The 55,707-nt window shown below is 62.9% G+C and carries 54 protein-coding genes (2 of these 54 running past the window's edge); 29 read left to right on the top strand and 25 right to left on the bottom strand.

Features of this window, described 5'->3' with window-relative positions; translation table 11 throughout:
* The 4 genes in view from livH to PPN31114_RS23015 are tightly spaced (at most 8 nt apart) and all read left to right on the top strand, a layout consistent with a single transcriptional unit that may run on beyond the window.
* Positions 1-740 carry the 3' portion of a high-affinity branched-chain amino acid ABC transporter permease LivH gene (gene livH, locus PPN31114_RS23030; protein WP_150681860.1) on the top strand. It extends 184 nt beyond the left edge of the window, so 740 of the gene's 924 nt are visible here — the last part of the coding sequence; its start codon lies off the left edge, out of view; its stop codon occupies positions 738-740.
* 8 nt (positions 741-748) lie between these two features.
* On the top strand, positions 749-2,023 hold the full coding sequence (locus PPN31114_RS23025) for a high-affinity branched-chain amino acid ABC transporter permease LivM (RefSeq protein WP_150681859.1): 1,275 nt from the start codon (positions 749-751) through the stop codon (positions 2,021-2,023).
* Positions 2,020-2,787 (top strand): high-affinity branched-chain amino acid ABC transporter ATP-binding protein LivG, encoded by a 768-nt coding sequence (livG, locus tag PPN31114_RS23020; RefSeq protein ID WP_150681858.1) that lies wholly within the window; start codon positions 2,020-2,022, stop codon positions 2,785-2,787. The genes PPN31114_RS23025 and livG overlap by 4 nt, the downstream gene beginning before the upstream one ends.
* Positions 2,787-3,488, top strand: coding sequence for an ABC transporter ATP-binding protein (locus PPN31114_RS23015; protein ID WP_150681857.1), 702 nt, complete (start codon positions 2,787-2,789; stop codon positions 3,486-3,488). Before livG ends, PPN31114_RS23015 begins: the two co-directional genes overlap by 1 nt.
* Before the next feature lie 118 nt (positions 3,489-3,606).
* Here the strand turns inward: PPN31114_RS23015 and PPN31114_RS23010 are convergent, their stop codons facing one another.
* The gene (locus PPN31114_RS23010; RefSeq protein ID WP_150681856.1) at positions 3,607-4,104 is read right to left on the bottom strand and encodes an SRPBCC family protein; all 498 of its coding nucleotides are present in this window, start codon (positions 4,102-4,104) and stop codon (positions 3,607-3,609) included.
* Positions 4,104-4,439, bottom strand: a complete 336-nt coding sequence (locus tag PPN31114_RS23005; protein WP_150681855.1) for an ArsR/SmtB family transcription factor — start codon at positions 4,437-4,439, stop codon at positions 4,104-4,106. Before PPN31114_RS23005 ends, PPN31114_RS23010 begins: the two co-directional genes overlap by 1 nt.
* Before the next feature lie 240 nt (positions 4,440-4,679).
* Here PPN31114_RS23005 and ribBA point away from each other — a divergent pair, with 240 nt between their 5' ends.
* The 4 genes from ribBA to PPN31114_RS22985 all read left to right on the top strand — a co-directional run bounded on the left by ribBA (position 4,680) and on the right by PPN31114_RS22985 (position 8,214).
* Positions 4,680-5,801: a bifunctional 3,4-dihydroxy-2-butanone-4-phosphate synthase/GTP cyclohydrolase II gene (ribBA, locus tag PPN31114_RS23000; protein WP_150681854.1), complete on the top strand. Its 1,122-nt coding sequence runs from the start codon at positions 4,680-4,682 to the stop codon at positions 5,799-5,801.
* Between the two features lie 142 nt (positions 5,802-5,943).
* Positions 5,944-6,459 carry a 6,7-dimethyl-8-ribityllumazine synthase gene (gene ribH, locus PPN31114_RS22995; protein ID WP_150681853.1) on the top strand — a complete coding sequence of 172 codons (516 nt, stop codon included), beginning with the start codon at positions 5,944-5,946 and terminating at the stop codon, positions 6,457-6,459.
* The gene (gene nusB / locus PPN31114_RS22990) at positions 6,459-6,911 is read left to right on the top strand and encodes a transcription antitermination factor NusB (protein ID WP_150681852.1); all 453 of its coding nucleotides are present in this window, start codon (positions 6,459-6,461) and stop codon (positions 6,909-6,911) included. Before ribH ends, nusB begins: the two co-directional genes overlap by 1 nt.
* A 100-nt stretch (positions 6,912-7,011) precedes the next feature.
* On the top strand, positions 7,012-8,214 hold the full coding sequence (locus PPN31114_RS22985; RefSeq protein WP_150681851.1) for a pyridoxal phosphate-dependent aminotransferase: 1,203 nt from the start codon (positions 7,012-7,014) through the stop codon (positions 8,212-8,214).
* A gap of 194 nt (positions 8,215-8,408) precedes the next feature.
* Here PPN31114_RS22985 and PPN31114_RS22980 read toward each other — a convergent pair whose 3' ends face one another.
* Positions 8,409-9,473: a lytic transglycosylase domain-containing protein gene (locus PPN31114_RS22980; protein ID WP_150681850.1), complete on the bottom strand. Its 1,065-nt coding sequence runs from the start codon at positions 9,471-9,473 to the stop codon at positions 8,409-8,411.
* Positions 9,474-10,042: 569 nt separating this feature from the next.
* Between PPN31114_RS22980 and PPN31114_RS22975 the strand changes: the two genes are divergently transcribed.
* From PPN31114_RS22975 to PPN31114_RS22965, 3 genes are all read left to right on the top strand, one after another.
* Positions 10,043-11,593, top strand: a complete 1,551-nt coding sequence (locus tag PPN31114_RS22975; protein WP_150681849.1) for a UbiD family decarboxylase — start codon at positions 10,043-10,045, stop codon at positions 11,591-11,593.
* Between the two features lie 151 nt (positions 11,594-11,744).
* Positions 11,745-13,256, top strand: a complete 1,512-nt coding sequence (locus PPN31114_RS22970; protein ID WP_246182712.1) for an NAD-dependent succinate-semialdehyde dehydrogenase — start codon at positions 11,745-11,747, stop codon at positions 13,254-13,256.
* Between the two features lie 276 nt (positions 13,257-13,532).
* Positions 13,533-15,149 (top strand): APC family permease, encoded by a 1,617-nt coding sequence (locus tag PPN31114_RS22965; RefSeq protein ID WP_150681848.1) that lies wholly within the window; start codon positions 13,533-13,535, stop codon positions 15,147-15,149.
* 82 nt (positions 15,150-15,231) lie between these two features.
* On the opposite strand, the gene PPN31114_RS22960 is transcribed toward PPN31114_RS22965, so the two are convergent.
* The 8 genes from PPN31114_RS22960 to PPN31114_RS22925 all read right to left on the bottom strand — a co-directional run bounded on the left by PPN31114_RS22960 (position 15,232) and on the right by PPN31114_RS22925 (position 22,089).
* The gene (locus PPN31114_RS22960) at positions 15,232-17,145 is read right to left on the bottom strand and encodes a GGDEF domain-containing protein (RefSeq protein ID WP_150681847.1); all 1,914 of its coding nucleotides are present in this window, start codon (positions 17,143-17,145) and stop codon (positions 15,232-15,234) included.
* 433 nt (positions 17,146-17,578) lie between these two features.
* Positions 17,579-18,391 carry a MetQ/NlpA family ABC transporter substrate-binding protein gene (locus PPN31114_RS22955; RefSeq protein ID WP_150681846.1) on the bottom strand — a complete coding sequence of 271 codons (813 nt, stop codon included), beginning with the start codon at positions 18,389-18,391 and terminating at the stop codon, positions 17,579-17,581.
* A 66-nt stretch (positions 18,392-18,457) separates the two neighbouring features.
* Entirely contained in the window at positions 18,458-19,111 is a 654-nt protein-coding gene (locus PPN31114_RS22950) for a methionine ABC transporter permease (protein WP_150681845.1), read from the bottom strand.
* A complete protein-coding gene (locus PPN31114_RS22945) occupies positions 19,101-20,135 on the bottom strand; it encodes a methionine ABC transporter ATP-binding protein (protein WP_150681844.1) in 1,035 nt (344 codons plus the stop codon). Before PPN31114_RS22945 ends, PPN31114_RS22950 begins: the two co-directional genes overlap by 11 nt.
* A gap of 158 nt (positions 20,136-20,293) precedes the next feature.
* A complete protein-coding gene (locus tag PPN31114_RS22940; RefSeq protein WP_150681843.1) occupies positions 20,294-20,725 on the bottom strand; it encodes a response regulator in 432 nt (143 codons plus the stop codon).
* Positions 20,726-20,737: 12 nt separating this feature from the next.
* On the bottom strand, positions 20,738-21,379 hold the full coding sequence (locus PPN31114_RS22935; protein WP_150681842.1) for a response regulator: 642 nt from the start codon (positions 21,377-21,379) through the stop codon (positions 20,738-20,740).
* A 259-nt stretch (positions 21,380-21,638) separates the two neighbouring features.
* Positions 21,639-21,800 (bottom strand): DUF1328 domain-containing protein, encoded by a 162-nt coding sequence (locus tag PPN31114_RS22930; protein ID WP_039374862.1) that lies wholly within the window; start codon positions 21,798-21,800, stop codon positions 21,639-21,641.
* A gap of 112 nt (positions 21,801-21,912) precedes the next feature.
* On the bottom strand, positions 21,913-22,089 hold the full coding sequence (locus PPN31114_RS22925) for a DUF1328 family protein (protein WP_042114863.1): 177 nt from the start codon (positions 22,087-22,089) through the stop codon (positions 21,913-21,915).
* 233 nt (positions 22,090-22,322) lie between these two features.
* Between PPN31114_RS22925 and PPN31114_RS22920 the strand changes: the two genes are divergently transcribed.
* From PPN31114_RS22920 to PPN31114_RS22900, 5 genes are all read left to right on the top strand, one after another.
* Positions 22,323-23,804, top strand: coding sequence for a sensor histidine kinase (locus PPN31114_RS22920; RefSeq protein WP_174988395.1), 1,482 nt, complete (start codon positions 22,323-22,325; stop codon positions 23,802-23,804).
* A 219-nt stretch (positions 23,805-24,023) separates the two neighbouring features.
* On the top strand, positions 24,024-24,230 hold the full coding sequence (locus PPN31114_RS22915) for a CsbD family protein (protein ID WP_150681840.1): 207 nt from the start codon (positions 24,024-24,026) through the stop codon (positions 24,228-24,230).
* 122 nt (positions 24,231-24,352) lie between these two features.
* A complete protein-coding gene (locus PPN31114_RS22910) occupies positions 24,353-24,490 on the top strand; it encodes an entericidin A/B family lipoprotein (RefSeq protein WP_084656361.1) in 138 nt (45 codons plus the stop codon).
* Positions 24,491-24,532: 42 nt separating this feature from the next.
* Positions 24,533-25,114, top strand: a complete 582-nt coding sequence (locus PPN31114_RS22905; RefSeq protein WP_246182711.1) for a hypothetical protein — start codon at positions 24,533-24,535, stop codon at positions 25,112-25,114.
* A 562-nt stretch (positions 25,115-25,676) separates the two neighbouring features.
* Positions 25,677-25,991, top strand: a complete 315-nt coding sequence (locus PPN31114_RS22900; RefSeq protein WP_174988393.1) for a hypothetical protein — start codon at positions 25,677-25,679, stop codon at positions 25,989-25,991.
* A gap of 123 nt (positions 25,992-26,114) precedes the next feature.
* Here the strand turns inward: PPN31114_RS22900 and PPN31114_RS22895 are convergent, their stop codons facing one another.
* The gene (locus PPN31114_RS22895; protein WP_150681839.1) at positions 26,115-27,527 is read right to left on the bottom strand and encodes a methyl-accepting chemotaxis protein; all 1,413 of its coding nucleotides are present in this window, start codon (positions 27,525-27,527) and stop codon (positions 26,115-26,117) included.
* 260 nt (positions 27,528-27,787) lie between these two features.
* Positions 27,788-28,714: a LysR family transcriptional regulator gene (locus PPN31114_RS22890; RefSeq protein ID WP_246182710.1), complete on the bottom strand. Its 927-nt coding sequence runs from the start codon at positions 28,712-28,714 to the stop codon at positions 27,788-27,790.
* A gap of 127 nt (positions 28,715-28,841) precedes the next feature.
* Here PPN31114_RS22890 and PPN31114_RS22885 point away from each other — a divergent pair, with 127 nt between their 5' ends.
* From PPN31114_RS22885 to PPN31114_RS22875, 3 genes are all read left to right on the top strand, one after another.
* Positions 28,842-29,612, top strand: a complete 771-nt coding sequence (locus PPN31114_RS22885) for a sulfite exporter TauE/SafE family protein (protein WP_150681838.1) — start codon at positions 28,842-28,844, stop codon at positions 29,610-29,612.
* A 64-nt stretch (positions 29,613-29,676) separates the two neighbouring features.
* Positions 29,677-30,609, top strand: coding sequence for a carbohydrate kinase family protein (locus PPN31114_RS22880; protein WP_150681837.1), 933 nt, complete (start codon positions 29,677-29,679; stop codon positions 30,607-30,609).
* 73 nt (positions 30,610-30,682) lie between these two features.
* Positions 30,683-31,585, top strand: coding sequence for a LysR family transcriptional regulator (locus PPN31114_RS22875; RefSeq protein ID WP_150681836.1), 903 nt, complete (start codon positions 30,683-30,685; stop codon positions 31,583-31,585).
* A 93-nt stretch (positions 31,586-31,678) separates the two neighbouring features.
* Here PPN31114_RS22875 and PPN31114_RS22870 read toward each other — a convergent pair whose 3' ends face one another.
* Both PPN31114_RS22870 and PPN31114_RS22865 read right to left on the bottom strand, forming a co-directional pair.
* Positions 31,679-32,785 carry an SDR family oxidoreductase gene (locus PPN31114_RS22870; RefSeq protein ID WP_150681835.1) on the bottom strand — a complete coding sequence of 369 codons (1,107 nt, stop codon included), beginning with the start codon at positions 32,783-32,785 and terminating at the stop codon, positions 31,679-31,681.
* A gap of 52 nt (positions 32,786-32,837) precedes the next feature.
* Entirely contained in the window at positions 32,838-33,689 is an 852-nt protein-coding gene (locus PPN31114_RS22865; protein WP_150681834.1) for a MipA/OmpV family protein, read from the bottom strand.
* 246 nt (positions 33,690-33,935) lie between these two features.
* Here PPN31114_RS22865 and PPN31114_RS22860 point away from each other — a divergent pair, with 246 nt between their 5' ends.
* From PPN31114_RS22860 to PPN31114_RS22835, 6 genes are all read left to right on the top strand, one after another.
* Positions 33,936-34,640, top strand: a complete 705-nt coding sequence (locus PPN31114_RS22860) for a response regulator (RefSeq protein WP_150681833.1) — start codon at positions 33,936-33,938, stop codon at positions 34,638-34,640.
* 3 nt (positions 34,641-34,643) lie between these two features.
* Positions 34,644-35,945: an ATP-binding protein gene (locus PPN31114_RS22855; protein WP_150681832.1), complete on the top strand. Its 1,302-nt coding sequence runs from the start codon at positions 34,644-34,646 to the stop codon at positions 35,943-35,945.
* Between the two features lie 115 nt (positions 35,946-36,060).
* A complete protein-coding gene (locus PPN31114_RS22850; protein WP_150681831.1) occupies positions 36,061-37,197 on the top strand; it encodes a porin in 1,137 nt (378 codons plus the stop codon).
* Positions 37,197-37,916, top strand: a complete 720-nt coding sequence (locus PPN31114_RS22845; protein WP_150681830.1) for an ABC transporter ATP-binding protein — start codon at positions 37,197-37,199, stop codon at positions 37,914-37,916. The genes PPN31114_RS22850 and PPN31114_RS22845 overlap by 1 nt, the downstream gene beginning before the upstream one ends.
* Positions 37,917-37,922: 6 nt before the next feature.
* Positions 37,923-38,894 (top strand): ABC transporter substrate-binding protein, encoded by a 972-nt coding sequence (locus tag PPN31114_RS22840; RefSeq protein ID WP_150681829.1) that lies wholly within the window; start codon positions 37,923-37,925, stop codon positions 38,892-38,894.
* A gap of 6 nt (positions 38,895-38,900) precedes the next feature.
* A complete protein-coding gene (locus PPN31114_RS22835; RefSeq protein WP_150681828.1) occupies positions 38,901-40,559 on the top strand; it encodes an ABC transporter permease in 1,659 nt (552 codons plus the stop codon).
* A 72-nt stretch (positions 40,560-40,631) separates the two neighbouring features.
* Here PPN31114_RS22835 and ahpF read toward each other — a convergent pair whose 3' ends face one another.
* The 4 genes from ahpF to PPN31114_RS22815 all read right to left on the bottom strand — a co-directional run bounded on the left by ahpF (position 40,632) and on the right by PPN31114_RS22815 (position 45,071).
* A complete protein-coding gene (gene ahpF, locus PPN31114_RS22830) occupies positions 40,632-42,221 on the bottom strand; it encodes an alkyl hydroperoxide reductase subunit F (protein ID WP_150681827.1) in 1,590 nt (529 codons plus the stop codon).
* A 168-nt stretch (positions 42,222-42,389) separates the two neighbouring features.
* On the bottom strand, positions 42,390-42,953 hold the full coding sequence (gene ahpC / locus PPN31114_RS22825; protein ID WP_150681826.1) for an alkyl hydroperoxide reductase subunit C: 564 nt from the start codon (positions 42,951-42,953) through the stop codon (positions 42,390-42,392).
* Between the two features lie 147 nt (positions 42,954-43,100).
* Positions 43,101-43,769, bottom strand: coding sequence for an outer membrane protein assembly factor BamB family protein (locus PPN31114_RS22820; RefSeq protein WP_150681825.1), 669 nt, complete (start codon positions 43,767-43,769; stop codon positions 43,101-43,103).
* Between the two features lie 54 nt (positions 43,770-43,823).
* On the bottom strand, positions 43,824-45,071 hold the full coding sequence (locus PPN31114_RS22815; RefSeq protein ID WP_150681824.1) for a helix-turn-helix domain-containing protein: 1,248 nt from the start codon (positions 45,069-45,071) through the stop codon (positions 43,824-43,826).
* 81 nt (positions 45,072-45,152) lie between these two features.
* Between PPN31114_RS22815 and PPN31114_RS22810 the strand changes: the two genes are divergently transcribed.
* Positions 45,153-45,695: a cysteine hydrolase family protein gene (locus tag PPN31114_RS22810; protein WP_150681823.1), complete on the top strand. Its 543-nt coding sequence runs from the start codon at positions 45,153-45,155 to the stop codon at positions 45,693-45,695.
* Between the two features lie 16 nt (positions 45,696-45,711).
* On the opposite strand, the gene PPN31114_RS22805 is transcribed toward PPN31114_RS22810, so the two are convergent.
* From PPN31114_RS22805 to PPN31114_RS22795, 3 genes are all read right to left on the bottom strand, one after another.
* Positions 45,712-47,241 (bottom strand): YfcC family protein, encoded by a 1,530-nt coding sequence (locus PPN31114_RS22805; protein WP_150681822.1) that lies wholly within the window; start codon positions 47,239-47,241, stop codon positions 45,712-45,714.
* 95 nt (positions 47,242-47,336) lie between these two features.
* Positions 47,337-48,134 (bottom strand): IclR family transcriptional regulator, encoded by a 798-nt coding sequence (locus PPN31114_RS22800; protein ID WP_150681821.1) that lies wholly within the window; start codon positions 48,132-48,134, stop codon positions 47,337-47,339.
* The gene (locus PPN31114_RS22795) at positions 48,131-49,051 is read right to left on the bottom strand and encodes an N-formylglutamate amidohydrolase (protein ID WP_150681820.1); all 921 of its coding nucleotides are present in this window, start codon (positions 49,049-49,051) and stop codon (positions 48,131-48,133) included. The genes PPN31114_RS22800 and PPN31114_RS22795 overlap by 4 nt, the downstream gene beginning before the upstream one ends.
* Before the next feature lie 377 nt (positions 49,052-49,428).
* Between PPN31114_RS22795 and PPN31114_RS22790 the strand changes: the two genes are divergently transcribed.
* Positions 49,429-50,652: a porin gene (locus PPN31114_RS22790; RefSeq protein WP_150681819.1), complete on the top strand. Its 1,224-nt coding sequence runs from the start codon at positions 49,429-49,431 to the stop codon at positions 50,650-50,652.
* A 144-nt stretch (positions 50,653-50,796) separates the two neighbouring features.
* On the opposite strand, the gene PPN31114_RS22785 is transcribed toward PPN31114_RS22790, so the two are convergent.
* Positions 50,797-51,036 (bottom strand): hypothetical protein, encoded by a 240-nt coding sequence (locus PPN31114_RS22785; RefSeq protein ID WP_150681818.1) that lies wholly within the window; start codon positions 51,034-51,036, stop codon positions 50,797-50,799.
* A 273-nt stretch (positions 51,037-51,309) separates the two neighbouring features.
* Here PPN31114_RS22785 and PPN31114_RS22780 point away from each other — a divergent pair, with 273 nt between their 5' ends.
* Entirely contained in the window at positions 51,310-51,759 is a 450-nt protein-coding gene (locus PPN31114_RS22780) for a MarR family winged helix-turn-helix transcriptional regulator (RefSeq protein ID WP_150681817.1), read from the top strand.
* A gap of 44 nt (positions 51,760-51,803) precedes the next feature.
* A complete protein-coding gene (locus PPN31114_RS22775) occupies positions 51,804-53,558 on the top strand; it encodes a chloride channel protein (protein WP_150681974.1) in 1,755 nt (584 codons plus the stop codon).
* A gap of 96 nt (positions 53,559-53,654) precedes the next feature.
* Here the strand turns inward: PPN31114_RS22775 and PPN31114_RS22770 are convergent, their stop codons facing one another.
* Both PPN31114_RS22770 and pobA read right to left on the bottom strand, forming a co-directional pair.
* Entirely contained in the window at positions 53,655-55,037 is a 1,383-nt protein-coding gene (locus PPN31114_RS22770) for an MFS transporter (protein WP_150681816.1), read from the bottom strand.
* 201 nt (positions 55,038-55,238) lie between these two features.
* Positions 55,239-55,707, bottom strand: partial view of a 4-hydroxybenzoate 3-monooxygenase gene (gene pobA, locus PPN31114_RS22765; RefSeq protein WP_150681815.1) — the final stretch only. The gene runs 710 nt beyond the window's last position; only the last 469 of its 1,179 coding nucleotides appear in the window; its start codon lies beyond the right edge, outside the window; its stop codon occupies positions 55,239-55,241.

The following is a 55,707-nucleotide window of genomic DNA, read 5'->3' as shown; positions in this document are numbered from 1 at the left end:
GTACGGCTGCGGGCTACCCCCTGCCGCTCGTGCTGGGTGCAGCGCTGCTGGTATCGGTGCTGATCACGGGCCTGTACGGCTTCGCGATCGAGCGGGTGGCGTATCGCCCGCTGCGCGGCGGACCTCGCCTCGGACCGCTGATCTCCGCGATCGGTATGTCCATCTTCCTGCAAAACTACGTGCAGATCGGTCAGGGCGCGCGTGACGTGTCTGTACCGATGCTGATCTCGGGTGCGCTCGATGTTCCGATGGGCGACTTCACCGTGACCATTCCCTACGGTCGCATGCTGATCGTCGGTGTGACGGTTGCGCTGATGATCGCGCTCACGCTGTTCATCGCGAATTCGCGCATGGGCCGTGCGTGCCGCGCCTGCGCCGAAGACATGCGCATGGCGAACCTGCTCGGCATCGATACGAATCGCGTGATCTCGTTCACGTTCATTCTCGGTGCCATGCTCGCGGCCGTGGGTGGCGTGCTGATCGGCCTGAGCATCGGCAAGCTCAATCCGTATATCGGCTTCATTGCCGGCATCAAGGCCTTCACGGCCGCAGTGCTCGGCGGTATCGGCAGCGTTCCCGGCGCCATGCTGGGCGGTGTGCTGCTGGGGCTGGCGGAAACGCTTGCATCGGGCTACATGCCCTCCGAGTACAAAGACGTCGTGGCCTTCGGCCTGCTGGTGCTGGTGCTGCTGTTCCGCCCGACCGGCCTGCTGGGCAAGCCCGACATCGAGAAAGTCTGAGGTCGAACATGACACAACAACTCACGCTCAAGTCCGGCGCCGTCAACCGCGCGCCGGCCGGCGAGACGCTCAAGGGCGCGGTCATCGCCACGCTCGTGACGATCATCCTCACGGCCCCTATCCTGGGCCTGCAACTCAAGCTCGACGGGTACAAGGTCGTACTCGAGCAGCACTGGCGTCCGGTGTGGATTGCGGCGGCGATCGTCTTCGTGTTCCAGATGATCAAGCCGATGCTGCTGCGCTCCAAGCGCGCAGTGAAGCTGCCGACGGTGCCCGCACTGGGCCGACGTCAGCAACTGCTCGCGATGTGGGTGCTGCTCGCCATCGGGCTCGTGTGGCCGTTCGTCGGCTCGCGCGGCGCCGTGGACGTTGCCACGCTCGCGCTCATCTACTGCATTCTCGGCCTCGGCCTGAATATCGTGGTGGGCTTCGCCGGTCTGCTCGATCTGGGCTACGTCGGCTTCTATGCGGTCGGCGGGTACACGTATGCACTGCTCAACCAGTATTTCGGCCTGACCTTCTGGGAATGCCTGCCGCTCGCCGCCCTTATGTCGGCGACGTTCGGCTTCCTGCTCGGCTTCCCGGTGCTGCGTTTGCGCGGTGACTATCTGGCCATCGTGACGCTCGGCTTCGGCGAAATCATCCGTCTGTTGCTCAACAATCTGACGAGCATCACGGGCGGTCCGGACGGCGTGTCGGGGATTCCGAAGCCCAGCGTGTTCGGCTTCGAGATGGCGCGCTCGTCGAGCGTCGAAGGGGCGAAGACATTCCACGAACTGATCGGCATGTCGTACAGCGGCTCGCACATGGTGATTTTCCTGTACCTGCTGGCGTTCGTGCTTGTCGGCTTCACGCTCTTTGTGACCAGCCGCCTGATTCGCATGCCGATCGGCCGCGCATGGGAAGCGCTGCGCGAAGACGAAATCGCCTGCCGCTCGCTCGGCTTGAACCCCACGCGCATCAAGCTCTCGGCGTTCACGCTGGGGGCGTCGTTTGCGGGGTTGGCCGGTGCGTTCTTCGCGGCGCGCCAAGGGCTCGTCACGCCGGAGTCGTTCACGTTCATCGAATCGGCCCTGATTCTCGCCGTGGTGGTGCTGGGCGGCATGGGCTCACAGATCGGCGTGATTCTCGCGGCCATCTTGCTCACCGTGCTGCCGGAAGTCGCGCGCGGTTTCGCCGAGTACCGCATGTTGATCTTCGGTCTGGTGATGGTGCTGATGATGATGTGGCGTCCGCAGGGCCTGCTGCCCGCGACGCGTCCGCATGTGGAGTTGCCGCAATGAGTGCAGACCTGTTGAAACTCTCCGGCTTGCAGATGCGCTTCGGCGGTCTGCTCGCCGTGGACGGCGTCGAGTTCGCCGTCCGCAAGAACGAAATCTTCGCGATCATCGGCCCGAACGGCGCTGGTAAGACGACCGTGTTCAACTGCGTGGGCGGTTTCTATCGCCCAACCGGCGGTTCGATCACGCTCGACGGTGGCGACATCACCGGGCTGCCGAGCCATATGGTGGCGCGTCGCGGACTGGTGCGCACGTTCCAGAACATTCGACTGTTCCGTCAACTGACCGTCGTCGAGAACCTGCTCGTCGCGCAGCATATGCGTGTGCATAGCGGGTTCCTGCAAGGGCTGTTCTCGACGGGCGCTTTCCGTCGCGCCGAACGCACCGCGCTTGAACGCGCTAAGCATTGGCTTGATCGCCTGGGACTGACCGCGGTGGCCAATCGCGAGGCAGGCACGCTGTCGTACGGCCATCAACGCCGTCTCGAAATCGCGCGCTGCATGATCACCGAACCGCGCCTGCTGATGCTCGATGAGCCGGCGGCCGGTCTCAATCCGCAGGAGAAGATCGAGTTGCAACAGCTCGTCGACAACCTGCGGCACGAGTTCGGCATCTCGGTGCTGCTGATCGAACACGATATGAGTCTCGTGATGGGTGTCTCCGACCGAATTCTCGTGATGGAGCACGGCAAGCCGATCATGACCGGCAAGCCCGACGAGGTGCGCAACGATCCGCGCGTCATCAAGGCCTACCTCGGGGAGGAATAATGCTGAAGCTGGAACAGATCCACACCCATTACGGGGCCGTCGAAGCGCTCTCGGGCGTCTCGATCGAAGTGAACAAGGGCGAGATTGTCACGCTCATCGGCAGTAACGGCGCGGGCAAAACCACGCTGATGATGACGGTATGCGGCACGCCGCGCGCATCGAGCGGACGCGTGATGTTCGAGGGCAATGACATCACCGCCTGCCCGACGCACGAAATCATGCGCATGGGGATGGCGATTTCGCCGGAAGGCCGTCGCGTGTTTCCGAGTCTGACCGTGATCGAGAACCTCAAGATGGGCGGGTTCTTCGGCTCGAAGGACGAGATCGAAGCGGGCATGGAGCACGTCTTCAAGCTGTTTCCGCGGCTCGCGCAGCGCGGCAAACAGCGGGCGGGCACGATGTCGGGCGGCGAACAGCAAATGCTGGCGATCGGGCGGGCGTTGATGAGCCGTCCGCGTCTGCTGTTGCTCGATGAGCCGACGCTCGGTCTCGCACCGCTCGTGATCGCGCAGATCTTCGACATCATCCGCACGATTCGCGAGGAAGGCGTGACGGTGTTTCTGGTGGAGCAAAACGCGAACAAGGCGCTGCATGTGGCCGATCGCGGTTACGTGCTCGAAACCGGACGCGTGGTGCTGGCCGATTCCGCAGACAACCTGCTGGCCAACGACGATATCAAGCGCGCATATCTCGGCGCGTGATGTTGGGCGGCGGCCCTTGCATAAGCGAGGTGCCGCGCGTTCATGAGAAAGGGGGCACGCTTCCGGGCGTGTCCCCCTTTTTTGTGCGGTCACGAGTCGGTCGACGCCAACCCAGCCCTTACTTCATCAGTTCGACCAACTGATCGAGCGCCTTGCCCCAGCCGTCGTGGAAGCCCATGGCTTCGTGCTGCGCGCGCGTGGTTTCGTCGCCATGCATGGCGATCGCCGTGTAGCGGGTGCCCTTGCCGTGCGCTTCCATCAACACGGCCGCCGTGAAATGGAAGCCACCATGCTCGGCCACCGGCGCAGGTGCCGGACGGAAGCCCGGGAGTACCGAGTTGGTCCACACCAGACGCGAATTCTCTTCGACTTCCAGATAGCAGCCGACGTTGGGGAATTGTTGCCCCTCAGGCGAGCGCATCATCGTGAAGAAACGGCCGCCCGGGCGCAGATCAATCTCGCAATCGACGGTCTGCCACGGCGCAGGCGTGAACCACTTCTTGAGGTGTTCCGGCTGCGTCCAAGCGGCCCACACGCGCTCGCACGGCACATCGACGTAGCGTTCAAGTACCAGATCAAGCTTCGGGTCGACCGAGAAAAGATTCGCGTGGCTCATTAGGGTGTCTCCTTCATTTGCAAAAGGTAGTTGTCGAGTTGATCGAGGCGGCGCGTCCACTTGTCACGCTGCAATTGCAGCCAGTCCTGCGCGCCGGCCAAGGTTTCGGTCTCCAGCGCGTAAGTGCGCACGCGACCGTCTTTGGTCGAGACGACCAGCCCGCACTCCTCCAGCACGTTCAAATGCTGCGAGAACGACGGCAATGCCATCGAAAACGGTCGCGCCAGTTCGCTCACCGATGCCGGTCCAAACGTCAGGCGCTCAACGACTGCCCGCCGCGTCGGATCCGACAGCGCACGAAAGATCTGATCGAGAGGTGCGGAATGGTTAGCCATGTGCCTAACTATAGTGATCGAAATTACTTAGGTCAATACCTTTGTTTCATTCATTCCCCGATGCCGATACGGACGCTCGCCGCTCACGCGGAAGAATCTTCCGACAATCGCCACAGATGGCGGAGCAAATGTCGGCCTTCTCCGGTTTTCGGGGCGATTTGACGCGAGAATCGGCCGCAGCCGTGCACCGGCTTGGCGTAGAATAGAGCCTTTCCAAATTCAGCCCCCGCGTCGCCCGCTATGCCGTTGGCCACTACAGAAGAAATCATTGCCGAGCTCAAGGCCGGCCGCATGGTAGTTCTCGTCGATGAAGAAGATCGCGAGAACGAAGGCGATCTCGTCATGGCAGCCGAGTTCGCGACTCCGGAAGCCATCAATTTCATGGCGAAATACGGGCGTGGGCTGATTTGCCTCACGCTCACGCAGGCGCGCTGCAAGCAGCTCAACCTGCCGTTGATGACCTATCGCAACGGCACGCAGTACGGCACCGCATTCACGCTGTCCATCGAAGCCGCCGAGGGCGTGACCACTGGCATTTCGGCCGCTGACCGCGCACATACCGTGAAGACGGCGATTACCAAGGAAGCCCGCCCGGAAGACATCGTTCAGCCGGGTCACGTGTTCCCGATCATGGCGCAACCCGGTGGCGTGCTCGTACGCGCAGGCCACACAGAAGCCGGTTGCGATCTGACGGCCATGGCGGGGCTCACGCCTGCCGCCGTGATCTGCGAAATCATGAACGACGACGGCACGATGGCACGTCTGCCGGAACTGCTGGAATTCGCCGAACAACACAACATCAAGATCGGCACCATCGTCGATTTGATCCATTACCGCAGCCGCACCGAATCGATGATCGAGACGGTGGCCACGCGCGAAATGCAAACCGCTTGGGGTCCGTTCCAGGCCACCTTGTATCGCGACAAGCCGAGCGGCGCCCCGCATCTGGCGCTCGTGCGCGGCACGCCGTCGCCGGCCGACGAAACGCTGGTGCGCGTGCACGAGCCGCTCTCCATGTTCGATCTGCTCGAAACCGGTGTGTCGACCCACTCGTGGACGCTGGCCGGTGCCATGCAAGCCGTTGCCGAAGCCGGCAAGGGTGTGGTCGTGCTGCTCAACTGCGTGGAGACGCCGGAACACTTGTTCGGCCAGTTCGAAGCGCTCGACGAGACCGAAAAGGCCGCGCGCGCCAAGCGCCGCCCCGTGGACTTCCGTACGCACGGCGTTGGCGCGCAGATTCTGCGCGAGCTGGGCGTCGGTAAAATGCGGGTGCTCTCGAACCCGCGCAAGATTCCCAACATGGCAGGTTATGGCCTCGAGGTCACCGGCTTCCAGCCGATGCCCGGCGCCGAGGTTGCCTGAGGACTTGCCTGAGCATCACTGAATCATTGCCCTGTTGTCGAACGACGTCAGGGTGTGACAACGCCGAGCGGTGCCCGAGATGGGCGCGCCGGCACAACGTAGGCCGCACCGCCTGGACGGTACTTTTTTAAGGAAGCCCATTATGGACATCGGACAATACCAGCCGGAACTCGACGGTGAAGGCCTTCGCGTGGGCATCGTGCAGTCGCGTTTCAACGACGCCGTGTGCACGGCATTGCGTGACGCCGCTATCGCCGAACTCGACCGTCTGGGTGTCGACGGCGAAGACGTGCTGCTCGTGTCGGTGCCCGGCGCACTGGAAATCCCGCTGGCATTGCAGAAGATGGCCGAAAGCGGTCAATTCGACGCACTCATCGCGCTGGGCGCGGTGATTCGCGGCGAAACGTACCACTTCGAGCTGGTCTCGAACGAAAGCGGTGCCGGCATTACGCGCATCGGCCTTGATTTCGGTATCCCCATCGCCAACGCGGTGCTGACGACCGAAAACGACGAACAGGCTGAAGTGCGCGCCGCCGAGAAGGGTCGCGATGCGGCCCGCGTGGCGGTGGAAATGGCCAATTTGCTCGAAGCCCTCGATGTACTGAACGGCGACGACGATGCGGATGAAGACGAAGACGAAGAAGAGGAAGATCGGTAATGAAGAGTGCTCGCCGCCGCGCGCGCGAATTTGCGTTGCAAGGCATGTATCAATGGCTGATTTCGCGCGGTCACGCAAGTGAGATCGATGCTCACCTGCGCTCCACTCCCGGCTATGACAAGGCGGATCACGCCCTCCTGGAAGCTGTGCTGTATGGCAGCATCCGCGAGGCGGATGCCCTGTCGCAACAACTCCAGCCCTATCTGGACCGGCCGGCCGCGCAACTCTCGCCCATTGAACACGCTGCGCTCATCACCGGTGCGTACGAACTGATTCACCTTCAGGACGTGCCGTACCGTGTCGTGATCAACGAGGCAGTCGAAGTCGTCAAGACGTTCGGCGGCCCGGATGGTCACCGCTTCGTGAACGGTGTGCTCGATAAGTTTGCGGCCGAAGTGCGCCCGGACGAAGTCGCCGCCAATCGCAACGGCGGCCGCGGCAAGAGCGCCTGACGTTTCAGGGCTTTGCCGGCGACGAAGCGCGCCGACAAAGCCCTACCCTCATCGCCTTCGCCTCCCGCGCCACCTATCCCCCCTCCCCCCACCCGCCACTATGGATCGCACGCCCGACCTCGCCCCCGCGCTGAAGCTGGCACAACGTGTCGACGACATTGCACCGTTTCATGTCATGGAGCTTGCCAAGCAAGCCGCCCTGCGCGAGAAAGCCGGTCATGACGTCATCCACATGGGTATTGGGGAGCCGGACTTCACCGCCCCCGAGCAAGTGATCGAGGCGGCGGCAAAGGCGATGCGCGACGGGCGCACCCAGTACACGAGTGCGATGGGCGTGCCTGCACTGCGTGAGGCGATCGCCGACTACTACCGTAGTTACTACGGGGTCGACGTGGATCCGTCGCGCATTGTGGTCACGGCCGGTGCCTCTGCGGCGTTGGTACTCGCGTGTGCCGCCCTTGTCGGCGTGGGCGATGAAGTGTTGATGCCGGATCCGTGTTACCCGTGCAATCGCCACTTTGTCTCGACATTCGACGGCAAGCCGGTATTGATTCCGTCCGGCCCTGCCGAACGGTTTCAACTGACCGCCGAACGTATCGAATCGCATTGGGGTCCGGCCACGCGCGGTGTACTGCTCGCCTCGCCGTCGAACCCGACCGGCACGTCGATCGAAGCCGCCGAGCTGGCGCGCATCGTCAAGACGGTGCGGGCACGAGGTGGCTTCACGCTGGTCGACGAGATTTATCAGGGGTTGAGCTACGACGGCAAACCCACGACGGCGCTGAGTTTCGGTGACGACGTGCTGGTCGTGAGCAGCTTCTCGAAGTACTTCAATATGACGGGCTGGCGTCTGGGATGGCTTGTGGTGCCGCCCTCGCTCGTGCCGACGTTCGAGAAACTCTCGCAGAATCTGTTCATCTGCCCTTCGGCGGTGGCACAGCACGCAGCCGTTGCCTGCTTCCAGCCGGACACGCTCGCCATTTACGAAGCCCGTAAGGACGCGTTCCGGAATCGCCGCGATTACGTGGTGCCGGCGCTTGAGCGCCTCGGCTTCAAGGTGCCGGTCATGCCGGACGGTGCCTTCTATGTCTACGCGGATTGTTCGGGCGTACAGCACCCGGACGCTGGCGACAGCGATCGCCTGACGCAAGCGCTGCTGCAACAAGCGGATGTCGTGCTGGTGCCGGGGCTGGACTTCGGCTTCGCCGAGCCTCGTAAGTACATCCGGCTGTCGTACGCCACGTCGCTCGAAAAGCTGCGTGAAGCCATGGGGCGCATCGAGCACGTCTTCACCGGCAACTGACCGGTACGCTTGCCTGGTGAATTCACTGCGAAGCCGCCAGCAGCAGAAAACAAAAAACCCATCGAATCACTTCGATGGGTTTTTTGTTGGTCCGCGCACCCCTTCTATATAGAGAGGACTGTGCTTCACAAAAAAGAACGCACCCGGCCGGGGTGCGTCTTTCTCAAACTCGCTCGATCAATCGATCAAATCGATCAGGCTGCCGTGCTGTCGTCGGCTTCGAGCGGCTTGGCCGCTGCGGCTGCCTTGCCCGTCGGCGTTGCCGTCGCGCTCGGTGCCGGGGCCGACTCGGCCGCCGACTCATCCGACTTGCCTGCCGAGACCGGCTTGCTCACCGGCTTGGCCGAACTGACGATCACCGGCGCTTGCGGCGCGTTCGGCGAGATCTTGCGGCCCATGGCCACACCACGCAGACGATCACGCTCGGCCAGCACCTTCGCACCGTAGCCGCCGTCACCCGCACTGGTCGAGCCGACGTACAAGCGCAGACCACCGGAGAGCGAACCGCCACGTGCGATGCATTCCTTCAGAATCAACGCACCGACCTTGATGTTGGCCAGCGGGTGCAGGGCAGCTTCCGGACCACCGAAGTATTCCAGCTTGTCCTGATGCACCTTCGACATGACCTGCATGAGGCCTTGTGCGCCAACGGTGCTTTCTGCGTACGGGTTGAAGCCCGACTCGATGGCCATGACCGCGAGCAACAGCAGCGGGTCGAGGCCTACTTCCTTGCCCGTCGTGTAGGCGGCGCGCACGAGGTTACCCGTCACGTCACCGGCCACGCGATAGCGGCGTGCCAGATAATCGGCCACGGCGACTTGTTCGCGCGTGTCGAGCGCCTTGCCGGCACGGGCATCGGCAGCCACGCGCTGGTTCGGGATGTAGGCCGCCAGCACTGCGGCCGACGGCACGTGTTGTGCGGCTTGCGCCATCATCGTGGCGTCGGAGGGCGTGCCCTGCGCCACGGTACTGCCGTTAGCAGCACCGCGATTGGCCGCATTGGCCGAACCGGTCGCTGCTTCGATCAGCGGACTGACACGCGACGCCAGATCGGCGCGCCATGTCGGTCGTGCCCACAGCGCGAGCGTGCCGACCACGGCAACCAGGCCGACTGCGCTGGACGTATACAGTCCAACACGGCCACCGTGCCATGCGAGGCGACGCCAATCGCGGCGAGCCGCGGCTACCGTTGCCACGCCACGCGCTTGCAGCGCACGGACCGCGGCCAGTAGCCAGGGTGATAAACCAGACTTCTTCATACTACGTACTCCGGTTACGCCGTCACCACGGGTTGGTCCCGCGGCGTAAGGAAACGAGCCGGTATGCCCGCCAGGCATCCCGTTAAGTGCTCATTTACGGCATAGGGAAAAAGGCGGTGCATCGTGTTTGTCATCAACGATGCCACTACCGCCGCAGCGCGCCGATCTGTTCAGATCTTTGGCGCTGACGAGCTATCGCTCGCGCTGCTTCCTAAAACACTGGTTTCCCGACCTCGGTGAGAAAACCAGCCACTGAAAATCCACGTCGATGTTGTAGTTGTCGCTAAGCTCGATCGGGTTGGCCTACCCGTCATCGAAGCCGCCTTTCTGGATTCAACGGGCGGATTGTAGCAGCGATATATAATCCGTCAATACTATTAATCACAAAAATCATTACCAAAAGTAATTTGTAACAGGTGTTTTGCCGTGCCGTTTCAGGCCGTCGACCGGTAGAATGGCCCGCACTACCCCGCGTTTACGGGGCAAAACCGCACCCATTTACGAATTCGAACGGTCGTTTTCAGCGCCTGTATGAATTCCGTAAAAATTTTTTGGTAACCGTTTGTTTCATGAAATATCTCGATCTTCGTGACTTCACCACGCAACTGGAGCGATCCGGGCAGCTTCGTCGTGTAGACGTTCCTGTCTCGCCGGTGCTGGAGATGACGGCGCTGGCCGATCGCGTGCTCAAAGCGGGTGGCCCCGCACTCTGGTTCGAGCGGCCGACCGGTTACGACATGCCCGTGCTCGCCAACTTGTTTGGCACCCCTGAACGAGTGGCGCTCGGCATGGGCGTCGAAAAAGGGGAAAACGCACTGGGCTCGCTGCGCGAACTCGGTCAGCTTCTCTCGACACTCAAAGAACCCGAACCTCCTCGCGGCCTGAAAGATGCGGGCAAGTTGCTCAGTATGGCCAAAGCGGTTTGGGACATGGCACCGAAAGAAGTCAGCAGCCCGGTCTGCCAAGAAATCGTTTGGGAGGGAGACGACGTGGATCTGGCGCGCCTGCCGATCCAAACATGCTGGCCTGGCGACGCCGCGCCCCTAATTACATGGGGCCTTGTGATTACCAAAGGCCCGCATCGCAAGCGTCAGAATCTGGGCATCTACCGCCAGCAGGTCATTGGCCGCAATCAGGTCATCATGCGTTGGCTCGCCCACCGCGGCGGCGCACTGGACTTTCGCGAGTTCGCGCAGACGAACCCCGGCAAGCCGTTCCCCATCGCAGTGGCACTCGGCGCCGACCCGGCCACCATGCTTGGTGCAGTCACGCCGGTACCGGACACACTCTCCGAGTACCAATTCGCCGGTCTGCTGCGCGGCAGCCGCACGGAACTCGGCAAGTGTCTGACGCCGGGTCTCGAGTCGCTGCGCGTACCGGCTCGGGCCGAAATCGTGCTCGAAGGCTTTATTTACCCGTCCGACCAGCCGCCCGAAGTGCCGAACGGCGCGCCGCCTCCCCCTTCGCGCGGGGCGACCGCCGGTTATGCGCATGCGCTCGAAGGTCCGTATGGCGACCACACGGGCTATTACAACGAGCAGGAGTGGTTCCCGGTGTTCACCATTGAGCGCATTACGATGCGCCGCAACGCCGTCTATCACTCGACCTACACCGGCAAACCGCCCGATGAGCCAGCCGTGCTTGGCGTAGCGCTCAATGAAGTCTTCGTGCCGCTGCTGCAAAAGCAATTCCCGGAGATCACCGACTTCTACCTGCCGCCTGAGGGTTGCAGTTACCGCATGGCTATCGTGCAGATGAAGAAGGCCTACGCGGGGCACGCCAAGCGGGTGATGTTCGGGGTGTGGAGCTTCCTGCGCCAATTTATGTATACGAAGTTCATCGTCGTGGTCGACGAAGACGTCGATATCCGTGACTGGAAGGAAGTGATCTGGGCCATCACCACCCGCGTCGACCCCACGCGCGACACCACGCTTGTCGATCAGACGCCCATCGACTATCTCGACTTCGCCTCGCCTGTCGCCGGGCTGGGTTCCAAGATGGGCATCGACGCGACAAATAAGTGGCCGGGCGAAACTTCACGCGAGTGGGGACGTCCCATCGAAATGACCGCAGAAGTCGACGCTCGTATGGCCACACTATATAGAGACCTCGGCCTGTAACCGCCACGCCCCCGATGCCACTCACGCTGTCACAAAGCACGAGTGACATCGGAGTAAGCTGGCACGCACCGAAAAGCCGTATCCGTTTCCGTCCCCCCGCGTAGCGCGCTGCATCACGGCGCGCTATCGGGTCATCGAGAGGAGAGCTATCGTGTCGCAAGCCCCGCATTCCCATCCCAAGGGCCACGCCGCCCATCTGACCCATCCGGCGCTGAGCCGCCTGAAAGACCCCAGCCTGCTGAAATCCGACGCCTATATCGATGGCGCCTGGACCCCCGCCGACTCCCACGCCACCTTCCCCGTTGCCGATCCGGCCACCGATGCCGAAATCGCCCACGTGGCGGACCTCGGCGCGAAGGAAACCGAGCGCGCACTGGTCGCAGCCGAAACCGCCTTGCCCGATTGGCGTGCCAAAACCGGCAAAGAGCGCTCGCGCATCATGCGCCGCTGGTTCGATCTGATCATGCAGGCGCAAGACGATCTCGGCGCCATCATGACCGCCGAGCAAGGCAAGCCGCTGGCCGAAGCCAAGGGTGAAGTCGCCTACGGCGCATCGTTCATCGAGTGGTTCGCTGAAGAGGCCAAACGGGTGAATGGCGATGTGCTCGCGTCCCCCGAAGGCGGCAAGCGCATGTTCGTCATCAAGCAGCCCATCGGCGTGTGCGTGTCGATCACGCCCTGGAACTTCCCGATCGCGATGATCACGCGCAAGATCGCGCCCGCGATTGCCGCCGGCTGCACGATTGTGGTCAAGCCCGCCCGGCTCACCCCGCTCTCAGCGCTGGCGCTCGCTGAGTTGTCCGAACGCGCCGGTCTCCCCAAGGGCGTATTCAATGTCGTGACGTCGAAACACTCGGGCGATGTCGGCGATGTGCTGACCTCCAGCCCCCGCGTGCGTCACCTGTCGTTCACCGGGTCCACGCCCGTCGGCGCCAAACTCATGGAACAGTGCGCGCCGACGATCAAGAAGGTAGCGCTCGAACTCGGCGGTCTCGCCCCGTTCCTCGTATTCGACGATGCCGACGTGGACGCCGCCGTCGAGGGCTGCATTGCCTCCAAATTCCGCAACGCCGGTCAGACCTGCGTCTGCGCAAACCGCATTTACGCGCAAGACGCCATCTACGACACCTTCGTCGAAAAGCTCACCGCCGCTGTGAACAAGCTGCGAGTGGGTAACGGCTTCGAGCCGGGCGTCGCCATTGGCCCCCTGATCGAAGATGCCGCGGTGAAAAAGGTCGAACGCCACGTTGAAGACGCCGTGAGCAAGGGCGGTCGGATCACCGTCGGCGGCAAGGTGGTACACGGTCGCTTCTTCTCTCCGACCGTCATCGCCGACGCTAGTGCCGACATGCTCGTCGCGCAGGAGGAGACCTTCGGCCCGCTGGCCCCCGTCTTCCGGTTCAAAGACGAAGCCGACGGCATCCGGCTGGCCAACGCCAGCGACTTCGGCCTGGCGTCTTACTTTTTCGCCCGCGACGTGGCCCGCGTCTGGCGAGTGGCCGAAGCGCTCGAAGCGGGCATGGTCGGCATCAACACAGGACTGATTTCCAATGAAGTCGCCCCATTTGGCGGCGTCAAACAATCCGGTCTGGGCCGTGAGGGCTCGAAGTACGGCATCGACGAGTACCTTGAAATGAAGTATCTCTGCCTCGCCGCCACCTGATCTCATTCCGACCCTTTAATAATCTGTAATACGCACTGTCCCGCTCTGAGAACCGCGCCATCGCTGGCCTGCACGCATTTTCGCGCAATATCGTGCATCGGATGGCAATGTCCAAAGTGTTACAAAGTCCCACAGAGTGGGACGGGCTCGGGTAGAATCGCGCTTTTTTTCGCGAAACCGCGACTCCGACCCCAATTGTCCGCCCTCGCGTAGCGCGCCACGCCGCCCTCCTCGGCACCCGCGCGTTGCTCCCCCCGGGCGTGGAGAAGACATCGAATGGATAACAACCCATCCCTCATGCGCAACATCGGGCCGTTCGCCCTGATGTTGACGGGTCTTGGCTCGATCATCGGCTCCGGCTGGTTGTTCGGTGCCTGGAAAGCGGCAAAGATCGCTGGCCCGGCGGCCCTGCTGGCCTGGATTATCGGCGCCGTCGTCATTCTGGCCATTGCATTGACCTATGCCGAGCTCGGCGCCATGTTCCCCGAGTCGGGCGGCATGGTGCGTTACTCGCGCTATTCGCACGGCAGCCTCGTCGGCTTCATCGCCGCGTGGGCCAACTGGATCGCCATCGTCTCGGTCATTCCGATCGAAGCCGAGGCATCGATCCAATATATGAGCACGTGGCCGTACGACTGGGCACACCAGTTGTTCGTCGACGGTACGCTCACCACCAGCGGCCTGCTGCTCTCGGCGCTGCTCGTGATCGTGTACTTCATGCTGAACTACTGGGGCGTGAAGCTTTTCGCACGCGCCAACACGGCCATCACGCTCTTCAAGTTCGCGATTCCGGCACTGACCATCGCCGGGTTGATCGTCGCCGGTTTCCATCCGGGCAACTTCACGCTCGCCGAGCATGGCGGCTTCGCCCCGAACGGCATGTCGGCCGTGCTGACCGCCGTGGCCACTTCGGGCATCGTGTTCGCGTTCAACGGCTTCCAAAGCCCGGTGAATCTGGCCGGTGAAGCCCGCGACCCGGGCCGTAGCATCCCGTTTGCTGTGGTCGGCTCGATCCTGCTCGCCACCGTCATCTACTTGCTGCTGCAAGTCGCTTACATCGGCGCCCTCACGCCCGAGCACCTCAAGGGCGGCTGGCAGATGGTGAGCTTTAGCTCGCCGTTCGCCGAACTGGCGATTGCCCTGGGTCTGAACTGGCTCGCGATCGTGCTCTACTTTGACGCGTTCCTGAGCCCGAGCGGCACCGGCACCACGTACATGGCCACCACCAGCCGCATGATTTACGCGATGGAGCGCAACCGCACAATGCCGGCGATCTTTGGCCGTGTGCACCCGCTCTATGGTGTGCCGCGTCCGGCGATGTGGTTCAACCTCGCCATCTCGTTCGTGTTCATGTTCTTCTTCCGCGGCTGGGACTCGCTCGCTGCCGTGATCTCGGTCGCCACCGTGATTTCGTACCTGACCGGCCCGATTAGCGTGATGGCATTGCGTCACGCCGCGCCGGACCTGCATCGTCCGCTGCGTCTGCCGGGGCTGTCGATCATCGCCCCGTTCGCCTTCGTGTGCGCTTCGCTGATTCTGTACTGGGCCCGTTGGCCGCTGACCGGCCAGATCATCGTGCTGGTCGTCGTCGCCCTGCCCGTGTACTTCTACTATCAGGCGAAAGACAAGTGGAAGGGCTTCGGGCACGACCTCAAGGCGTCGTGGTGGCTCATCGGTTATCTGCCGGTCATGGCGCTGCTCTCGTACATCGGCAGTAAAGAGTTCGGTGGCCTCGGCGTACTGCCGTACGGCTGGGACATGGTCATCGTCGGCGTGTTCTCGCTCGCGTTCTACCATTGGGGCGTGCGTGCCGGCTGGCGCACCCCGTATCTGGAAGAAGAGCGCGAACAAGATGCCGCAAGCATGGACGGCATGCCTGCGCTCTCGCACTAAAGTCGCGAGGCAAACGATCTAAACGATCCGCGCCGCAACGAAAAAGCCCGCCAATCGGCGGGCTTTTTTTCGACCAATGCATTTATCGATGCGCGCGTCGCCGCTCGATAAACAGGCTGTTGCCGAGCGCGCGCTTTGCCATTTTCTTGGCGTCCGCCGCAGCGGCCGAGACTTCCACGTGCGACGGAAAACTCTCGGGCGTCACCGCCACCACCCCGATCGACAAACTCGTGATCGGATGAAAGATCACCATGCCGCGCCGATCTTCTGCCTCGAAGCCACCGGCAGCAATCTGATCCGGATGGAAATACTCCGAGACCGCTTCGCCAAAGCGCGTGAGCGCCTCACGGCAACGCGCCTCCCAATCGGGGCTGCGGAACAGAATCAGAAAATCGTCGCCGCCGATGTGCCCGAGAAAGTCGCGCTCAGGATTACGCACCGCCATCAGCACCCGCGCCACCAACTGAATCAGATCGTCGCCGCGACGATAGCCAAACACATCGTTGAACGGCTTGAAGTTATCCAGATCGACATAACACGCGTGAAACGACTGGCGCTCGCCGATCATGCGATCCATATAGTCGTCGATAGGCACATTGCCCGGCAGCAGCGTGAGCGGATTGGCGTAGCGCGCCGCGTCGAGTTGCATGTCGGTGATGTGCCGCATGAGCGCATGCCCTTGCGCAACACCGAAGTAGCGCCCCTGATCGGTCACGATGAAACCGGCCGTGATCTGACGGCTGGCCCCTTCAGCAATCATGCGACTCAAGTCTTCCACCCGTGCCGCTTTGTCGAACGTGAGTGGGCGTGGCTCCATCACGGCCGAGCAGGGCTTGCGCCCATAGAGTTCACGCGTGAACGGCCGCGCAAACCGGCCGATCAGCGACGCGCGCCCGATCAACCCGACTGCCCGATCGCGCTCCACCACCGGCAGCACTTCGAGCGCCGGGTCACTCTCGAAGCGGGCCACCACGTCTTCACTGCGGGTGTCCGGCGAAACCGGCGCGACATACGACGCGATACGCTCCAGCGTCACGTTGCCCGCACCCAACTGACTGGGTTGCTGATGCACATACGCGCGGCGCTCGTTCACAACCTCTTGCACGCTGGTCGTAATCGCGCGCTGCGGCTGCGCTTCGGGCCGCGCAATGAAATAGCCCTGCCCGAGAAAGATGCCGAGATCGCGCACCACTTGCAGCTCTTCGGCGTGTTCGATGCCTTCGGCAATCACGCGCGTGCCGCTCGTCTCTGCAATCTGACGCATCGAGCGCACGAACTGAAGCTTGACGGTATCGCTGTCGATGCCATCGACAAAATGCCGGTCGATCTTGACGTAATCGGGGCGCAGCTCCGACCACAATCGCAAGCTGGCGTACCCCTCCCCCATATCGTCGAGCGCCACTTCGAAGCCGAGCGCACGGTACGCGGCGAGCGACGCACGCGTGCTCGCGATATCGAGTGTCGGGGCATGTTCGGTGAGTTCGAGCACGACGCGCTCGGGGGGCAACTGAAACGATTGCAGCATGGCAAACGTTTCGTCGAGGCCGAGCGATTCGACCACCCCGCCGCCGGGTTGCGCACGCGTGACGGGGCCGATGTTCAGGAACAGCCGCTCGGGCAAGTCTTGATCGACAAAGCCGCGCAGCACCGTGCGGCGGCATGCCAATTCCAGCGGCCCGCTGAGCCCATGGCGGCGAGCGGCGGCAAACAGCGCCAACGGCGAGTGAATCGCCGTGCCCGCCGGGCCGCGCACCAACCCTTCGTAACCGGCAACGCCCGACGTGCGGAAGTCGAGAATCGGCTGGAACACGCAGGTGAGCCCGATACCCTCGCAGAGTTGCGCGAGCAGCGCGCCTTCGTCGGGTTCGTCGTATTGGGATAGAGAGGCCAGCGCCGCAGCCGCTGCGGAAACGCCAACAGGTGAGGCATCGAGCGATGTCGCAGGCGCGCTGAGGCGCTCCGACGGACGAATCGCAACAGGCGGGGGACGGTTCAACTGGTACTCCGTAAGTCGGTGCGGTGCGCGAGCGTCATGCCAACAGCATTGCGTCGTGCGGGCATGTCGCGTCGTGCGCCCCTGCGCACCACGGGCGAAACATTGCGCCATGGCGTGCCATGGGCGTTCTCACCCGGTCCCCGTACAACGCTCGCGGTCGCTGCTCTCAGGCCCATGTCCGCGTCTTGTGACGGTGCCCGCAGGCACCCTCTTTTAGTTGTTCCACAGGCTATCGTTGCAATTTGACAAAACCATGACAGTGTCAGAATTGCCACACACGGCGCGGTAGGCGATCTACCGTCAGCCCATCGCATCGATTGCCTTCGTCCGGACGAAAAAAAAAGGCAGCGCTGTGAAGCGCTGCCGTTCTCAGGAAATCTCGCGAGCGTTTGCCGCTCACCAGATTCGGCCCGATTCCATCGATGCTACCGACTTACCAAGCCGTGACCACCGAGCCGCCAAACTTCTGCTCGATGAACGCCTTCACTTCCGGCGAATGGTAGGCCTTGATCAGCTTGGCCACCCACGGCTTGTCCTTGTCGGCGGCACGCACGACCAGCACATTCGAATACGGGCCATTGGCGTCTTCGATGGCGATCGCGTCACGCTTCGGATTCAGACCGGCTTCCATGGCGAAGTTGGTGTTGATCACCGCCACGTCCACGTCGTCGAGCGAGCGCGGCAGTTGGGCCGCGTCCAGTTCCACGAACTTCAGCTTCTTCGGGTTCTCGATCACGTCGATCGGCGTCGCCTTCAGTCCAGCGTCGGCGCGCAGCTTGATCAAGCCGTTCTTTTGCAGCAACAGCAGCGCGCGGCCGCCGTTGGTCGGGTCGTTGGGCAGCGACACCTTCGCGCCAGCCTTCAGGTCGGCCAGCGACTTGATCTTCTTCGAATACACGCCCATCGGGAAGATCACGGTCTTGGCGATCGACACGAGCTTATAGCCGCGGTCCTTCACCTGCGCGTCGAGATACGGCTGGTGCTGGTAGCTGTTCACGTCGAGATCGCCCGACGACAGGGCAGCGTTCGGCTGCACGTAATCGCTGAACTCGATGACCTTGAGGTTCAGGCCGTCTTTGGCCGCGACCTTCTTCACTTCATCGAAAATCTGGGCGTGCGGGCCGCCCGTCACACCAACCTTCAGGTTGACAGCATCGGCAGCCGCAGCCGGTGCGGCGAATTGCGTGGCGAAAACCGTGGCGGCACCAACACCGGCCAGCAGCTTGAAAAGCGTACGACGTTGCATGAGAAAAACCTCGCGTGTGTGTGAGTGCCGGTTCGCCGGCGACGTTTTTATAAATGAAAACCGAACTTACTTATGGCTCAGACGGCGCACCAACCAGTCGCCGAACGTCTGCACCAGTTGCACGAAGACGATCAGGATCAGCACCACCGTGATCATCACTTCGGGCAGGAACCGTTGATAGCCGTAGCGAATACCGAGATCGCCCAGCCCGCCACCGCCAATGGCACCGGCCATCGCCGAGTAACCGACCAGGCTCACGAACGTGATGGTCAGGCCCGCCACGATACCGGGCAGCGCCTCGGGCAACAGCACCTTCATGACGATTTGGCCAGTCGTCGCGCCCATCGATTGCGCGGCTTCGATCAGGCCACGGTCGACTTCACGCAGCGCCGTCTCGACCAGACGCGCGACGAACGGCGCCGCAGCGATGGTCAACGGCACCACGGCGGCCATCGTACCGATCGACGAGCCGACGATCAGACGCGTGAACGGGATCACGGCGACCAACAAGATGATGAACGGCGTGGAGCGCACGGCGTTGACGATGATGCCGACGATGCGATTCGTGGGCAGGTTTTGCAGCACGCCATTGCGATCGGTCAGGTACAGCAGCACGCCCAGCGGCACGCCGACGACAGCCCCGATCAGGCCCGAGATGCCGACCATGATGATCGTTTCCCAGAACGACGAGACAAACAGGTCGAACATTTCACTCCACATGGCTCATCTCCTCGACAACGACGCCTTGACTGGCGAGGAACGCCATGGCTTCGGCCACACGGGCCGGGGTGCCGCCCGCCATCACGGCGAGCGATCCAAATGCTTGCCCTTGGATCTCGTCGATCTGGCCATGCAGAATATTGAAATCGAGCTCGTAGCGGCGAATCGCTTCCGAGAGCAGCGGCTGATCGACGCCCGCCCCCGAGAAAGCCAACCGATACAAATGATCGTGCCCATTGCCGATCCGCGACGCGATACGCTCGCGCACGCCCGGCGGCAGTTCTTGCGCGATGACGTCACCGATCATGGCGCGCGTCACTTCATGACGCGGGCGCAGGAACACGTCGATCACGCGGCCTTGTTCCACCACGCGGCCAGCGTCGAGCACGGCCACACGGTCGCACACCTGCTTGATCACTTCCATCTGGTGGGTGATCAGCACGATGGTCAGGCCGAGTTCGCGATTGATGCGCTTGAGCAACTCAAGAATCGAGCGTGTGGTTTCCGGATCGAGCGCCGATGTGGCTTCGTCCGAGAGCAGCACTTGCGGCTCGCTCGCGAGTGCACGGGCAATGCCCACGCGCTGCTTTTGGCCACCGGAAATCTGCGCCGGATAGCGATCCTTCTGTGCGGTAAGCCCCACGAGCTCGAGCAGCGGCAGCACCTTCGCGCGAATTTCCGCAGCGGGCAGCCCAGCGAGCTCCAGCGGCAGAGCGACGTTGTCGTACACCGTGCGCGAGCTGAGCAGGTTGAAATGCTGGAAGATCATGCCGATGCGGCGGCGCGCCTTACGCAGTTCGTCCGACGACAAGGCCGTCAGATCCTGCCCTTCGACACGCACGCTGCCGTCGCTCGGACGGTTGAGCAGGTTGATGACACGCACGAGCGTGCTCTTGCCGGCGCCGCTTCGGCCGATGATGCCGAAAACTTCGCCGCGCTCGATCGACAGGCTGATATTGGAGAGCGCGTCGATCGGCCCCTTGGGCCCAGCGAAGCGCTGGGTAATGTTCTGGAGTTCGATCATGCAAAAAAATAGCAGCTCACTGCCGAAACCTCCCGCAGTGCGCCGCCGTTGACCCGGTATTTAGCGCAAAGGCGATATTTTAGCCCATGCATCTAAATAGTTGAAAATAATAAAATTTGATCTCTTTATATGGGAAAACCACTGAAGTCGGGGGAAAGTTACGTCGCAGACGCCTGACGTCCCGTCGCGAAATCGTCTAGCACCTCGATCACGCGGTCGAATTCGAGCGATTTATCGAAGAAATACTGCACGCCGAGCTGCTGGCACCGCTTGCGGTAGGTGGCCAGTGCGTAATTAGTGAGCACGATCGCCATCAGATGCGGCAACAGGCCGGCTTCGTGCAGGTAGGACAGCACGTCCATCCCCGAGCCGCGTCGCAGTTGGATATCGACGATGACGGCATCGAAAGAATCCTCCTTAAGCGTGCGCACCGCGTCGTCGGCAGTTTCCGCAACCCCCGTCACCTCGAGCATCCCGGACGAACCGAGCGCTTCGGACAGGCTCTCGCGAATCACCGCCGAGTCTTCGATCAACAGCACCTTAAGGGGAGAGCGGGACCCCGTGAGCGTTGTCGCCTTCCCGGTTGACATAACTGCCTCTCATCAACTGATCAAACCGTTCTTGAGCGCGTAGAGCGTCAGATCGGCATTGGTTTTCAAATGCATCTTTTCGAGCACGCGCGCGCGATACGTACTCACGGTTTTCACTGACAAATGCAGTTCCTCCGCGATTTCGGTCGGGGTGCGGCCCTGCGCGAGTTTGCAGAACACCTGAAACTCGCGCTCGGAGAGTTGCTCGTGCATCGGCTCGTCGATGGGCTGGTCGAGCTTCTGCGCGAGCAGATCCGCGGTGACTTCGCTCACATAACGGTGGCCGCGCGCCACCGTGCGAATCGCGCGGATGATCTCCTCAGGGGCGGCATCTTTCATCAGATAGCCGTTGGCACCGGCGCGCAGCAGATTCACTGCGTATTGCGCTTCCGGATACGTCGACAAGAACAGCACCCCCTGCTGCGGGCGCAGTTGCTTGATCACGCGCAGGGTGTCGATACCGTTCTTATCAGGCATGGCGATATCCAACAGCACGACATCGAATGCCGTATCGCGTACGGCACGAATCACTTCGTCGCCGCTCGCTGCCTCGCCCAACACTTCCATGTCCGACTCGTCCGCGATGAACTGCTTGAAGCCGGTGCGAACGATGGCGTGGTCGTCGGCAATCAGAATTTTTATTGTCAGTGACATCTAAGCTCCAGAGACTGTCCCCATCGGTCCGGTCGCTACCCTTCGGTGCGTTGGCCATGACCCTCACTCCCGGTCGAGCAAATAATGAACCATCTCGCGGTAACTCTCAATCGCGATCCGTTCTGCGTGATCCTGCTCTCGAGCAGCGTGCTTGGCGGTATGCATGATCGAATTCTCCTGCGAGTGTTTTGTGGGGCTGGCCGAATGCGGGGGCCGATGGCGCAAACGCTATCGCGCCCCCTGCACCGGCCTTGCGTGACTATCGTCGAACCACCCCGAAGAGCAGCGTGACCAAAAAGATCACGAGGAAAATAAAGAACAGAATCTTGGCGATTTCGGCCGCGCCGGCGGCAATGCCGGTAAAGCCGAACACCGCGGCGATCAGTGCGATCACGAAAAACACGACGGCGTAGTGAAGCATCGCTAGCTCCTTGCAAAAATAACGGCCCAGACCCGCATTGACAGCATTGGCAACTTGTCCGGGCCACCCGAGCCACCCGAATCACCGCAAGGGGTGGCTCCGGCGGCACCGTCTAGTCGACGATCTTCTTGGCGACGGTCAGACCGAGCAGCAGGAAGATCACGAACAGCACCAGGAACAGCACGAAGAGAATCTTGGCGATCCCGGCCGCACCCGCAGCAATCCCTGTGAAGCCCAACAGGCCTGCCACGATCGAGATCAGTGCGAACAACAAAGCCCACTTCAACATAGCGTTCTCCTTGTTTTACCCATCACTTAAAACGTTCGGCGCTGAGTGTATGGTAGAAAAACGGCGCGCCCGAGACTGCCCGGGTGGCGCTGGTTTTTGCGTAGGAATTAGCTGACATTTCACGTTGTGCGGCGATTTTCGACTTATGATCGAAGCGCCTCCCACCCTCCATTGGCCCTTCAATGCCCCGTCTGTTCACGTCCTGGTTGCGTCGCCGAAGCTGGATCATCGCCATGATCGCTGCGATCGTCATCACGGTCGGCAGCCTGATCGGGCTGGAGTCTGCACACCGCCGACTCGCGTCCACCTACGAGACCGCGCTGCAAGCCATGACGGCCGCCAACGAGCTCAACGAGATCATTGCGCGCACCTCCACCGTGGTGGCCAGCCAACGGGGATACCTGCTCACCAACAACCCGATTTATCTCGATCCGTATTTGTCGTCAGTGCGCCGCATTCGCGATCTGGCCTCACTCCTCATCCAGCACTATGAAGATGTGAACGACACGTCGGCCGCCCGTGAATTTGCCGACGTCATGACGCTCTTCTCGCAGCGCATCACGGCAATGGAGACCGCTCGATTGGCGGTCAAACAGGGGGAGATGAATCTCGACGAAGCGCTCGCGCCGAACAACCTTGGCTTCGGCACGATGGAGCCCGTGCAAATCGCCATCACCGATCTGTACAACCGCGAACTTGCCCGTGCGCGCACCGCGCAAGACGACGGACGTTTCGATCAGGCGATCTCGGCCGTGAGCGCGGGCGCGCTCTCGGTACTCACCATCCTGCTGTTCATCTTGTTGTTTCGCACGCTTGGCCGACAGATGCGTCAGGAACAACTCGCACGCGATCAACTGCACGAACAGCAGGCACACCTCGACCGCCTCGTGCGCGAGCGCACCGAGCAGCTCGACGAGTTGGCGACCCACTTGCAGAACGTGAGCGAAGACGAGAAGACACGTCTGTCGCGAGAGTTGCATGACGAGCTCGGTGCGATTCTCACCGCGTGCAAGATGGACGTGACGTGGGCGCACCACAAGCTGCGCAACACCGACACGGTGATTGCCGAAAAGCTCGCACGTGCGCAGCGCAATCTCGATTCCGGCATTCAGATCAAGCGTCGCATCATCGAGAATTTGCGCCCGACAGTGTTGATCAACTTCGGTCTGGTGACCGCGTTGCGCTCGCTCGCGGAAGAGGCGGCCGATCAGCAACACTGGCAACTCGACCTCGACTTGCCCGAAGAGGACTTTGCGCTGCCGGAAGCCACGGCCATCGCGCTGTTCCGCGTGGCACAAGAAGCGCTGACGAATGCGGGCAAATACGCGCGCGCAACGACCGTGCGCGTGGCGCTCGCCTACGACGATCAGCGGGTGCGTCTCGAAGTCATCGACAACGGTATCGGCCTCACGCCCGACCAGTTCAACAAGCCCAAGACACACGGGTTGTTCGGCATGCGTCAACGGGTGTCTGCGCGCGGCGGACGCATCGATATCCATTCGCTGCCCGCGCGCATCGGCACCGAGATTCAAGTCGTCATGCCGCTGTGCCCACCGGCCGATGTGCTCGACATCACCGATCCTGTCGTCCCCGCCGATCGCACCGATTCCGTAGATCGCACCACCCCCACAGATCCCGCCGCTCAGAAACTCGAGTCCGAACCGTCCAGCGACCGGACCGACAACACCCCGCCCTCCCCCGTGGGAATGCGCTGACAGCGCTACCCGACTCCGCCTACAGCCTGACGCAAGGCTCGCTGACAGCGCGAACGATTGGCACTCCCTACCATGGAATCACCCGCCGCCACACCAGGCGGCAACCGCGGTCATTGCTTCAGTGCAATGGCATGCGGCATCGAACCGGGCAGCCGGAACGATGCTAACGCTGCGGTCAGTACCACGGAGTACCCCCATCTCAACCCAGAAGGAGTTGTCATGAATTCGGATCAGATCAAGGGCAAGTGGAACCAACTGAAGGGCGAAGCCAAGAAGCAGTGGGGCAAGGTCACCGATGACGACCTGCTCAAAATTGAAGGCAACCGCGACAAGTTCGTGGGTGTGATTCAAGAGCGCTACGGCAAGGAAAAGGCCGACGCCGAACGTGAAGTCGACACCTGGAACAAGCAACACAAGCTCTGGTAAGCACACGTCGGTAGCGTCCGCCGGGAGGCGGGCGCGCTGGCGGTGTCGAGCGACATCCCACGGCCTAGCTTGCCTAGGCCACCTCAAGCCGCCGCTATCGCTATCTCTCAAGGAGAACTCAAATGAAACGACTGATCGCTATCGCTCTGCTCTCCGGCTTCGCGCTGGGGCTTGCTGGCTGCAACACCGTCCATGGTGCGGGCACGGACATCGAAAAGGGTGGTGAAGCCATCCAGGGTGCCGCCGACCGCAACAAGTAATCGAGATCAACAACACCCGCTCGTTCACTGGAGGATACAGACATGCAACATCGACTCACTCTGAACTGGCTGACGTGTGCAATCTTGGCCGCGGGCGCCTTTGGCACCGCTTCGGCCAATGCCGCCGACGCGGCGGCCAAAGACCGCTACGAAGCCGCGCAGAAATCGGCCGAAGCCGACTACAAGGCCTCGGTAGCGCGTTGTGAAGATATGAAGGACAACGCGAAGAAGGTCTGCGTCGAGAACGCCAAGGGCAACGAGAAGGTTGCCAAGGCCAACGCCGAAGCCGACTACAAGAACACGCCGAAGGCCCGTTACGACGCGGCGGTGGCGAAGGCCGATGCCGACTACAGCGTCGCCAAGCTGCGCTGCAACGACAACAACGGCAACGAAAAGGATGTCTGCGTGAAGGATGCCGACGCGGCCAAGACCAAGGCCTACGGCGACGCGAAAGTGATGCGCACGAGCCGCGAGTCGTCCAAGGACACGCAGGCCGCCCGTCAGGACGCCAATGCCGACGCGAACAAAGCGCAGTACAAGGCTGCCGTGGAGCGCTGCGACAGCATGACCGGCAACAGCAAGGACGCGTGCGTGGCCGACGCCAAGCTTCGCTTCAATCAATAACAAAGACGTAGACGACAGCAGTACAGCAGTACCTAAGCCCGCGGCGGTGCCGCGCCCGGTTTAGCAGGGAGGAGAAGGGTGTTCCAGAGAGCGCGCGGTGCCCGCGATGTCACATCTTCGCGTTAGGCACAGCGCGCCCGGCAGGTAGGGACACCGACAGCAGGCGGATGTCGCGCAAGCGGCATCCGCCGCTGTTTTTGCGCCACAGGCCCGGCCCGCCATGTAAATGAATGTAACAAGTGCCCGGCACCCGTCACCGGTTTCTCGCCGCTCCGGCATCCCTTGCCGTCAACCGAAACGAGCGCAAACCGTTGATTCTGAATAGAATGGGGGCCTGATTCACACGTTTGGCGGCCGCTTATCCACGCCCGAACGTTCCCCACACCGTGCAAATGCGCATACTTTGCAACAATTGCGCAGCACTCGCGTTCCGGAACTTCAGTAAAGTTAAGCCAAGGAATCTGACGAACCCAAGGTGCCGGCGGGCACCCGGCGAGTCGGTCGGCATGGTGCCGCCCGAGCGCTGTCATCAGTACGCTGCCAAGTCCGCAGGAGAAATATCATGAAAGCCAAGTTTGCCGCCCTTGCCATCGCAGGAATCGCGCTCGCCGCGGGTGCGATCGGGACTGCGCAGGCACACGTCTCGGTGGGTATCGGCATCGGTGTGCCGCTGGTAGTGCCGGGTCCTGTTTATGCGCCGCCGCCGGTCTATGTGGCCCCGCCCCCGCCCGTGTATGTGGCGCCGGCCCCGGCCTACTATGGCCCGCCGCCGGTCTATGTTGCTCCGGCACCGGTCTACTACGGCCGTCCGTACTATGGCCGCCCGTACGGGTACGGTCACGGTTACTGGCGCCATGGCCAGTGGTACCGCTATTGATCGATGAACGGGGACCACGTCTGGCATAGCTCAGTCCTCCCCCGCTCAACAAAAAACGCGCCGCTGATGCTGTCATCAGCGGCGCGTTTTTTTCTGCCCGCATCGTACGAAATCTCGAACCGCCTAAGCCACCACGCGATAGGCAATCCGGAAGCCGCCCCAATGGCGACCGTTCACATAGATCGGCGCCGACGCGTCCTTCATCACCACAAACTCGCCACCGCCCATATCGCGCCGATACGTCTGCAACAGCAGCGGTTTCGTGTTGCGCCCAGCCGCAGCCCCTGTGCGGTCGTTGAACAATCGCCGATTGCGACAATGTGCGGCATTCCACACGGGGTCGTTCGTTGGCGACTGCGAGAATTTGCGATTGTGCGTCGGTAGATAGCCGTTCTCGTCGACCGCCGCGCAAAAGGCGATTCGCTCGCTCAGCGAGAGCAACGGCTCTTGAATCGTCGGCAAGGTTTCGTCGGTGAAGCGCGTGAAGCGCGCCATCAACTGCTGCGGATTCGACCCCGGAATGGGTTCGTAGCGACGGTCGAACAACTCTTGCTCGCTGATCTTGCCCTTGGCGAGCGCAGCTTCGAATGTCTCGCCGACCTGCTTCGCCGCGCGCCGCACTGCGCGAATAAACGGCGTGTCTTCGGTTTCCACATCCGCTTCTGCAATCAGGCCAATCAGATGCTCCGAGACGGACAGCAAGCCGTTGATCCGTTCACGCGCGCTTTCGACATGCTCTGCGGAATGGGCAACGCCATCGGCCATTTCATCGACGTGCGCCACCAGCGTGCCGCATTCGTTCTCGATGGCCTCGCTCACTTGCGCAATCTGCCCGGCCTGACGATCGAACGTGTCGAGCGCCGTGCCCGCCGTCTCGATCACGCTGGCAATGGCGCGCGTGCCTTCGCGCGCTTCATTCGCGCGCGCAACATTTGCGTTGCTCTCGCGCATGAGTCGCTGAGTGCGTTCTGAGAGCGCCGCCAGCGTTTGCTCGATCTGCTGGGTTGCCTCAGACGTCTTGCTCGCCAGTTGTTTGACTTCCGTGGCCACCACCGCAAAGCTGCGCCCCGCGGCACCGGCCCGGGCCGCTTCAATCGCGGCGTTGAGGGCGAGCAAATTGGTCTGACGCGCGATCACCGAGATGCCCTCGGCCACCTTGCCCACATGTTCGAGCGCATCGCGCAAACCGGCGATTTCGCCCGCCATGCCCGACACGCCTTCGACTAATCCGTGAATGGAGGCTAGCGACGCGTCGGCGGTACTGCGCGATGCGGCAATCTCGGCGCTCGCGCGATCGGCGACATCGCGTGCCTCGCGCGCGGCCACGGCGATGCGTTGATTTCCCTCGCTGGTATCGGCGGCGGCGCGTTGAAGCTCTTGAAACACTTCGGCCTGCCGTTTGATGCGCACGGCGATCTCGTCGACGTTACCGGCGATATCGCATAGCTCGATGCCAAGGGTGCCGGCACTGTCGGCCACCTCGCTCATGATTGTGACGGTGTGCGCGGCTGCCCCGCGGCGCGTGAATAGCCCCATCGTCGTCTCCTCGCATCTCTGATCTGATTTTTTATGGCGAGGGCGTCAGCACGCTGGTTTGCATGCAAAAAACGCCGGACAGGCGTTCACGCCCACGCTGATGTGTCGAAAAGTATAACGGGAGAAAAAACGGCCGACTTGAGGGTTTCTTCGCTTTGCGCAAGCGGGCTTGTCATGCTGTTGCAGCCCGCTTGCGGGCCTGCCCCGCATGCTTTTTGCACGTTATAGGGGCACCCTCTCATGCACGCCTTACGCGGGACTTACTGCACGCGCGAGAAGTCCGCCGTCGATTGCGATAACGCAAGTTTGAGCGCCTCGCCCAACGCCACTGCCAGCGTCCCCGCGTCGCGGCGGCGCAGCAAAGCGACTTCGCAAACGGCCTGCGGGTCGTCGAGCGTCACCCGGCACACGCCGGGGCCTGCCAACGCGGCCAGGCTCTCGGGCACGATCGCCACGCCAAAACCGGCCGCCACCAGATTGATGAGCGCGATCTTGCGCGAAGTCGCCGCCGCCGCGCGGGGAAAAAACCCGTGCTGCTGACACAGTTGCGCCACCCGGTAGCTCAACCCACCGCGCTCGCGATGCGGAATCGACACGAATGGTGTGTCGGCAAGCGCCGCCACCCGCACGGCCGTCTCGCCTGCGAGCGCGTGCCCGGTGGGCACCAGCAACAACAGACGCTCGATGGCAATGCGCTCGCAAATCAGCGACGGCGCGGGGCGCAGCACGGGCAGGCGCACCAGCCCAAGATCGATACGCCCGGCTTCGATGTCGTCTTGCTGCTGCTCGGACGAAAGCGTCGATATCTCGACGCTCACGCCCGCATTGGCGGCCAAATGCGCATGCAACGCCGCAGGCAGTTCACCGGCGAACGGCACCGACGTGGAGTGGGCGAGACGCACGGTGCCCTGCTCGCCGCGCGCCACGCTGCGGGTGAGCGCCACCGATCCTTCCAGCTCGGTCAGCACGCGGCGGGCCTCATCGGCAAACGTGCGCCCGGCGGGCGTGAGCGTCACGCCCTTGGACGACCGCTCGAGCAGCACCGCCTGCAACTCGCGCTCGAGTTCGGAGATTTGCCGACTCAGCGCCGACTGGGCGACGAACAGCCGCTCGGCTGCGGCGCTGAACCCGCCCGCTTCCACCACTTCAAGAAAGTACCGCAACTGCCGCAGCGAGACCATGGTCATGCCGTTTCGAGATCGAACATCGCCACATTCTATATTGGCGCGGTGCAACACCACGGCCCTATGCTGACGCAAAGCGCAGGCCCTCATGTGCGCGCTCCACACCCTGCACATCCACAGCTAACGATCCATGCCGTCCCCTCTGTTCGATACCCTCCTGAACGCCCTCCCCACGCTTCACGCATGGCTGTTGATGAGTGTGGCGCTCGTCGTCGCGTACCTCATCTTCGGTATTGCAGGCTTCGGCACTGCGCTCGTTGCCAGCCCGGTACTGGCCTACACGCTACCGGTGGCGCAGATCGTGCCGATGCTCGCCCTGCTCGACTTCAGCGCCGCCTCGGGCAACGTAGTGCGCAATGCACGCGCCGCCGATACCGGTGAGCTACGCCGACTTCTGCCCGCAATGCTTGTCGGCAGCCTCGCGGGTGCGGCACTACTACTGCACCTTCGCCCCGAGACGTTGTTGCGCGCACTCGCGTGGTTTGTGTGCGGCTACGCGGTGTTTGCGCTGATTGGCCCGCGTGCCAAGTCCCGGCTCTCGCAAAAGTGGGCAATCCCGTTCGGTACAGTGGGTGGCGTATTCAGCGCAATGTTTGGCAGCGGCGGCTTCATTTATGCGATTTACCTGACCAGTCGGCTTGAACGCGTGGAATCGATGCGCGTCACGCAAGCCACGCTCATTGGGTTCAGCACGCTGGCACGCGCCGTGCTGTTTCTGATCGCGGGTGTCTATGCCGATGTGCCGATGCTGGTAACAACGCTCACACTCGTCCCCGCCATGGTGATGGGCATGTGGCTGGGCAAGCGCATCACACTGCACTTGTCGCGTGCGCAATTCGTGAAAGTGGTGAATCTTGTGGTGCTGGCCGCGGGCGTGGCGTTGCTGGCGCACAGCAAATAGCTCGCATGGCAGATACCGCAGGTATGCTGACGGCCTGCGCCCACACACACCTGCTATTGCCACCATGTCCCTGCCCGCACTACTCGTCTTTGGCGAAGCGCTGACCGACCTGATTCGCCAACCGTCCGGCGATGGCCGCCAGTGGGTGAGCCGAGCGGGCGGCGCCTGTTGGAACGTCGCTCGCGTCACCGCAGCGATGGGCGTGCCAACGGGCTACGGCGGGTCAATCAGCACGCACGCACCATTCGGCACGGAATTGCTGGCCCTGTCCGAGGCGTCGGGCCTCGACGCCCGTTATCTTCAACCGGTAGATCGCCCGCCCCTGCTCGCCGTCGTGCACCGGCACGACCCGCCTGCCTATTTCTTCCTTGGCGAAGGGGCCGCCGATCTTGCCTTCGATCCGCTTGCGCTGCCGACGGGTTGGCAAGATGCCGCCCGAGTCGCGCATTTCGGCTGCATCAGCCTCGTGCGCGAACCGCTCGCGAGCGTGCTCCTCGATCTGGCCGAGCAACTGCACGCCCTCGGCGTCGCGATCAGCTTCGACCCGAATCTGCGGAATTTGATGGGCCCTGGCTACCTCGCGACGTTTGCCCGTATGGCGCGACTCGCGACATGGCTCAAGTTGTCTGTCGAAGATCTGCGAGCGCTGTATCCCGCGCTGACCGATGGCGCCGCACTCGATGAAGTTCGCCGCCTCGCACCTCAAGCGATGCTGCTGCTCACCGACGGCGAGCGCGGCATGCGCCTGCTGACGCCCGACGGCAGCGAACTCACACAACCGGCCTACCCCGTCGCCGTTGCCGACACCGTGGGCGCGGGCGACGCCGCCATCGGCGGCTGGCTGGCCAGCTTGTCGCGCGCACCGAAAGCCCCACTCACGACCCACTTGCGCTACGCCGCAGCCGCCGCAGCGTTGGCCTGCACCCGCACTGGCGCGCACGCCCCGTCGTGGGACGAAGTGCAAGCCCTAGCGGCACCGCCCGCAGCAAGCACCTGACGCCACAGCGCACCGACCATCGAAAAAATGGCTATGATGACGACCAATCATCACTATTTCCGATGAATTCGATATGACGCCGGACCAATTGCTGACCTTCGCGACGGTCGCCGAGCTGGGCAACATCAGCCATGCCGCTGAGGCGTTGCACTTGTCGCAGCCAGCCGTCTCCGGGCAGTTGCGCTTATTGCAGGAATCGTTCGGCGAGCCGCTGTACCGGCGTGACGGGCGCGGCATTCGGCTCACTGCCGTGGGCGAGCAAGTCGCGGCGTACGCGAACAAACTGCGGCAAGACTACCGTCAAGCACTCGCGCTGCGCGACAGCCTGCGCGGGCTGGAAACCGGCGCGTTGCGCATCGGCGCGAGTACCACGCCAGCAAGCTACCTGCTGCCGTACGTCATTGCCGAATTCCACCAGCGCTATCCGGCGGTGGCCCTGCACATCATCGACGGCAACACGAGCGAGATCGTGGCGCAACTCGACAGTCTGGATGTGGCTTTCATCGAAGGGGCGGTCCCGCCCGGCCTGTCGCCGGACGTAGCGGTTAGGCCGTGGCGCGACGACGAAGTCGTGGCCATCGCCCGGGCCGATCACCCGCTGGCGCATCTTCCCGGCGGCGCGTCGTTGCAAAGCATCGCCGAATATCCGCTGATTCTTCGAGAGCCGGGTTCCGGCGTGCGCGCCCTGGTGGCACGGGCGTTCTCCGTCTCGGGACTGGAGCCGCGCGTCGCGCTGGAGTTGGCCGGGGTGGAAAGTATCAAAGAGGCCGTGCGCGCTGGCATGGGTATCGGCTTCGTCTCCGCGATGTCGATGCGCCATGAGGGCGCGGCGCTAAGGTCAGTGCGCATCGATCCGCCGCATGGTCTCAAACGCTTGCTCACGGCACTCGTGCCGCACGCGGATGCGCTCAGCCGTCCGACTGAGCGCTTTCTCGCGCAATGCTTTGCGGCAGACGCGGCCAGCCCGACCACCTGATGCTGCACGGATGCGGCGACCCCATCGTACGCCGCACACCGGGCAGCGGGCGAACCGGACTGGCGCGCCGCCTATCCCGTCCTCCAGCGGGACTCACTTGAAATCCCACGCCATCTGCTCGGCCACGGAAGTGGCTGCCGACGAGCGCACGCAAACATCGAGGTAATCGGTCACGGGCGGCGGCGGCGAAGTGCCTTCGCCCAGCAGGCGGCGGTTATCGAACACGTAGTCGAGCGCGGCAAACGCCCCGTAACGACGCAGCGCCTTCGCCATCAATCGCCCGTTACCGGTGCCCAACTGACGCGAGAGCGCCGGAGTCAGCCGTTCGATCTCGGCGTCGCCGATATGGCGGAACCGTTCGCCTAGCGGTGCCACGCCGCGCGCTCTGGCCAGCGCCGCCTCGATCTCGCGAATGGTGCGGGTCGACGACTCGCCCGCCGACACGTGATAAAGGTCGTGACGCAGGCGCGGCAAAAACGCCAGATCGATCAGCGCATCGGCACAAAAATCGACGGGCACCACATCGAGCCGGTCATCGAGCCCGCACGTGAACGCGCCCAGCAACTGCACCATGCGGAACATCCAGAAGATGCTGCCCGAGGGCTCGCAGCCGAGCTTGGTGTGCCCCACCACAATCGACGGCCGGGCCACCACCAGCGGCAGCCCGGGCCAATCGCGCCGCAGCCGCGTCTCCGCCTCGGCCTTCGACGCCGTGTACGGCACCAGTTGATGATCGGCGCGCGCCAAATCGTGCGATTCCTTCACTACACCGGACAGCGCGTCGCCGCAGGCCATCGCCGTGCCCACATGCACGAAGCGCTCCAACACCGGCGAAGCGGCCACCGCCCGCGCAAGCGCGAGCGTGCCTTCCACGTTCACGGCATCGAGTTGCGGATGTGCCGAAAACGAAGCGATTGCGCCCGCATGAATCACGTGCGTGACGCGGCGCATGCGAGGGTCGTCGTCGAACGAGATCGGTTGTGCCAGATCGCCGCACACGATGTTCGCTTCCGTGAGCGAGAGCCGGTGAACGGGCGCGACGCGAAAACGGTCCATTGCGGCGCGCACCCGGGAGAGTCCGTCGGCACTGGTGCGCGCACGCACGAGCAGCAACAGCGACGGCCCGAAGCCGTCCTTGAGAAGCTGAGCGACGACGGCGCCGCCCACAAAACCGGTACTGCCGGTGACGAGAATTCGCATGGCTATTGCCTCGCTTTGCTAAGAAGCAGGACCGCCGCGCCGCACTACGTGCTTAGAACGTGTAGTCGAGCGTGGTGGCGACCTGATAGTTGGTCTTGTTGAACACGATGGGACTCTTCGATGCGTTGCCGGTGTAGCGAATCAGGCCGCCGGCAACCGTAGTGCTCCAGTGCTTCGTAAATTTGTGTGTCCAGTTCGCCGTCAGACTCACGCCGTACAAGCCGCCGCCCGCCGAATACTGGCGATAGCCCGAGTTCAGGCTCTGATTGGCCGTCACGCCGAAATACGTCTGCGCATACTTGCTGCTCGCGAAGTGGGCCGTCGCGCTCACGCCCACCGAATCGACGGCCGACTTGTACGCAACGCTATCCACCGAGAAGCGATAAACATTGCCGCGATCGCGATTCGTGAGCGGAATATCGGTGGCCACACTCACGACAGCCAGATCGCCGATGGCGTAGCCCGCTTGCAATGTGGTGAACACCGAGCCTTTCACGTCGCCCATGCCGCGCAGCTTGTCCGAGCCCGAATCCAGTCCTTTCTTCTGGTCCTTACGGCCGCCGTCGTACGACAGCGCCGCCGACAGGAAGAAACCGGCCGGCAGCGGCAGCCGGTACCCGATGCCGCCCAACCCCACGAACACGCCGTACGGCGTTTGCAGCGCCAGATTCAGCGCGGGCGTTGCACGGTATTCGTTGCTGCCCATGTAGCGCGGCGAATAGCCGACACCGCCGCCGATGGTGAATTCGTAACCGCTTTCCGGCGCCTGCGTGGGCAGGCTTGCATCGGGTTGAATGCCGCTGTAGCGCGACGGATCGACGGCGAACGCCTGCGGCGCGACACCGGCAAACACGACACCTGCGGCGCTCAGCGCGGCAACCCGGGGGAGAAGGCGGTTTTTCATGGGACTCCTACAAAATTATTGGAAGGTTGCAATCGAAGCGTTGGACGAACGGATTGCAAGGTGAGCGCATGGTAGGCGCGAACCGGCGGCGTGACTGTTATTCGATTTAGGAGAGTTGTGAACAAATGTTTTCGTTTGTTCACAGGTTTGAAACGCCCGCCCGGCGGGGCTGCCGGGCAGTAAAATGCGCCTCACGGGAATGCCGCCAAACGCCGCGGCACAGCACAACAGGAAAGGAATACGGCCATGTACCGTGTCTTGCTCGTCGAGGACGATGCGCGGCTTGCCGCACTCGTCACCGAATATCTGCACGCTTATCGCTTCGAAGTTGCCGTCGTAGGAGATGGCGCGCGTGCGCTGGAGCGCTACCGCGCCTTCGCTCCCGACATCGTTGTGCTCGATCTGATGCTGCCCGGCATGGACGGCATGGAGGTGTGCCGCCAACTGCGCGCAGTGAGCACGACGCCCATACTCATTCTTACGGCACGGGAAGACACCTACGATCAGGTGGCGGGGCTGGAAGTCGGTGCCGACGACTACGTCGTCAAGCCGGTCGAACCCCGGCTGCTGCTCGCCCGGCTACGCGCCCTACTGCGACGCGCCGTCCCGCTCGCGGAAATCGAGGAGCCGACCGAAGACGGTCTCTCGTTCGGTCAGTTGCGCATCGTGCCGCGCGACCGGATGGTGTTCTGGCGTGGCTTGCCGGTGGAGTTGAAGTCGAACGAATTCAGCCTGCTGCTGATTCTGGCGAAGGGCGCGGGGCGCGTGGTCACGCGCGATGAAATTCTGCAACAGTTGCGCGGCATCGAATTCGACGGCATCGACCGCACCGTGGACGTGGGCATTTACCGGCTGCGCAAACGCTTCGAAGACACCGACGGCGAACCGCAGCGCATCAAGACAGTCTGGGGCCGGGGCTATCTCTTTAGCCCCTCGGCCTGGGAGAGTTGATTCATGTTTCGCATTCTTCTGAAGCTCTACGGCCTGGTGGCGATTGCCGTCATCGCCGCCATCTTGCTCATCAACAACACGTTCGGCTTTTTCTTCTACGACATCCTGAATCGTTCCGCGCAGAAGCAATTGGGCGCCTACGTCTGGCTCATCAACCAGTCGCTCGAAAAACTGCCGGAATCGGAGTGGCCAGCCTTCGTTGCGAAGTTCGAGTCTCACGGCAACGACAAGATCGACATCAAGCCGCTCAAAGACCTGCCGCTCCCCTTCGAATATGCCCGCAAGGATCTCGAAGCCGGGCTCGTCGTCGCCAACGGTATCGACGGCGATCACTACGCCGTGCGCCTGCTCAACTCCGATTGGGTGCTCACCTCTGTGACCGGCACCGACCTGAATCTGCGCCAGATCAACTACCTCGCGTACACCGTCGTGGCGCTGCTGATCTTGCTCGCCGTGCTCACATGGTCGCGCTGGTATTGGACCGACGTGCAATCGCTCAACCGTGCGGCGTCACGGTTCGGTGAAGGCGATTTCAGTTCCCGCGCCCGCGTCTCGCGCTTCTCGAATCTGGCCGCCCTGGTACGCGTGTTCAACACCATGGCCGATCGCATCGAGCGCTCCATCACGACGCAGAAAGAGATGATCAACGCGGTGTCGCACGAACTGCGCACACCGATCGCGCGTCTCGACTTCGGGCTCGAAATCCTGCAACAGCGCCGCCACGAAGCGGATGCCAACGAGCGCATCGCCGCCCTCAAGGGCGATATTCGCGAACTGGACGAGTTGGTCACGGAGTTGCTCTCGCTTGCCCGTCTCGACCAAATCACCGCGCCGCCCACGCGCCATGCCGTGTCGTTGCGACTGATGTTCGACAGCCTTGCCGCCAACTGCACCGAAGTGCTGGCGTCGCGCTCCATCGCGTTGGACATCAGCGCCGAGCCCGGGGCCGATTGCGTCGAAGTCGAACCCAAGCTGCTCGCGCGTGCCGTGCAGAACCTGCTCAACAACGCCATGCGTCATACCACCCGGCGCATCGTGTGCGGCGCGAAAACGTGCGAAGACGGTAGCGTAATGATCTACGTCGACGACGACGGCGAAGGCGTCCCGGCGCAGGAGCGTGCGCGCATCTTCGAGCCGTTCCATCGGCTCGACAGCAGCCGCAACCGCGCCACCGGCGGCTTCGGGCTGGGCTTGGCCATCGTGCGCCGCATTGCGCTGCTGCACGGCGGCAAGGTCGGCGTCGACACATCGCCACTGGGCGGCGCACGCTTCACCATCACGCTGCCGGGCACGCACACGGTCTGAGCCACAGCCGGAGCAACAAGGGAGTTCTCTTTCGGACGACGATGAATTGTCATGGTGGCGACATGTTCGCCGCTTAACCTGACGGCTCAATTGAATCCCAAAGAGGACTCCTGTAATGAAACCCAACTTCCGCATTGCGGCGGCGGGGTGCTGCCTGGCGCTTGCCAGCAGCCTGCCCATGCCCGCCTTGGCCCAGTCAAACGTTCAGCTCTACGGGCTGATCGACTCGGGTGTCGAATTCCTCACCAACGCCGACAAGAACGCCGCCGGCAACACCGTCAGCCTCTCGCGTGTCACCTCGGGCAACCTCGCCGGTTCGCGCTGGGGCCTGAAAGGTTCTGAAGACCTCGGTGGCGGCAACAAGGCATTTTTCCTGCTCGAAAACGGCTTCAACCTCGGCAACGGCACGTCCCTTCAGGGCGGTCGCGAGTTTGGTCGTCTGGCTTATGTCGGCTTGTCGAACAGCGCATTCGGCGCGGTCTCGATCGGCCGTCAGGGCGGCGTGTTTCTTGACTGGGTGAGCAAGTTCAACCCGCTCAACAACGCTGTCTACGCCATCAAGATGCAGGACACCGCGTTCTCCGACCGTCTGGACAACAGCCTGCGTTACTCGGGCAAGTTCGGCGCCTTCGAAGCGATGGTGCAGTACTCGAAGGGCTACGACGACGTGAGCTTCGGTGCCGCCAGCACCACGCCGGGCGACAACCGCCGCGCGCAAGTCATCGACGCCGGCCTGCGTTACGCCAACGGCCCGCTGTCGTTCGTGATCGCTTACGACCAGAAGAATGGCGGCTCGGTACTCCCGAACGCGGCCATGACCTCGAAGGTCGGCGGTTATGAAGGCAACGTCGACCGCCGTATCGCGGCGGCCGTGCAGTATTCGCTGCAAAGCGTCGACCTGTACGTGGGTTACCGCTACCTGAACGCGAAGGCGATCCACCTCTCGGCCCTGAACAAGAGCCCGGTGGAGGCGTCGAGCTACTACTGGCTGGGCACCACGTGGCATGCCACGCCGGCGCTCGACCTGTCGGCCACGGCGATGTACCAAAACTTCTACGGCACGAATCGTGATCCGTTGTCGTTCCAGGTCAGCGCCGACTACAGCTTCTCGAAGCGTACCGACGTCTACGTCAACATGGGCTACGTCGTGAACCGCAATGGCTCCGACCTCGGTCTGAACGGGTTCGGCACCAACGTGGTGGCCGGGAAGAATCAGTTCGGCACGATGGCCGGCGTCAAGCACGTGTTCTGATGACGCGCGACACACGCCCTTCGCAAGGCGGCGTGTCGCCGGGAAACACAGGCGTGAGCCTCTCGCTGCGCGCGCTGCACCAGACGTTTGGTGCAGCGCGCGTACTTGATGGCATCGATCTCGACGTCCCGGCCGGCACCACGACCGCACTGCTCGGCCCCTCCGGCTGTGGCAAAAGCACGCTGCTCAAGCTGCTCGCGGGGTTGCTCGCGCCTACCGGCGGCGAAATCCGTTTCGACGACACCGTCGTCGCCAGCGGCACCGTTTGCCACTCGCCCGAATTGCGCTCGCTCGGCATGGTCTTTCAGGACTATGCGCTGTGGCCGCACATGAGCGTGGCGGCCAACGTGGGGTTCCCGCTGGAGATGCGCGGCGTGAAACGCGCCGAGCGCGCACAACGCGTGGAAGAGGCGCTTGACCTGGTCGGCCTCGCCGGTTACGGCACGCGCCGTCCGCAAGCGCTCTCGGGCGGCCAGCAACAACGCGTCGCGCTCGCGCGCGCCATCGTCGCGGCCCCTCGCCTGCTGCTCTTCGACGAACCGCTATCCAACCTCGATCGCGATCTGAGAACGCGCCTGTGCACCGACATCGGCGCCCTGCTCTCGCGTCTGGGCACGACCGCCGTGTACGTGACCCACGACCGCGAAGAAGCCGAAGCGCTGGCCGATCAGATCGTAATCCTCGCCCACGGGCGCGTTGACAAACGTATTACGAGGTAGCCCATAATGCTCCACCGCAAAATTATCGCGACACTCACCATGGCCTTTGCTGCAAGTGTCGGCGCACAACACGCACATGCGCTGACCGTCTACACCGCCGGCCCCGGCAACCTGAGCAAAAAACTTGCGACGGGTTTCGAGAAGAAGACCGGCATCAAAGTCGATGTATTTCAGGCCACCACCGGCAAGGTGATGGCACGCATTGAAGCCGAACAGGCCAACCCGCGTGCCGACGTGCTCATCTCCGCCTCGTGGGACACCGCACAAGACCTCGAAAAGCGCGGCTGGCTCGCGCCGTTCCAGAGCGCTAACGCCGCGCGCGTGCCGGCCCCGTTCAAGACGACGCATTACGTCGCGCAGGGCCTCTCGGCGCTCGGTATCGTGTGGAATGCGAAGTCGGGCACGCCCGAGCCGCACGACTGGCGCGATCTGACCAAGCCGGCCTATCGCAACCTGGTGACGATGCCTGACCCGGCACTGTCCGGCGCATCGGCCGACTTGCTACTGGGCCTGCAAGCGCGTCTGGGCGGCGAAGCGTGGAAGCTCTTCGACGACCTGAAACAAAACGGCATGGTCGTCTCGGGCCCGAACGCACAGGCACTCAATCCGGTGCTGCAAGGCGCGAAGGCCGCCGTGTTCGGCGCGGTCGATTACGTGGCTTACGCGGCAGCGGCGGGCGGCGAAGCGGTGAAGGTGATCTTCCCGGCGAGCGGCACGGTGATCGCCCCGCGTCCGATGATGATTCTGAACACGTCGAAGCTGCAAAGCGAAGCGCGTCAGTTCATCGACTACGTGCTCTCCGACGAAGGCCAGCAACTGGTGGCAGAAGCGTGGCTGATTCCGGCACGCGAAGACATCGCCATCAAGCGCGCTTCGTTCAAAGATCTGCGTTTGCTGCCGCAGGGCGACGCGCAGTCGTCGAGCGCCTCGCGCGCCGAAGTGCTGGCCCGCTTCGCGAAACTCAACGGCCAACACTAAGCTCACGTGAAATCGTTCCGACTTCTCCCGACGGCGACGGTCGCAGCCCTCGCCGTCGTGGTGGCGTTACCGGTCGCGTTCGTGCTGTTGCAGGCCGTTTTCCCGCATCTCGCGCAGGGCTCGTTTGCCGGGCCCTTCTCCGCTGTTTGGTCCACACTCTCGCACGACAGCACGTTGCCGCTCATCGGCAATACCCTGCAACTCGGGGTGTCGGTGGCGCTGGGCACCGCGCTCGTCGGCGGTGCCCTTGGAGCCGTGCGCGGGCTGTTCCATGTGCCTTACGCGCGGGTGTGGGATCTGTGCTTTCTGCTGCCGTTTCTAGTGCCGCCGTATCTCGCGGCACTGGGCTGGATGCTGCTGTTGCAAACCGGCGGTTACGCGCAGCAACTCACTGGACTCGATGCCGGACGCTTCCTGTTCTCGCTGCCGGGCCTCGTCTTCGTGATGACGCTCAACATTTTCCCGGTCGTGTACTTCGCGGTGTCTCGCTCGCTGGCGACCACCGGCTCACGCCTGGCTGACGTGGCACGCGTGCACGGCGCATCGGCATGGCGTGCGTTTGCGCGCGTGACGTTGCCGCTGGCACTGCCCGCGTTTGCGGCGAGTTTGCTGCTCGCGTTCACGATGGCGATCGAAGAATTCGGCGCCCCTGCTGCCTTGGGGGCACGTGCCGGATTCTCCGTGCTGGTGACGGCCATCGAAGGCCGTTTTGCCGATTGGCCGATCGATTTGCCGGGGGCTTCGATCCTGTCGGTGGTGCTGGCGACGATTGCGTTGCTCGCGTTCATCTTTCAGCATCGGCTGTCTGCGGGCAAAGATTTCGAGACGCAAACGGGCAAGCCCATCGCGTCGCCGCCGCGAGCGCTCGGGCGCTGGCAATGGCCGGTCATCGTGGGATTTAGCGTCGTGGCGCTGCTGGCCACGGTCGCACCGTTGTTCTCGATTCTGGCGACGGCATTCTCCGGCACGCTCTCGGGCGGCTTGTCGGCGGCGAACCTCACGACAGCGCATTTCGCCGCACTGCTCGGCCAAGGCGCGGAAGGGCTCGAAGCGCTGGCCACCAGTTTGTCGCTAGCGCTGGGCACATCGCTGGTGACGGGCGTACTTGGCTTCCTGTGTGCGTGGTGTGTGGTGAAGTCGACCATGCGCGGCCGTGTCTTGATCGACGGCTTGTCGCTGCTGCCGCATGCGTTGCCGGGCATTGTCGTGGGCGTGGGCCTGATCCTCGCGTGGAACCTGCCGTTCTGGCCGGTCACGCCGTACAACACGTGGGGAATCTTGCTGCTCTCGTACAGCTGCCTGCTGCTGCCGTATCCGGTGCGCTACACGAGTGCCGCCTTGCGCCAGACGGCGGCTTCGCTTGAAGCGGCGGCCCGGGTGCACGGTGCCCCTGCCGGTGTCGCGCTGCGACGCATTACGCTGCCGTTGGTGATGCCCGCGTTGGCGGCGTCGCTGATGATCGTGTTTGCGATTGCTTCGCGCGAGTTGGTCACGTCGCTGCTGCTGGCACCGAGCGGTGTGCAAACCGTTTCCATCTTCGTGTGGCGACAGTTCGAGCAAGGCTCGATCGGTCAAGGCATGGCGATGGGAGTGGTGTCGATGGCAGTGAGCGGCACCTTGCTCATGCTTGCGTCGCGACTCACGGGCAAACCGGCGAACGCCTGATAGTTAGCGTTGCTTTAACGAAAAAAGGGGCAGCCTCGCGGCTGCCCCTTTGCACATCTGGCGACGAAATCGTTAAGCGGCGACAGCTTCGCGCGGCGTCTCGACTTCATCGTCGACCGAGCTCAGCATCAGATGCTCGAACGCGCCCAGCGAGGCCTTCGCACCTTCGCCCACTGCGATGACGATTTGCTTGAACGGCACCGTCGTCACGTCGCCTGCGGCGAACACGCCCGGAATCGACGTCGCACCCTTGGCATCGACTTCGATTTCGCCATGACGCGACAACGCGAGCGTGCCCTTGAGCCATTCGGTATTCGGCACCAGACCGATCTGCACGAACACGCCTTCCAGTGCCACCGTCGTCGTCTCACCCGAAACACGATCGCGATACACCAGACCGTTCACCTTCTGACCGTCGCCGGTAACCTCCGTGGTTTGCGCATTCATCAGCACGCGCACGTTCGGCAGGCTGCGCAGCTTACGCTGGAGCACTTCGTCGGCGCGAAGTTGCGTGCCGTATTCGATCAGCGTGACTTCCTTGACGATGCCTGCCAAGTCGATGGCTGCCTCAACACCGGAGTTACCGCCACCCACCACGGCGACACGCTTGCCCTTGAACAACGGGCCGTCGCAGTGCGGGCAGTACGCCACACCGCGGTTGCGGTATTCGCGCTCGCCCGGCACGCCGATTTCGCGCCAGCGTGCACCGGTCGCCAATACGATCGAACGGGCCTTGAGCACTGCGCCGCTCGCAAGGCGAACTTCGTGAATCTTGCCGGGCACGAGCGCTTCGGCGCGTTGCGTGTCGATCACATCGACGTCGTACGCCTTCACGTGTTGCTCGAGTGCGGCGGCAAACTTCGGGCCTTCCGTGTGCGTGACCGAGATGAAGTTCTCGATGGCCATCGTATCGAGCACCTGACCGCCGAAGCGCTCGGCCACGACACCTGTCGTAATGCCCTTACGAGCCGCGTAGATCGCAGCCGCCGCACCGGCAGGGCCGCCGCCGACGATCAGCATGTCGTACACAGGCTTGTTCTCGAGCGCCTTCGCAGCACGTGCCGAAGCGCCGGTATCGAGCTTCGCCAGCAATTCCTTCACGCTGGTACGGCCTTGCGTGAACGACTCGCCGTTCAGAAACACCGTCGGCACCGCCATCACCTGACGCGCTTCGACTTCGCCTTGGAACAGCGCGCCGTCGATGGTCACTTGCTGAATGCGCGGATTGATGAGTGCCATCACGTTGAGGGCCTGCACGACTTCCGGGCAGTTTTGGCACGACAGCGAGATATAGGTCTCGAAACGGAAATCGCCGTCGAGCGCGCGAATCTGCTCGATGGTGTCGTCATCGAGCTTGACCGGGTGACCGCCCACTTGCAGCAACGCCAGCACCAGCGACGTGAACTCGTGCCCCATCGGCAAACCCGCGAAACGGATACGCGGCGCCTCGCCCGGCGCGCCGATGGCGAACGACGGACGGCGCTCATTGGCGTCATCGCGTGCCACGACCGTAATGCGCGTCGAGAGCGGCGCGATCTCGTCGACCAGTGCCTTCATCTCTGCGGCTTTGGGGCTGTCGTCGAGCCACACGGCGATTTCGATCGGGCGCGTGACTTTCTGGAGATACGTTTGCAACTGGGCTTTGAGGTTCGCGTCCAACATGGCGTGTTTTCCGTCTCGATAGGGTGAACAAGGGCGATCGCATCAGCGGGGGCTGGCGATGGCGGCGTCGATATTCGGGAGAGGTGCCGGCACACCCGGTTCAGGGGGGCGGGTGCGCCGGCGGGGGGCACCGCTCTGTGACGTGAGCGGCGTTTGCTGCGGTGAAGCTTAGATCTTGCCGATCAGGTCGAGCGACGGGCTCAGGGTTTCAGCGCCCGGCGTCCACTTGGCGGGGCAGACTTCGCCCGGGTGCGATGCGACGTACTGGGCAGCTTGCACCTTACGCAGCAGTTCCTTGGCGTCGCGGCCGATGCCGTTGTCGTGGATTTCGCACAGCTTGATCTCGCCTTCCGGGTTGATCACGAACGTGCCGCGCAGGGCCAGACCTTCTTCTTCGATCAGCACGTCGAAGTTGCGCGAGATGGCGAGCGTCGGGTCGCCGATCATCGGGTACTGAATCTTTTGAATCGTGTCCGACGTGTCGTGCCAAGCCTTGTGCGTGAAGTGGGTGTCGGTCGACACGCTGTAGATCTCGACGCCAAGCTTCTTGAATTCTTCGTAGTGGTCAGCCAGATCGCCCAGCTCGGTCGGGCACACGAAGGTGAAGTCGGCCGGGTAGAACACCACAACCGACCACTTACCCTTGAGGGTGTCTTCGGTCACGGTGGTGAAATCGCCATTGTGATAAGCGGTGGCTTTGAACGGCTTGATCTGGGTGTTGATGATCGGCATGTCGTTGTCTCTCTGACTGGGTGGAAAGTGTTGCCAGTATGCCGAATGCTATCGATCAATAGAAATTGATTATTGAAATCTATGAAATAGGCGGAGGCTATCGCCCCCGATAGCCTCCGCCCACCTTCGTCCCAAGTCAGTCCTGCCTTAGCCCTTCGGATACCGCACAGCGCGCACTTTGCCGCTCATGCCGCCGCCGCAGAAGAAGCGGTCGATTCCGTTGTATTCGAGGCCGCTCACGCCGATGCCTTCGGGCATGACTACTCGGGCGAGCACTTCGCCGCTGACCGGGTCGACGTGGCGCAGTTCGCTCTCATCGTTCTCCCAGGTGCCGTGCCACAGTTCGTCGTTCGCCCACGTGATGCCGGTGACGAAGCGATCCGACTCGATGCTGCGCAGCACGCGTCCGGTCTCGGGGTCGAGTTGCAGAATCTTGCGGTCGCGGTACTGCCCGACCCACAGGTGCCCTTCCGCCCACGTCAGCCCGGAACTGCTGCCGCTGTCTGGCGCGGGAATCGTGTGCACGACCTTGCCTGTCTTGGGATCGATCTTGTCGATGCGCGTCTCGGCGATCTGATAGATATGTTTGCCGTCGAACGCGGTGCCCGCGTCGCCCGGTGTGTCGAGTGTGCGGCGGATTTTTCCGTTGGCCGGGTCGAAGGCGACCAGATGCGGGCCGGTGGATGCCCAGACCGATTCGCCGTCGAAGGTCACACCGTTGATGCGATCTGCGCCGTTAAACGGCCCGTATTCGCACAAAATATCGGCCGCGGTCACGGATTCGCTGCGGCTGCGTTGCAGGGGTTTGCTCGTCATAGTCAACTCCAGTTGTCGGTTCACATGCCCGGGGCCCCAGGGTGTGAAATCACTTTAGCTAAACGACCACGCAGCAGGGAGTAACAATATCGTCGTGAATTCGGTCAGCGGCGGCGCCACCCAGCGCCGCGCCCGGGCCTGCCCGATGGCGCGCACCTTTCCTTCGTCGTGCAGCGCCGACAACGCACGCTGCACAGTGCGTTGACTGGCGTCGAGGGCAAGCGCGATGGCCGATGTCGACCACGCAGCCCCATCGGAGAGCAACGCGATCACCGAAGCAAATTCATCGTCGATAGGCGGCACCAGCACGCAGACGTTGCGCTCGTCGGCGCTTCGCAAGACGAAGCCGCGCGGCGTCGCGTCAATCGAGGCCACGCCTTTGAGCAGTGCGCGCAAGCGGCCGATTTCTACGCGCAGGCGAGCGCGGTGAGTCTCATCGATCTGATTGGCACGCCGCAGTCCGAAGGCTTCTGCGATCAGGGTTTCGCGGGCCACATCGGCAGGCCACGCCTGTGCCAGACAACGAATCAACGAGAACAGCACCGGACGACGTGCCAACGGACGCCACGTGTTACCGGCGCTCACGCCACGGCGGCAGGCGTCGACCACCAGCGCTCCCGAATTGAGTACACGGGCCAAATCGTTCAAATGCACGTCCAAGTGCATGACCTGCTCGGCATTGGGATGCCACAGTCGTGCGACCGGCCGCGACAACACCGTGCGCACTTGCGCGAGTTCGGCGGTTAGCGCTGGCACGTTGGCGGCATCGGCGGCCGTTTGCGCGCGGGCCATGGCGGCGTGCGCGTCGTCGATACGCAGTGCCCGCAAGGCGAATTCCGCCGCAATCAGTTCGAAAACGGCAACGAGACGTGCGGGGACGGGGGCACTTTGCACGGCGATGTCGTGCAACGCTTGCGCGGCCGCATCGAGACGGCCGAGCAGCAGCAGACGGCGAGCCATCACCAACCGCGCGAGCATGGCGTTGGCGGCATCGGCGTGGGCATCGAGCGTGATGGCGGCAGATTGCAGTGCGCGCAGCGATCCGCTGAAGTCGCGCATGGCGAGTGCGATTTCCGCATCGGCGACGATGCAACGCGCGCGTGCCATGGCTTCATTCGCACCGAAACGCCGGGCGGCACGTTTGAGCAACTCGCGCGCGCGGGGGTACTCGCCAAGCTGCGCCATGGCGATACCGCGCAGCGCGAGCGCAGGCGGGTCGTCTCGCAGCGCAACGCGCTGCAAGGCACCCAACGGGTCACCGGCGGCCAGTGCCCGGGCGGAGGCAGCAATCAGGGAGTCCATCGCGCGATATTACCTTGCGCACGAGCGCGTCCGGCGAGTTGCCTTCTGCGGACTAGAATGTCTCTTTCCACGGAGACGGCCATGACCTCAGCATTGCTTGTGATCGATTTTCAGCGCGGGTTGATCGACGACGAACCGCGCCCCGGTGACGTTGAACGCACCACCGAGAACATCAATGCACTGATGGAAAATGCGCGCCGCGGCGGGGTGCCCGTCGTGCTGATTCAGCACGAGGACAATCGGGGTTTGGTGAGAGATTCATCGCCATGGGAATTGGCGAAAGAACTGCAAGCGGGTGCGGGTGACTTCCGCGTTGGGAAGCGCACGCCGGATTCATTTCTGGGGACGGAGCTCGAATCGCTGCTCACTTCGCTTGGCGTGAAGCATGTTGTGGTGTGCGGCTATGCAAGCGAGTTCTGCGTCGACACTACGGTGCGCAGAGCCGCCGCGCTGGGTTACCCGGTGACGATTGCCGCCGACGCCCATACCACGCACGACAAACCCCACGCCAAGGCCGCGCAGATTCGTGAACATCACAATGCCACGCTGTCGGATATCGGAAGCTTCGGTCCGAAGATTCGCGCCATTCCCGTGGCATTGATTGATTTCAACGCATTGGCTTAAGTGCCAGTTACCGCACTCAATACCCGCTAAGCACCGCAAAGGCGAGCGCCCCGCCCGAGAGAATCAGCAGCACGAAGAACAGCGGCAAGATGAACTTCAGCCACTGGCCGAAACCGACGCGCGCCGTTGCCAAGTAGGCCAGCAACATCCCCGATGTCGGCGTGATCATGTTGGTCAAGCCGCCACCCAGCAGGAACGCCAGCACCGACGTCTGGGGGCTCACCCCCGAGAGTTGCGCAATCGGCCCGATGATCGGCATGCTCACGGCAGCTTTGCCCGACACCGACGGAATAAACACGTCCAACGCCATCTGCACGCCCATCAAACCATTGGCCACGGCGACAGCCGACTGCCCGCGCACCATCTGCGTGAAGTCGTTGATGAGCGTGTCGAGCACGTAGCTGCCGTGCAGAATGATTTCGACGGACGCCGCCAAACCGATCAACAATCCCGCGAGCATCATGCCCTTGAGGCCCTCGACGAACGCATCGGCCGCCGTGCGTGAATCGAGCCGCCCCACCACCGCCGTGACCAGACTCGTCAGCACATAGAACGCCGACAACTCCAGATTGCCCCACTTCAATTCACGCGTGCCATACACCAGCATGGCCGCCGCGACCGCTAGCACGAGCAACGTGGCCTTATGCCGCCCCGAGAGCCGCGCGTGCAGATGCGCCACTTCCTGCATATGCGCACGGGCGTCCGCGAGCCGATAGTCGCTGCGATACACGTGCCACAGGAAATACGCGATCCCCAGCGCAAGAAATACGACGAAAATGGCCACACGCAGACCCAGCCCGGAGAACAACGGCAACCCCACCAGCGGCTGCGCCACTGCCAACGCCAGCGGATTGGTCACCGATGCGATGTAGCCGATCTTTGCGGCAATCGCCACCAGCGCCACGGCAAACAGATTCGACAGCCCCAAGCGGCGCGTGAGCACCATCACCATCGGAATGACCACGAGGTATTCCGAAATGAAACCGAGCAACGTGCTGCCCAGCGCGATCAACACCATCAGCAGCGGCGCCAGCACGTACATGTTGCCGGAGGTCAGTTGCAGCAGCCGGTCGATACCGGCATCGATGGCACCGGTCTTGCGCATCACGCCGAACATGCCGCCCACGAACATCACCATGAAGATGAGCGGCGCGTTCTTCACCAAGCCCTGCGGCACGGCGAGAAACGCCGACACCACGTTGGCCGGCTGCGCCTGTTCCGGTGTGCTGTGGGTGGCCTTGGGCGCGACGAGCATGCTGACATCGTGCGTCTTCGGCACCACCTGATACGTGCCCGGCACAACCAGCTTGCCCGCGCGCTCGAAGCGGCCCGCATCGACCCACCACGTCATCGCCACGGCCATGATCAACACCCAGAGCATCATCACCACGGGGTGCAGCATCTTGCCGTGCGGTTTTTCTTCGCGGCCTGAAGTGCCCTCGCCGCGGCCAGCATCGGCAGGCTCGCTCGTGTGGCCCGGTGCCGACGCGGGAAGCGAAGCGGAATGGGAATGCCCGTCGACGGGCGTCGGCGCAAGCGCTGTCATGGAAGTTCTGCCTATTGTCTCGTTGTGTTTGTGAAATGACGTCGCGCTGCGCCCTGCCCGCGCCCTCTCACGGGGCTAGCGGGCCATCGGGTGCGCTACGCCACCCGGTTCGCGGGCGGTGCGACGTTGGATGCTTCGGCGCCAGGAGCGCCGACGTATCCGAGTTCTGCCGAAATTTCGCGGCTGCACGCTTGCAGACGCTCCAGATAATCGGGAATTTCGATACGGCTAATACGGGCTTCCGGCCCCGAGATCGAGATGGCCGCGACGACTTCGCCCGACACATCGCGCACCGGCACGGCAATCGCCACCGCACCGCTCGTCACTTCGCCAGCACTCATCGCATAGCCCTTGCGCGTGACGGCCGCCAGCTCTTCGGCGAACGCCATCGGCTCGGCCGCCGCAGGCAAATGCTTCATGCGAGCGAAAAACTCGTTGCGAATCGCGTCCTGCGCAAACGCCAGCAGCAACTTGCCCGACGCCCCCGAACTGAGCGAACGGCGGTTACCCACCGCACCCACCGAGCGCACTTGGTGCGTGGTCTCGCAACGCGCGACGCACACCGTCTCGAGCCCTTCGCGCACGCGCAGCACGATCGTCTCGTTGATCGCCTGATTGAGCACGAGCATCGACTTCTGCGCGGCACGCACGAGAATGTTCTGCTGCGACGCCGCCACCCCGATCACAAACGCCTGCGGCCCGAGCGCATACGTCGTGGTGCGCTCGTCCTGCAACACGAAGCGGTTGTGCTCCAGCGTGCACAGCATGCGATACGTGCGCGACTTGTTGATACCCAGACGGTTCGACAACTCGGTCACCCCCAGCCCTGGGTGCTCGGCCACCAGCGAGAGCAGCTTGAGTGCGCTGTCGACGGAATCGACGATGTAGTTCATGAGATTTCCTTCGGGCTTAGCTGCGCCTGCACCCAACGGGCCAGCGCAGCAGTGAACGTTTCCAGATTGCGCCCGAGCGTATCAAATCCCGCGTGCTTCACAAAGCGCGCTTCGTCCATGTACAGCGCCCGGTTGATCTCGATTTGCAAGCTGGAGCGACGTTTCGCCGGATCGCTCACGGCGGTGAGCAGGTCGCCACCCTGATACGGCGTATTGACCTGCACGCGATAGCCGAGCCCGCGCAGCGCCTCGGCCACCCATGCCGTGAACGCTGGGTCGGCGGTGGTGCCGAGTCGATCGCTCACGACCATGTCAGGACGCTGCTCGCCCTCGTCGACATTCATCGCATTGCCGCGCGACTTCATCGAATGGCAGTCGACGTGCCACAGCGCACCATGCTGTGCGACGGCCGCTTCCGCCGCGTCGGACAACGCCGCCCGATACGGCAGGTAGTACGCGTCGAGACGATGCTGCACTTCGGCCACCGTCAGCTTGCGGTCGTACATGGGCATACCTGGCAACGCGTAACGGCGCAGCAACCCCATACCGCGCGCCGAATACTTCTCCGGTGCAATGCGGCCCGGCCACGGCGCATCGAGCATGTCGGCATCGATATCGGTCGCGGCGCGATTGGCGTCGATATACGTGCGCGGAAATTTCGCGCCGATCAACGTGCCGCCATGACGCGGAACACACGCCCACAGTTCGTCGACAAACGCGTCCCAGCCGGAGAGCAGCGCTTCGTGCGGCGCCACTGTGCCAAAGTCATCCGGCATCTCGATACCGCTGTGCGGCGAATCGAACACGATCGGCAGCGTCGCCCCCTGAGCACGCGTCACGAAACAGGCCCCGTCGCGCACGGCACGATCCACCGACGCGCGCTCGGAAGCTGCGTTGTTGTTTTCTTGCGTCACCATCAAAAATTTTTCCAACGTCTTGACCGCCACTTTGTGACCGGAAACAACCGGCCCGAATCGCTCAGATGTGTCTGTGTTTTATTTATTAAAACAGTGTATTAAAAATTAAGCCTCAAAAAATTTGGCCGGTCAAGCTCCCTCGATTACCTTTTTCTCCGGCAGCCAGAGGAGAACACGCGACAAGCGTGCTGCCAAAGGCTTTGTTTCCAGTGTTTCAATCATTGAAATGGCACAGACGGCCGATCAGTGCCATCTCTACGTCAGGATTTTTTCTCCCCCGTTGACGACTTTGCCCTCTCGAATTGATAATTTTCAAAACGTTGTTTTAATCATTAAAACATTCGAGCAAATCACTCAAAAACACCCGGAGGGGGGATATGAAACACAAGGCATGGCCAATCGCACGCTTGGCAGTTCTGGGCTTGGGCACGGCGGTATTGAGCACATCGGCGCTCGCGCAATCGAACGTGACGATCTATGGCTTGCTCGACAGCGGGGTCACCTACGTCAGCAAAGTCGCTGGTCCGAGCGGCACGGCGACCGGCAACCGGTTCAGCGTGGATAGCGGCGACCTTCAGCAATCGCGTTGGGGCATGAAGGGGACGGAAGATCTGGGCGGCGGCATGAAAGCCCTGTTCATCCTCGAGGGGGGCTTCTCGGTCGCCAACGGTACGGCCGGGCAAGGCAACCTGCCGCTCGGACGCACGTCGGTCGTCGGCCTGTCCAGCCCGTACGGTACGGTGCAGTTGGGCCGCCGCAAGGACTACATCGACGAAATCGCTACGTGGTATTCGAGCGTCTACAACTTCGGCACGTTCATCAACGGCGTGCACGATAACAACCTCGACCGGGTTGGCGGCAACCGCTCGAACAACTCGGTTCGCTACGACACGCCCGACTTTCGCGGCCTGACCGCTAACGCGACCTACGGCTTCGGTGGCACGCCGGGCTCGATGTCGACCGGCCAATCGCTTGGCTTCGGCGCCAACTACAAATACGGCGGCTTCGGCATCGGTTTCGGCTATTGGCAATCGCGTCTGGGCACGGGCACCGCTACCACCAACTCGTCGAGCGACGTGGGTGCCACCTCAGGCGCCGGTTGCGATCCGGCTTACGGGCATGCGGGCGACGTATGTATCCGTACGTGGATGGTCGGCACGAGCTACAAGTGGGATAAGGCGCGCATCTATGCCTCGTGGTCGCGCACGCTGCAACCGCTCGCACGCTTTGGCGGCACCTCGGCACCGTTCGCCACCAACTTCACCAGCGCAGCAAGCTCGGGTGCGTTTGCGGCGGCAGGGTCGAACAACAACGCCACCAATGTGTTCGACGTGGGTGTGAACTACTGGGTGCTGCCGAACCTTGAACTGGTCGGCGCGGTGCTGCATTCGCGCTATTCGTTCGTCGGCGCTCCGGATACCGGCCGCCTGCTCCAGTTCAACGTCGGGGTGGATTACTTCCTGTCCAAGCGCACCGACATCTACTCGTATTTCGCCAACCTGCGGGCGTGGAATATGTACAACCCGGGCGTGACCGGCGGTGCACCGGGACGCGACGCCACGCAAAGCGCCATGACCATCGGCGTGCGTCACGTGTTCTAAGCGGAATCCAGCAGAAGACATCGTTGATAGCGACAGCACCTCGCAACGGGGGGCTGTCGAGATGCCCGCGCGAGGTCAGCCTCGCGCGGGCATCGTCGCATTGGCACGCAGTGCGGCTACGCTAATACGCCTAAGGACGGGGCGTTAATGCGAAGTGGTCGTCACACGAGGCGGGCAATCGCTGCCCTCGCAGGCGGACGATGGCGCGCCGCGCGCCTGCGCCACTGGCGCCGCGTCGGCCCGTCCGAAGCCAATTTGATGAAAGACACCGCCACCCAGCTCGAAGCCAGTGGCGTAGTGATAAGCGGCGACCGTCGAGCCCAACGCCACCGAAAGCAACAACAACGTACCCGCACGCCAGTGGCGCCGGACCGTGGAAGCCATGTCTCCTCCCTGTCAGAGGTCGGCCCGCTCGGACGGCGCTCGTCACCACATTTGGCGACGTCTCGGCGGGGATCGAGTTCCAGTCACTACTGAGTCTCGTTTTTTCGCGATTCTGCACGCGCCACCCCCGCTTTGTCATCCCCGGCTATCCCTAAGCCCGAAAAAATATATCGTATCGTGATATATTTTTGCGTTTTCGGGCCTATGCTTCGTAACTAATCACTGTCGACCTATTCAGAACCCATTCGAAACCCAATCAAACCCATTCAAAACATGACCCACGCCACTTCGCCTGCCGCCAACGACCCTGCTCCCATCACGGCCGACGCCCTGAACAAGAGCGACTTCGAGGCGCTCTCGGAATTTCGCTATCGTCTGCGCCGGTTTCTGAACTTCAGCGAGACGGCTGCGCGCGAAGGGGGCATCACGCCGCAGCAGTACCTGTTGCTGCTGCACGTGAAAGGTATACCGGGACGCGACTGGGCGTCGATTAGTGAATTAGCGGAGCGCCTGCAAGCCGTGCATCACAGCGTGGTCGCGCTGGTGGCGCGTTGCGAGAAGGCTGGGCTCGTCACACGACGTCAAAACGAAAGCGACCGGCGCGTCGTCGAAGTGCACCTCCAGCCGTCGGGCGAAGCGTGCCTTGCCAAGCTCGCCGCACAACACCGCAACGAACTGACGACGTTCGCCGACATCTTCCACATTCGTGGCGTTCATCTGTAAGCAACGGCCTGTTCATGTCCTCCGTCTCCGATTCGACTTCACCGATGGCCCCGCCCGCGCACGCGCGCGACTTCGCACAAACGCCCGGACTGCCGCGACTCATTGCGCTGGCGGCGTTCATCGGCTTTTGCGGCGTGCCTGCTGCGTGGTTGCTGCTGCATCTGATTCAGGGCTTCACTAACCTGTTCTTCTATCAAACGCTGTCTTTCGCGCCGAACTCCCCCGCACATAACACGTTGGGGCTGGCGGTTATCGCCTTGCCTGTGGTCGGTGGATTGATCGTCGGTGCAATGGCACGCTTCGGCAGCGACAAGATTCGCGGACATGGCATTCCGGAAGCGATCGAAGCGATTCTCTTCGGCAAGAGCAAGATGTCGCCGCGCGTGGCCGTACTCAAACCGCTGTCGTCGGGCATCGTCATCGGCAGCGGTGGGCCTTTCGGTGCGGAAGGGCCGATCATCATGACGGGCGGTGCCGTCGGTTCGCTCATCGCGCAGGCGTTTCACTTGAGCGCCGCCGAGCGCAAGACGCTGCTCGTTGCCGGGGCGGCGGCCGGGATGACCGCCGTCTTCGGCACGCCGGTCGCTGCCGTCTTGCTCGCCGTCGAGTTGCTACTGTTCGAATGGCGTCCGCGCAGTCTGTTGCCGGTCATCGTGGCGTGTGCCGTCGCAGGCTTTGCCCGGCCCTTGATGCTCGAAGCTGGGCCGTTGTTCCCGATGACGACACCGCCCGTGGTGCCGATCGCGCTCGTGTCGTGCGTGATCGCCGGCGTCTGCGCGGGCGTGCTGTCAGCGGGCATGTCGCGTGCGCTCTACGCGATCGAAGACGCGTTTCACAAGCTGCCGGTGCATTGGATGTGGTGGCCCGCCATCGGTGGCCTCGCCGTGGGTATCGGCGGTTATTTGCAGCCGCGCGCACTGGGCGTCGGTTACGACGTGATCGCCGACTTGCTCGCCGGGCACTTCACGATGCACGCGGCGCTCGCGCTGCTGCTGGTCAAGGCGATCATCTGGGCCATCGCGCTGGGCTCGTGCACGTCGGGCGGGGTGTTAGCACCGCTGCTGATGATCGGCGCCGGACTCGGCACGTTGCTGGCCCCGGTGCTGCCCGGCGGCGACGTCTCGCTCTGGGCGCTCATCTGCATGGCCGCCACGCTTGCGGGCGTGCTCGGCGCGCCGCTCACGGCCATCGTCTTTGCACTCGGCCTCACGCACGACGTGAATGCGCTGCTGCCACTCTTGCTCACGTGCGGCGTGGCGTACGGCGTGACCATCTGGATCATGCCGCGCTCGATCATGACCGAGAAGATTGCGCGGCGCGGGCGTCATATTCATCGCGAATATGGCGTCGATCCGCTTGAGCGGCTGCACGTCGGCGAATTGATGACACGCGAGCCAGTCGCGCTGTCGGCGGCGATGTCCATCGACGATGCCGCTGCGCAGGCCTTCGGTGCGGAGCAGCGGCATCGCGCCTATCCCGTCACCGACGCCACGCATGCGGTGCTGGGCATGGTCGACCGTCAAGCGCTCACGCGCGCACAAGACAATGGCTTGCAGACGCTAGGCCAGTTGTATGGTGTGAATCCACCGCTCGTCGCCCTGCCCGGCGAAACCGGCCGCATCGTGTCGGCGCGCTTTGCCGCCCACGGTTTGGAGCGTCTGCCTGTCGTGGCGGATGCCACATCGCGCCGACTCATCGGCATCATCAGCCGCAGCGATCTCGTCAAACCGGCCGAGCATTGGCGCGCCGAAGAGCAAGTGCGCGAGCGCATGCTTCATCTCGGACGCCGACACAACTAAGTTCACCGCAATACCCACACGGCGATTTCCTCTCGTCCATAAAAAACGCGGCGCACGAGGCGCCGCGTCAATACAACAACTACGGTCAATCGATTGTCAGTGCATCGCGGCCGATTTGCGCGCGTCGGCGGCGTCTTGCGGCGACGCCTGATCGCCACGAGCACGTTCCCATGCGTTCTTGGCGAGCAACGCGATCGTTGCAATCACGGCCGGAATCGCCAGCAACGAGAACGTTGCCGAGAAGCCCAGATGACGGCGCATCAGTTCCGCGCCCAGCAACGCCCCGGCAATACCGCCGAAGCGACCAATCCCTAGCATCCACGCCACGCCCGTGGCCCGGCCGTGGGTCGGATAGAACATCGCGGCAAGCGACGGCATCGACGATTGCGCGCCATTCATTGCCGTGCCTGCGAGGAAGATCAGCGTCACCAGCATGCCGATGTCGCCCATCGCCTGCCCCACCGCATAGACCAACACCGCCGTCAGCGCGTAGCCGAACGCCACCACCTTTTGCGCGTTGAATTTGTCCATCAACCAGCCCGACAGAATCGTGCCGACACCGCCGCCCAGCGGGAACAGTGCGGTAATCAACGCGGCGCGCTGCACGGTGAAGCCAGCGTCCTTGAACAGAATCGGCATCCAGCTCGTGAGCAGGTAGAAGATCACCAGCCCCATGAAGTAGGTCACCCACAACATCACCGAACCGAAGCCGTATTGCTTCGAAAGCACCACACCGATGGGCGACGCGGCATGCTTCGGTGCGGCTTCGATCACCGTGAACGCCGTCACATCATCCAACGACTCGCCGGAAATCCGCGACAGAATGCGACGCACGCGCTCTACCGGTTTCTGATGCACCACGAGATACTTCACCGACTCGGGCAACAGAAAGATCAACAGCACCGAGAGTAACAGCGGCAGCACGCCACCAAGCACCAGCACGCTATGCCAGCCGAACGTCGGAATCAGCCACGAGGCGACGAAACCGCCGACCGATGCCCCCAGCGGAAACCCGCAGAACATCGTGTTGACAATCACCGCGCGGCGCGCTGCGGGGGCAAATTCCGAGATCAACGTCACGGCGTTCGGCATCGCGGCGCCAAGGCCCAGCCCCGTCAGAAAGCGCAGCACGGTGAGCGTCGTCAAATCCTGCGCGAAGGCCGTCGCAAGACTGGCCACGCCGAAGAACACCACCGAGAGCACGAGCATCGTCTTGCGCCCGAGCCGATCGGCGAGCGGGCCAGCGAAAATCGCGCCGCCTGCCAAGCCGAACAGCGCCGCCGAGAGCACCGGGCCGAGCGAGCCCTTATCGATGCCCCACTCCTGCACGAGTGCAGGGGCAATGTAGCCGATGGCTGCCGTGTCGAATCCGTCGATAGCGACGATGAAGAAACACAGAATCAGCACCAGCCATTGATAGCCGGAAAACCGTTGTGCGTTGATGTAGGCGGGCACATCCACCGTGCGCGTCTGGGTCATGAAGCTGTCTCCTCGGAGCTTTGGCGCTCCGTATGTCGTCGTTCTTGATCGGGCTGCGCCATGCGCGTTTGTCCCGATTTTGACGCTACTGTACGTCTTTCCTCCACCGCTCGAAATGATCTTTCGTCAGACCATCCATAACGGGCGGTTATGCCCCCGGCAGCGTCGGCCGGGGTGCGAACCTTATAGCACGGCCAGACGTCAGGCCAGCGGCAGCCCCACGTAGTTTTCCGCCAGCGTCAGCGACGCCGCACGCGAGCTCACCACGTACTCGAGTTCGGCGCGCTGCATTTTCTGCTCGAACGGCGACGCGTCGTCCAGACGATGCAGCATGCGCGTCATCCAGTACGAGAAGTGCTCCGCGCGCCAAATGCGCTTGAGCGCCGCCGCCGAATAACCCTTGAGCGCGTCTTCGGTATCGCGGTGGTAGAAGTCGTCAAGCGCGCGAGCCAGACGCCACACGTCCGCTACGGCCAGATTCATCCCCTTGGCGCCCGTGGGCGGCACGATGTGCGCCGCGTCACCGGCGAGGAAAAGGCGTCCGTGCTGCATCGGCGTCGCGACGAAGCTGCGCATGGCGACCACATTCTTCTGGAAAATGCGCCCTTCCTTGAGCCGCCAACCGTCGTCGCTTTCCGTGCGCGTGTGAAGTTCGTGCCAAATGCGCTCG

This window comes from Pandoraea pneumonica (assembly GCF_902459645.1).
Taxonomy (GTDB): Bacteria; Pseudomonadota; Gammaproteobacteria; order Burkholderiales; family Burkholderiaceae; genus Pandoraea; species Pandoraea pneumonica.
Note: the sequence above shows the minus strand (reverse complement) of the source record. Positions and strands in the feature narration are given on the sequence as shown.

Bases quoted from the DNA above. Each gene is read 5' to 3' on its own strand.
- PPN31114_RS23025 (WP_150681859.1), top strand. From the start codon at position 749: ATGACACAACAACTCACGCTCAAGTCCGGCGCCGTCAACCGCGCGCCG.
- PPN31114_RS22905 (WP_246182711.1), top strand. From the start codon at position 24,533: ATGCAACATCGACTCACTCTGAACTGGCTGACGTGTGCAATCTTGGCC.
- PPN31114_RS22920 (WP_174988395.1), top strand. From the start codon at position 22,323: ATGATCGCTGCGATCGTCATCACGGTCGGCAGCCTGATCGGGCTGGAG.
- PPN31114_RS22775 (WP_150681974.1), top strand. From the start codon at position 51,804: ATGGCCCCGCCCGCGCACGCGCGCGACTTCGCACAAACGCCCGGACTG.
- PPN31114_RS22840 (WP_150681829.1), top strand. From the start codon at position 37,923: ATGCTCCACCGCAAAATTATCGCGACACTCACCATGGCCTTTGCTGCA.
- PPN31114_RS22930 (WP_039374862.1), bottom strand. From the start codon at position 21,800: ATGCTTCACTACGCCGTCGTGTTTTTCGTGATCGCACTGATCGCCGCG.
- PPN31114_RS22890 (WP_246182710.1), bottom strand. From the start codon at position 28,714: ATGACCATGGTCTCGCTGCGGCAGTTGCGGTACTTTCTTGAAGTGGTG.
- PPN31114_RS22975 (WP_150681849.1), top strand. From the start codon at position 10,043: ATGAAATATCTCGATCTTCGTGACTTCACCACGCAACTGGAGCGATCC.
- PPN31114_RS22875 (WP_150681836.1), top strand. From the start codon at position 30,683: ATGACGCCGGACCAATTGCTGACCTTCGCGACGGTCGCCGAGCTGGGC.
- PPN31114_RS22780 (WP_150681817.1), top strand. From the start codon at position 51,310: ATGACCCACGCCACTTCGCCTGCCGCCAACGACCCTGCTCCCATCACG.
- PPN31114_RS22900 (WP_174988393.1), top strand. From the start codon at position 25,677: ATGAAAGCCAAGTTTGCCGCCCTTGCCATCGCAGGAATCGCGCTCGCC.
- PPN31114_RS22800 (WP_150681821.1), bottom strand. From the start codon at position 48,134: ATGAACTACATCGTCGATTCCGTCGACAGCGCACTCAAGCTGCTCTCG.
- PPN31114_RS22945 (WP_150681844.1), bottom strand. From the start codon at position 20,135: ATGATCGAACTCCAGAACATTACCCAGCGCTTCGCTGGGCCCAAGGGG.
- PPN31114_RS22885 (WP_150681838.1), top strand. From the start codon at position 28,842: ATGCCGTCCCCTCTGTTCGATACCCTCCTGAACGCCCTCCCCACGCTT.
- PPN31114_RS22860 (WP_150681833.1), top strand. From the start codon at position 33,936: ATGTACCGTGTCTTGCTCGTCGAGGACGATGCGCGGCTTGCCGCACTC.
- PPN31114_RS22810 (WP_150681823.1), top strand. From the start codon at position 45,153: ATGACCTCAGCATTGCTTGTGATCGATTTTCAGCGCGGGTTGATCGAC.
- PPN31114_RS22955 (WP_150681846.1), bottom strand. From the start codon at position 18,391: ATGCAACGTCGTACGCTTTTCAAGCTGCTGGCCGGTGTTGGTGCCGCC.
- PPN31114_RS22965 (WP_150681848.1), top strand. From the start codon at position 13,533: ATGGATAACAACCCATCCCTCATGCGCAACATCGGGCCGTTCGCCCTG.
- PPN31114_RS22785 (WP_150681818.1), bottom strand. From the start codon at position 51,036: ATGGCTTCCACGGTCCGGCGCCACTGGCGTGCGGGTACGTTGTTGTTG.
- nusB (WP_150681852.1), top strand. From the start codon at position 6,459: ATGAAGAGTGCTCGCCGCCGCGCGCGCGAATTTGCGTTGCAAGGCATG.
- PPN31114_RS22980 (WP_150681850.1), bottom strand. From the start codon at position 9,473: ATGAAGAAGTCTGGTTTATCACCCTGGCTACTGGCCGCGGTCCGTGCG.
- PPN31114_RS22910 (WP_084656361.1), top strand. From the start codon at position 24,353: ATGAAACGACTGATCGCTATCGCTCTGCTCTCCGGCTTCGCGCTGGGG.
- PPN31114_RS22795 (WP_150681820.1), bottom strand. From the start codon at position 49,051: ATGGTGACGCAAGAAAACAACAACGCAGCTTCCGAGCGCGCGTCGGTG.
- PPN31114_RS22880 (WP_150681837.1), top strand. From the start codon at position 29,677: ATGTCCCTGCCCGCACTACTCGTCTTTGGCGAAGCGCTGACCGACCTG.
- PPN31114_RS22950 (WP_150681845.1), bottom strand. From the start codon at position 19,111: ATGTGGAGTGAAATGTTCGACCTGTTTGTCTCGTCGTTCTGGGAAACG.
- ribBA (WP_150681854.1), top strand. From the start codon at position 4,680: ATGCCGTTGGCCACTACAGAAGAAATCATTGCCGAGCTCAAGGCCGGC.
- PPN31114_RS22855 (WP_150681832.1), top strand. From the start codon at position 34,644: ATGTTTCGCATTCTTCTGAAGCTCTACGGCCTGGTGGCGATTGCCGTC.
- PPN31114_RS23005 (WP_150681855.1), bottom strand. From the start codon at position 4,439: ATGGCTAACCATTCCGCACCTCTCGATCAGATCTTTCGTGCGCTGTCG.
- PPN31114_RS22815 (WP_150681824.1), bottom strand. From the start codon at position 45,071: ATGGACTCCCTGATTGCTGCCTCCGCCCGGGCACTGGCCGCCGGTGAC.
- ahpC (WP_150681826.1), bottom strand. From the start codon at position 42,953: ATGCCGATCATCAACACCCAGATCAAGCCGTTCAAAGCCACCGCTTAT.
- PPN31114_RS22865 (WP_150681834.1), bottom strand. From the start codon at position 33,689: ATGAAAAACCGCCTTCTCCCCCGGGTTGCCGCGCTGAGCGCCGCAGGT.
- PPN31114_RS22870 (WP_150681835.1), bottom strand. From the start codon at position 32,785: ATGCGAATTCTCGTCACCGGCAGTACCGGTTTTGTGGGCGGCGCCGTC.
- PPN31114_RS22925 (WP_042114863.1), bottom strand. From the start codon at position 22,089: ATGTTGAAGTGGGCTTTGTTGTTCGCACTGATCTCGATCGTGGCAGGC.
- PPN31114_RS22805 (WP_150681822.1), bottom strand. From the start codon at position 47,241: ATGACAGCGCTTGCGCCGACGCCCGTCGACGGGCATTCCCATTCCGCT.
- PPN31114_RS22845 (WP_150681830.1), top strand. From the start codon at position 37,197: ATGACGCGCGACACACGCCCTTCGCAAGGCGGCGTGTCGCCGGGAAAC.
- PPN31114_RS22790 (WP_150681819.1), top strand. From the start codon at position 49,429: ATGAAACACAAGGCATGGCCAATCGCACGCTTGGCAGTTCTGGGCTTG.
- PPN31114_RS22915 (WP_150681840.1), top strand. From the start codon at position 24,024: ATGAATTCGGATCAGATCAAGGGCAAGTGGAACCAACTGAAGGGCGAA.
- PPN31114_RS22940 (WP_150681843.1), bottom strand. From the start codon at position 20,725: ATGTCAACCGGGAAGGCGACAACGCTCACGGGGTCCCGCTCTCCCCTT.
- PPN31114_RS22935 (WP_150681842.1), bottom strand. From the start codon at position 21,379: ATGTCACTGACAATAAAAATTCTGATTGCCGACGACCACGCCATCGTT.
- ribH (WP_150681853.1), top strand. From the start codon at position 5,944: ATGGACATCGGACAATACCAGCCGGAACTCGACGGTGAAGGCCTTCGC.
- PPN31114_RS23015 (WP_150681857.1), top strand. From the start codon at position 2,787: ATGCTGAAGCTGGAACAGATCCACACCCATTACGGGGCCGTCGAAGCG.
- PPN31114_RS22850 (WP_150681831.1), top strand. From the start codon at position 36,061: ATGAAACCCAACTTCCGCATTGCGGCGGCGGGGTGCTGCCTGGCGCTT.
- PPN31114_RS22985 (WP_150681851.1), top strand. From the start codon at position 7,012: ATGGATCGCACGCCCGACCTCGCCCCCGCGCTGAAGCTGGCACAACGT.
- PPN31114_RS22895 (WP_150681839.1), bottom strand. From the start codon at position 27,527: ATGGGGCTATTCACGCGCCGCGGGGCAGCCGCGCACACCGTCACAATC.
- PPN31114_RS23010 (WP_150681856.1), bottom strand. From the start codon at position 4,104: ATGAGCCACGCGAATCTTTTCTCGGTCGACCCGAAGCTTGATCTGGTA.
- livG (WP_150681858.1), top strand. From the start codon at position 2,020: ATGAGTGCAGACCTGTTGAAACTCTCCGGCTTGCAGATGCGCTTCGGC.
- ahpF (WP_150681827.1), bottom strand. From the start codon at position 42,221: ATGTTGGACGCGAACCTCAAAGCCCAGTTGCAAACGTATCTCCAGAAA.
- PPN31114_RS22820 (WP_150681825.1), bottom strand. From the start codon at position 43,769: ATGACGAGCAAACCCCTGCAACGCAGCCGCAGCGAATCCGTGACCGCG.
- PPN31114_RS22770 (WP_150681816.1), bottom strand. From the start codon at position 55,037: ATGACCCAGACGCGCACGGTGGATGTGCCCGCCTACATCAACGCACAA.